Here is a 57671-nt window from a genome sequence, read left to right on the forward strand (position 1 = left end):
GTTTTGTTTTGTCCGCAGGAAAGTACCCTGGTGTCTGCATCGGGCTGCATTGTTCATGAAGTTTCGGTAGAACGGGCGCTAAAGTAACCACGCCGTTTTGGTATGGTGCAGCTCGTTTTTTTAACGGACTGACTTCGACCGCTAATCGGCACCTCCTCTACAGTCAAAGAGCTGCTGCAGAAATGCCTAAACCAATACCAATCAAGGACCACGAAAAAGAGACGCGCCTGGTCAATAAAAGACTGATGGCCTGCGCCTTGTTCGTCGTTGCTATCACCTGCGCGCTGGTGGTACGGCTGTATGTTCTGCAAGTGGTTGAGTACGACTACCATTCGACGATCTCCGAAAACAACCGTGTACACGTATTGCCGATCGCCCCTACCCGCGGGCTGATCTACGACCGCAACGGCGTGCTTCTGGCGGGCAACCGGCCCAGTTTCAACTTGACCATCACCCGCGAACGGGCCTCCGATGTCAAAGAAGAGCTGGATGAGGTGGTCAACCTCCTGCACCTGCCGGCTGAAGACCGCACACTGTTCGACAAGGCAATGAAGCAGGCTCGACACCCCTTCGTGCCCGTCACCTTGTTCTACGAACTCAGCGAAGAACAGATCGCGCTGTTGGCAGTCAACGAGTTCCGTTTGCCAGGGATCGACGTAGAGCCACAATTCGTTCGCCACTACCCGATGGGCGCACACTTCGCACACTCGATCGGCTACGTCGGTCGCATCAACGAGAAAGAGTCCAAAGCCCTGGATACGGCGGAATACCGTGGCACCCAATCCATCGGCAAGACCGGCATCGAGAAATTCTACGAGCCCGAGTTGCACGGTCATGTGGGTTATGAAGAAGTCGAAACCAATGCTCAGGGCCGCGTGCTGCGAGTGCTCAAACACACCGATCCGATCCCCGGCAAAAACATCGTACTGAGCCTCGACGTCAAACTTCAGGAAGCTGCCGAGGAGGCGTTGGGCGATCGCCGTGGCTCGGTGGTCGCTCTCGACCCATCGACCGGCGAAGTGCTGGCCATGGTAAGCAAGCCCAGTTTTGACCCGAATTTGTTTGTGACCGGCATCAGCGTCAAGGAATACGCGGCGCTACACGATTCCATCGACCGGCCGCTGTTCAATCGTGTGCTGCGTGGGCTCTACGCGCCGGGCTCGACCATCAAGCCGGAAGTGGCTATTGCCGGCCTCGACGCCGGGGTGGTCACTGCGCAGACCCGCGTCTTCGATCCGGGTTATTACCAGCTACCGGATTTCGATCATAAATACCGTAACTGGAACCACAGCGGCGATGGCTGGGTGGACATGGACGCGGCGATCATGCGCTCCAACGATACTTACTTCTACGATCTGGCCCACAAGCTGGGTATCGATCGCCTGCATGACTACATGGCCATGTTCGGTCTCGGCGAGAAAGTCTCGCTGGACATGTTCGAAGAGTCTGCCGGTTTGATGCCATCGCAAGCCTGGAAGCGTGCCACGCGCCGTCAGGCATGGTTCCCGGGTGAAACCGTGATCCTTGGCATCGGCCAGGGTTACATGCAGGTCACGCCGCTGCAGCTGGCCCAGGCGACTGCACTGATCGCCAACAAAGGTGTCTGGAACCGGCCGCACCTGGCCAAGACCGTGGACGGTGTTGCACCAGTGGATGAGCATCCAATGCCAAACATCCTATTGAAAGACCCGCGTGACTGGGAGCAGGTCAACCACGGCATGCAGATGGTAATGCACGACGCTCGCGGGATTGCCCGAGCGGCAGCGGCGGGGGCTCAATACCGCATCGCCGGCAAGAGTGGTACGGCGCAAGTGGTGGCGATCAAGCAAGGCGAGCGCTACAACCGGGCGAAAACCCTGGAGCGTAACCGTGACAACGCCTTGTTCGTTGGTTTTGCCCCGGCGGAACATCCGAAGATTGTCATTTCGGTCATGATCGAGAACGGCGAGGCTGGTGGTCGCGTCGCCGGTCCCGTGGTGCGACAGATCATGGACGCCTGGTTGCTCGATCAGGACGGCCACCTGAAGCCGCAATACGCCGTGCCGGGCAAAGCTCCAGGCGACCCTCACGTCTAACGATCAAAGCTTCACAGCACAGGCTCACGAATACTGAGCATGTGCTGGAAGCTCTCCAGAAACACGGTTTCGGCCTGACTCATCTTCTGCTCACGATTCCACAACAGCTGGATATCGAAATCCACCACCCCATCTTCCGGCGGCAAACGCCAGAGCAAACCTTGCTCGACATCCCTTCCTACCAAGTGCGTCGGCAAGCAACCAATGCCGAACCCTGAACAGATCAAACGATAAATTTCTTCGAAACTCGTTGATGATGCAACGATCTTGCCAGTGAATCCTTGTTGATCCCGAAACAGTGTCAACGGCGAAAGATTGCCCCCAAGTTGGTCACTGGTGAAGCTGACAAAGTTCTCCGCCGCAAGCTCTTCCAGGGTCAGATTCTCTTGCCCGAACAGTCGATGGCGCTGCCCACAAAAGTACGCATAAGTTTCTCGAAACAGTACTCGCTGCTCCAGTCGCGGCTGCGGTAAACGGCACAGGCCGACGCCAACGGTCGCCGTCTTTTGCAGCAGTGAACTGATGATGTTCGAGCTGCCCATCACTTCGACTTCAAATTCGATTTTCGGATGGGTTTCGTGGAAATCGGCGAGGAACTCGTCGTAATGTCGTGCTTGCACGCCGCTGACGGTAAGGATGCGAATCTTGCCGACCACGTCGTCGTTACGACTCTCCACCACCGTGCCCAGTCGTGAAATATCGCCGTAAATATCCGCCGCAATGCGCAGGACTTCCTCCCCGGTTTCCGTCAGATCAAACCGCCGCCCGCTACGGGCAATCAACACACATTCCAATTGTTCTTCCAGCCGTTTCAGTGCCTGGCTGACGGCTGACTGCGTGATGTGCAATCGCGCAGCGGCCCGGCTCATGCTGCCTTCCTGGCCGATCACCAAATAGGTGCGTAACAGGTTCCAGTCGAGGCGATCATTCAGAAAGCGGCGACCAACCCAAGGGTTAGAAATGGAGGGCATAAAAATTCCATGTAGTAGCAAAGCTAATAGTAAAGATAAGAAATTGAAAATTGACTAATCCTGGCACGGAAGCGATAAAGCTAACAAGCGCCACAGAGTGCAACCCGTAAACAGCCTTCAATACCTGCCCAAAACTATAAATACACAGGGTCCTTGCATGCACACTACCTCTCAACCGCGTCGAGCGGCGGCGGCAGCCTTCATTGGCACGACCATCGAGTTCTACGACTTCTACATCTATGCCACGGCGGCAGCGCTGGTGCTCGGGCAAGTGTTCTTTCCCAGCCACGACCCGGTGATGAGCACCCTGGCAGCGTTCGGCAGTTTCGCCGTCGGCTTCATCGCTCGCCCAATGGCCGGCATGGTGTTCGGTCATTTGGGTGATCGTCTCGGTCGCAAGAAAATGCTGCTGGTGACCATGGCGCTGATGGGGCTTGCTACCACCGGCATCGGAATGTTGCCGAGCTACGCTAGCGCCGGTATCTGGGCGCCGATCGGTCTGATTGTGCTGCGTTTGATCCAGGGCATTTCAGTCGGTGGCGAGTGGGGCGGGGCGGTGTTGATGGCCAGCGAGCACGCACCGGCCAAGCGCAAGACGTTCTATGCATCGTTCGCGCAACTCGGCAGCCCGGCCGGTTTGCTGCTGGCGTTGATCGCCTTTCGCCTGGTGACATCCCTTGAGCCGGAGGACTTCCTCGCCTGGGGCTGGCGTCTGCCGTTTCTCGCCAGCGGTGTGCTGATGATGGTCGGCCTGATGATCCGCTCCGGGGTGCATGAGTCGCCGGAATTCGCCAAGGCGAAGGACAACAACGAGACCGCCAAATACCCGGTGAAGGATGTGATTCGAACCTGCTGGCGGCAGATCCTGTTCGCAGCCGCCGCGGTGACCATCGGTTCGGCCGGGTTCTTCTTCACCAACACGTTCATGATCACTTACGTCACCCAGTATCAGGGCATCCCGCGCTCGACGATTCTCGATTGCCTGTTCCTGGTGACCGTCATTCAGCTGCTCTCGCAACCGCTTTCCGCGCTGCTCGCCGAGCGCATTGGCGAAGGCCGCTTCCTCAAACTCGTCGCGCTGCTGTGCATGGTCACGCCGTACCCGATGTTCCTGTTGGTGGGCACGCAAAACATTGTGCTGATGACCGTCGGCATCGCTCTGGCGGTAGTGATCCTCTCGGCGCTGTACGCGGTGATCGCCGGTTACATGACCCAGGCGTTCCCGGTGCACCTGCGCTACTCGGGCATTTCTATCGCATACCAGTTGAGTTGCGCGCTCGCCGGCGGCACCACGCCGCTGATCGGCACGCTGCTGGCGAGCAAGTTTTCCGGACAATGGTTGCCGTTGGCGGTGTTCTTCACCTTGCTCTCGGCCCTGTCCTTGATCGGTGTTTGCGGCCTGGCACGCCTGCGCGCCAACCCGGTCGCCACCCACGCTGCTAAAGAGGTGTATTCGTGAGAAAACCTGAACACATCGGCCCGGTTGAATGGCAAGCCCGTTGCGAACTGGCTGCGCTGTATCGACTGGTCGCGCACTTTCGCATGACCGACTTGATCGACACTCATATCACCCTGCGGATTCCAGGGCCTGAGCATCATTTTCTGATCAACCGCTACGGGGTGATTTTCGACCGCATGCGCGCTTCGGATCTGGTGCGCATCGATCAGGACGGGAGAGTGGTCGATCCGGCCTACGAAGGTCATCGGGTCAACGCCGCAGGTTTCGTCATTCACTCGGCAATCCACATGGCCCGCCCGGATCTCAACTGCGTGATCCATACCCACACCGCCGCCGGCATGGCAGTCGCCGCGCAGAAGCAAGGACTGCTGCCGATCAGTCAGCACGCGCTGAAGTTCTACGGCAAATTGGCGTATCACACTTATGAAGGCATCGCCCTGTCGCTGGATGAGCGCGAGCGTTTGATTGCCGATCTGGGGCCGCATCGGGCGATGATCCTGCGCAATCATGGCTTGTTGGTCGGCGGCTCCGGCGTGGCCCAGGCGTTCCAGGAAATTCACTTCCTGGAGCGTGCCTGTCAGGCGCAGGTTCAGGCACTGTCCGGTGGTTCGGCGCTGCATTACCCGTCCCCGGAAGTGTGCGCACATACCGCCGAACAGTTTGACCGTGATGAACAGGACAACATCATCGACCTGGCCTGGGAGGCCGCCCTGACCCTGATCGAATCCCAGCGCGAGTCCTATTTGTCATGAGTCCTGTCATCAACACCGTGGTTTTGCTGTCCCGTGACACCCTGCTGCTCAAGCAATTGCAGGCTGCGTTTGCCCGCAGTGCACCGCAACTCACCACGGTGTTGGCCGATGATCCACAAGCCGCCAACGCGCAGATTGCCGCGTGCTGGTTTCCCTTGCCGGGCAGCCTCGGCGCATTGCCGAACCTGCAAGTCATTCACTCGGTGGCCGCCGGTATCGATCACTTGGATCACGACCCGTCGTGTCCGGACTTGCCGGTGTGCCGAGTGGTCGATCCCGGTCACCGCCAAGGCATGACCGAGTACGTGCGCTGGGCGGTGATTCACTATCACCGCGGCTTCGATCAGGTGCTGGAGCAACAACGGGAACAGCGCTGGGAGCGGCCGCTGCAACGGGCGGCGAGGCAGTTCAAGGTTGGGGTGATGGGGCTTGGATCGTTGGGCAGCGCGATTGCCCAGGACCTGGCCGCCGCCGGTTACGACGTTCGTGGCTGGGCGCGCCGCAGTAAGGATTTGCCGGGCGTACAGACGTCCGCCGGTGCGGAACAACTGAACCCGTTTCTCGATGGATTGGAGTTGCTGATCAACTTGTTGCCGCTGACCAGCGAAACCCGCGGCATCCTCGGCAATGCAACGTTCGAGCGGCTCGCCAATGGCGCCGCGCTGGTCAATTGTGGTCGGGGCGGGCATCTGAATATCGACGACCTCGAACACGCGCTGGCCCGAGGAAAACTGCGCGGCGCTTTGCTGGATGTTTTCGAACAAGAACCGCTGCCGGTCGATCACCGTCTCTGGACAATGCCCGGCGTCACCATTACCCCGCATATGGCGTCCGCGGCTTCCCACGACTGTATCGCCGAACAGGTAGCAGAGAACTTTCGCCGTTTAAATACCGGAGAACCGTTATTGAATTGTGCAGACCGAACACTCGGTTATTAATTAGAAAGCGCCTTGCAAATTCGCCCATTTAGTTGGCGCTATATAACAACAATCCCTCACCCTGAACGTTTTACTGCCAGTTAAAACAATTAAATACGAGTTCTCGATGAACTCCTGGAGACAGTAATGAGCGATCTATCGTCTGTAGAAAAGTCCGGCGCACCTCCGGAAGTTGCAATTAGCATGAAGAAAGTTTCCGTGGCCAGTGTGATTGGCACCACCGTGGAATGGTACGACCTGTTTGTGTTCGCCACGGCTTCGGCGCTGGTGTTCAACAAAGTGTTCTTTCCGGATTTCGATCCGCTGATTGGTACATTACTGGCGTTCGGTACGTTTGCTTCGGCCTACCTGGCGCGGATTGTCGGCGCGGCCCTGTTCGGGCATTTCGGTGACCGCTTGGGACGCAAGTCGATGTTGTTGGTTTCGCTGTTGACCATGGGGGCCGCTACATTCGCCATCGGGTTACTACCCAACTACGCGGCCATTGGTATCTGGGCACCGATCCTGTTGTTGCTGCTGAGGGTGATTCAAGGCCTGGCGTTGGGTGGCGAGTGGGGCGGTGCGGTGCTGATGGCGGTGGAACATGCACCTGCCAATAAACGCGGTTTGTACGGCTCGTGGGTACAGATCGGCGTCCCGGCCGGGACCATGATTGCCAACCTGGCCTTCCTCGTGATTGCCGCGTGGCTGTCCCCTGAAGACCTGTTGGCCTGGGGCTGGCGTATCCCGTTCCTGGCCAGCGTGCTGCTGATCGCCGTGGGCTTGTACATCCGCTTGAACATCTCTGAAACCCCGGCCTTCAACAAGGTCAAGGAAGCCGAAGTCCAGGTGAAAATGCCGCTGGCGGAAGTCTTCCGCAAGTACTGGAAACAAGTGGTGCTGGGCGGGATCGCCACCATGTCGACCGGGGCCTCGTTCAACATCATCGTTGCCTTCGGCTTGACGTACGGCACGCAGAATCTGGGTTTCAGCCGCAGTGTGATGCTCGGCGTGGTGTTGCTGTCCTGCGCCTGGTGCATCGTCATGTTGCCAGTGTTCGGCGCACTGTCGGATCGCTACGGACGCAAGCCGATCATCGTTGCCGGCATCGTCGCCGAAGCGTTGGTCGCGTTCCCGATGTTCTGGTTGATGGACACCAAAGAGCTGTCGTTGGTGATCTTCGGTTACCTGCTGTTGATGACTGCCTTCGCGGCCAACTACGGGCCGATCGCGACCTTCCTCGCCGAATTGTTCGGCACGCGAGTGCGCTATTCCGGGTTGTCGATCAGCTACATGTTGTCCGGCCTGCTCGGCAGCGCCGCCACGCCCATCGTCACCACCGCATTGCTGGCAGCGACCGGCAAAGGCTCTTCGGTGGCCTGGTACATGATCGGCGCGGCGTTGATTTCGTTGGTGGCGCTGTTGCTGCTGACCGAGACTTTCAAGCGAGACATCAGCGAAATTCCGACGGCAGTTCCGGCCGCCGATCCAGCCCTCGGCAAACCAATCAAATCGGCCGCCGCCTGATTAATGGAGCTCAACAGCATGCGCAGAATTCAATCGGCCCCGGGCTTCATCGGCCCGGTCGGCCCTTACTCCCAAGCGGTGGTCAGCGGCCACCTGGTGTTCACCGCCGGGCAGATTCCGGCCCAGAGCGGGCTCGATGACCAACCTGCTGATTTCACCGAACAAGTGCGGCAAACCTTGCGCAACTTGGAGGCGATCCTGATTGAAGCCGGGTCTGACTTCAGCCACGTGATCAAGATCAACGCGTACCTCACCGATCCCGCGCAACTGGAGCCGTTCAACGCGGTGTATCGCGAGTTCCTGGGTCATGCGCCGCCGGCACGCACCACGGTCTGTGTAGCGCTGTGGGGCGTGTCGCTGGAAATCGATTGTGTCGCCGAGTTGATTGCCAAGGAGGCGCGACATGGATGAATCGCAGCTGATCGAGCAGCTCAAAGCGGTGAGCTTTCCGACCCTCGGGCATTTTCTCGAGGAGGGCTTTGCCGATTCGCAACTGCGAGCCATGGTGCCCAATGTGAGACTCGTCGGCCGTGCGCTGACCCTGAAACTGGTGGGTGCGGATGCCATCGCGGTCAACCAGGCCCTGGCGCTCATCCAGCCAGGCGATGTGCTGGTGATCGACACCGATGGCGACTGGCAGCATGCCCCAGTCGGCGCGGTCACCCGTTGCGCCGCGAGTTGCGCCGGTGCGGTGGGCATCGTGGTGGACGGCGCGGTGACCGACTTGCTGGAACTGCGTGAAGCCGGGTTACCCGTCTTCGCTCGCGGCACCAGCCTGCTGACCACCAAGCTGCATGGCCGCGGCGACAGCCAGATCAATCAGCCAATCCACTGTGCCGGCGTCACGGTGCATCCGGGGGATCTGGTACTTGCGGACGACAACGGCGTGCTGTTTCTCGATCCGGCCACCGCGCAAAACGTCATCGAACGCGCGCTGGCTTCTGATCGCGCCGAGCCGCGCTTGTTGGAGCGGCTGCGCGCCGGTGAACCGGTGTCGCAGGTTTTGAGCGTTTAGGCCGTCAGGCGCTTGTTCAATATTTTCCAGGAGTAAAGCATGTTGAAAATTAATGGTGAACGCCTGTGGGCGAGCTTGATGGCCATGGCCGAAATCGGTGCGACGGCTCGTGGCGGCAGCTGCCGTCTGGCGCTTAGCGATGAAGACAAGGCGGGCCGCGAACTGTTTGCTCAATGGTGCCGCGAAGCCGGCATGACCCTAAGCGTGGATGCCATCGGCAACCTGTTCGCCCGTCGCGCCGGCACTGAGCCGGGCGCCGCACCGGTGATGATGGGCAGCCACCTCGACACTCAACCCGAAGGCGGGCGGTTCGACGGCGTCTACGGTGTGCTCGCCGGTCTGGAAGTGGTGCGTTGCCTCAACGACCTCGGCATCCAGACCCGCAAGCCGCTGGAAGTGGCGGTGTGGACCAACGAAGAAGGCGCGCGCTTCACCCCGGCGATGTTCGGCTCGGCGGTGTTCACCGGCATCATGGAGTTGGACACGGCACTGGCGGTACGTGATGTGGATGGCATCAGCGTCGCCGAAGCGCTGCAACGCACCGGTTATGCCGGCGAGCGCCCGTTGGGCGGCGCGGTGGATGCTTACTTTGAAGCGCACATCGAACAGGGGCCGATCCTTGAGGATAACGCCAAGAGCATCGGCGTGGTCAGCGGCGGCCAAGCGATTCGCTGGCTCGACGTGCGGGTCGAAGGCATGGCTGCCCATGCCGGTACTACGCCGATGCCGTTGCGCAAGGACGCCCTGTATGGCGTGGCGCGGATGATCCAGGCAATCGAAGGCCTGGCCAGCGATTTTGCCCCCGAAGGCCTGACGACCGTCGGCGAGTTGAGTATCAACAAGTCATCGCGCAACACCATTCCAGGCCTGGTGAATTTCACCGTCGACCTGCGTCATCACCGCGATGAAGCCATCGATGCGATGGAGCAGCAGGTTCGTGCGCGGCTCCAGGCAATTGCCGATGAACGCGGCCTGAATCTCACGATCACCCCGCACTGGATCAGCCCGGCCACCCCATTCGACGCCGATTGCGTGGCAGCGGTGCAACAAGCGGTGGATGCACTGGGCTACGCTCAGCAATCGATTGTCAGCGGTGCCGGGCATGATGCGATTCACCTGGCGCGGTTCTGTCCGACGGCCATGGTGTTCATCCCTTGCGTTGGCGGATTGAGCCACAACGAGGCCGAAGACGTGTTGCCCGAAGACGTGCGTCAGGGCACTGATGTGTTGCTCAACGCGGTGCTGTCCCGCGCCGGAAAAGCCGAATAAACGCAATCTCTGTAGGAGCGAGGCTTGCCCGCGAAGGCGTCAGCCCATTCAACATCAACGTTGACTGACACACCGCCTTCGCGGGCAAGCCTCGCTCCTACAGGAGGACGCACTCGGTTTCAGGATCTACGTTAACTGACAGGTATTAACCCCATGCGCAGTTTTTTTCATCCCGAACAATTGCTCCACCATCCACGCAGCTACTACTCCCGCGGGCAGATGCGCACGCCGCAGGAAGTGCCCGAGCGCGCTCAACGGCTGGTGCAGGCGTCGAAGGCGCTGGGCTTCACGGTTGAGCAACCGGCCGATGCCGGACTCAATTCACTGCTGGCGGTCCACGGTGCGCCGTACCTCACGTTCTTGCAGGAAGCTCATCAACGCTGGAAGGAAATCCCCGAGGATTGGGGCGATGAGGTGATGTCGAACATCTTCGTCCGCGAGCCCAATGCCTTGCGTGGAATTCTTGCCCAAGCCGCGTGTTATCTGGCGGACGGCAGTTGCCCGGTGGGTGAGCAAACCTGGCGCTCGGCCTATTGGTCGGCGCAAAGCGCGATTGCCGGTGCCCAGGCGTTGCTCGATGGCGAGCCGGCTGCGTATGCCTTGTGCCGTCCACCCGGTCACCATGCCCGGGCCGAAGCGGCCGGTGGTTTCTGCTATGTGAACAACGCAGCGGTGGCGGCCCAGGTGTTGCGTACAGGGTTTGAGCGAGTTGCGGTGCTCGACACCGATATGCACCACGGTCAGGGGATTCAGGAGATTTTCTACGAGCGCGCTGACGTCCTGTACGTCTCGGTGCATGGCGATCCGACCAACTTCTATCCGGGGGTTGCCGGGTTCAGCGATGAACGCGGCGTCGGGGTGGGGGAGGGGTTCAACCTCAACTTGCCGATGGCCCATGGCGCCAGTGAGGCGGACTTTCTGAGGCAGCTGGAAGTGGCCTTGGCGGCGGTGAAGGAGTTCGGCACGCAGGTGCTGGTGCTGTCCTTGGGGTTCGATATTTTCGAGCTGGACCCGCAGAGCAAAGTGGCGGTGACGCGGGAAGGCTTTGCGCGGCTGGGCGAGCGGATTCGCAGCCTTGGGTTGCCGTGTCTGATTGTGCAGGAGGGCGGGTATCATCTGGAGAGCCTTGAGGATAATGCCCGGGCGTTTTTTGTTGGGCCGCAGGTGTGGCAGCTCTGAGTTTGCAGTTGTCTGGGAGATTGCTTTCGCGGGCAAGCCTCGCTCCTACGGGGGACTGTGTTGAATCCAATTCCGCGGTTCAACACAAACCCCGTAGGAGCGAGGCTTGCTCGCGAAGAACGATAACGCGGTGCAACGGATGAACCCCAAGTGCTGTAAGGCACTTGCCATCGCCCCTGACGTTAACGTAAAGATTGCGACAGGGCGCTGAACTTGAAAAAGCGCAGGGCGGACCGATCCGGAGCGCTTGATGACGCTAATAAAAACAACCTCCCCCAAGCTGCACCGCGAAGCTCGATTGGCCGAAGCGGCGCGCGGCACCAACGCGCTGGGTACCGTACTGGTGGAAGCCCGGCCGACGATGATCGATTGTGGTGAACATTACCTCGACCGCCTGTCATCGCCCGCGCGCTGCACATGGGGGGAGTGATGCAAGGGGAAGGGCGGGAGCCTGGGTTTTGTCGCAAATCTCGACAGCTGATGAGACGACGAACAACCTGTTACGGTCTTGAGACGCCTGCTATTGAGGATTAGAATTTTTGGGCTAAAGGGTGAATGACGGAGCATTTGCCCCGGCCACACATCTGGCGTGAGGGAGGTAACGATGTTCCTTTCAACCCTGGAAATTCAAAACATCATTGAACACAGTTTTCTGCCCGCCGTGTGCACTTGCAGCATGGAGGCGGACCAGTCCCTGACGATTCGGGTCTGCGATTGCATGACCGGCAAAGTGGATCTGGTGGCCACTCATGTTCCGGTATGGACACTGGACAGCCCCCACGCGATTGCATCGCTGGTGGCTGATATGCGGCAAGAAATCGAGGTTCACAAAGGCATTCACCCTCCGTTTTACCGCTGAACCTGCGTCACGCCGCACCACGTTGGCGGTGCGGCGTGTATCCCGAAGTCAAGAAGCAGGACCCGGCCACCGCCGAGTACCTCTATGGGCTGTTCAGCATCGACCTGAAAACCGGCAAGACCGAAACCACCGACTTCGGCCCGCTGACGGAAATCTACTTCAGCGGCATGCGCTCACCCAAGGATCCGAACCTGATGTTCGGCGTGCTCAATCGCTTGGCCAAGTAGGACATCAAGCAGAAGAAAATGCTTCAGGCGGCGACGCTCGATCACTCTTACTACTGCATTTCCTTCAACAAGGATGGCAGCAAGATTTACCTGGCCGGGACGTTCAATGATGTGGCGATCTTCGATGCCGATAGCCTGAAGCAGATCGGCAGCATCAAGCCTCAGGCACCGGACAACTCAAATCCCCTTCCTGGCACTTCAAGTAAGTCTTGAATGCCTCGACCCGCGCCTTGGTCAGTTCCGTGGTGCAGTTGCTGTAGATCAGCGGATACACGCTGCCACCCGCCACCCCGGACGCCGAGAACTTGCACTCGGCATCGCGAAACGCAATCCATGAGCGCTGCGCCCCGATCAACAGTTTTTTCGCGTCGGGGTCGTCCTTCAGCCGTGTGGTGATCTGCTGATAAAGCGCATTCAGCTCCTTGTCGGCCGCCTTGTTCTGTTGCGCCGCGCATTGATTCATCGTCGATTGGTCAGTGGCATTGTCGCAGTCGATGGCATGCGCAAGGGGGGTGAACAGCAGCGGCGTCAACGCAAGGAGAAAACGTGGGGGCATGGTGGGCTCGCAGTGGTGATGGAAAGTTGGGGTGCAGTGTAGCGAAGATGGAAGTTTCAGCTTGTACCGAGGGCGCCCGAAGCCGCGAGCAATTGGTCTGCACAGGCCTGGATGTCATCGCGCATGTGCAACTTCGCCAGCCACCCCTCAGGGATGGCCTGCACACCGTAGTGAGCTCCGGCCAACTGACCGACGATGGCGGCAGTGGTATCGGCGTCATCGCCCAGGTTCGCGGCTTCGAGGATGGCGGCTTCAAAACTGTCAGTGTGGTGAAAGCACCACAAGGCCGCTTCCAGTGATGCAACGCAGTAACCGCTACCGCGAATATCGTCTTTGGATTTTCCGAGGTAATCGCCTCGAGCGATACTCGCGACCTTCGGCTCCTCGAAGGTCGTCTCTGGCAGGCTCTGCAAACCCTGCTTGGGCGCGCCTTGCAATGCCTTGCGGATCAGATCGGCAAGCAACTGACAGCATTCAAGTGCCTCCGGCGCCGCATGGGTAGTGCGCGAGCTGTCTGCGGAAAACCTCCTGATCCGATCGGGGTCGGGAAAGTAATACAACACTATTGGCGCTAACCGCATCAGTGAACCGTTACCGGCCGTGTAGGGATCGGTGGATCCCGCGAATGGCTGACCGGTTTCCTGATAACGAGCCAGCGCTTCACGGACGGTCATACCAATGTCGAAGCATTCGCCGGTCGAACTCAGGTAACCCCATTGCCACCAGTTGAGGTAACGGCCCATTTGATCGGCTGCATCAAAACCATTTTTGTTCAGCAGGCTTTCTGCCAGGCAAAGTGCCATGGAAGTGTCATCGGTCCATTGCCCTGGCTTCAGATTGAACGGGCCGCCCCCAACCATATCGGTCAGAGGGATAAACGAGCCGCGCGGCTGGAATTCGGCATGGGTGCCAACGGCATCCCCACAAGCAAGCCCCAGCAGGGTTGCGCGATAACGTTCCGTGAGTGAAGGCTGCATGAATCTTCCTTGTAAGGGTTCCACGTCGTTGCAAACGTTAGCAGTTTCAGCCCGCTGACTCCCCCTTCCAACCAGAACTTATGGCCAAAAATGAGGCCGAATATTTCAGGCAAGGTCGATTGCGGCGCCTGTTTGATACAACTTTTAGGTTGGTCTTATGGTCTTTACGGGCCTACTGTTCAATACAGGAGGTGACTTATGAACCCAGCATCAGATCGCATCGAAAGGAAAATCCTGCTCAAGGTGCCGCGCTCGCAGGTCTGGCGCGTGCTGGCCAATGCCGAAGCCTTTGGGCAATGGTTCGGCGTGGCGCTCGAAGGTAAGCGCTTTGTCGCCGGCGAGTGGACCCAGGGGCAGATTACTTATCCTGGTTATGAGCACTTGTTGTGGAATGTACTGGTGGAGCGGGTCGAGCCGGAGCGGGTGTTTTCGTTTCGCTGGCACCCGTATGCAGTCGAACCCGATACCGATTACTCCCAAGAGCCCACCACGCTGGTTAAGTTCGAACTCCAGGATATGGACGAAGGTACGTTGTTGACGGTCGTCGAGTCTGGTTTCGATCACATCCCTCAGTCGCGCAGGCTCAAGGCGTTCCGCATGGATAGCCGGGGTTGGGATGAGCAGATGAGCAATATCGAAAAATTTCTGGTAGACACCAAGGACCACGAGCGTCAGGGCGGCTGATGGCTGCAGGCCACGAAAATCGTGGCTTCAGGGCATGATGGCTGATACGTCTAAGGGTTCTCGGAGGGGCGGCTATAGCGAATGTCTTACACGCGGTAGTAGCTATGTCGTCTATTGCGGATTGGATCCGAAGGGTAATCTAGCTCCATCAACTGAAGTACAGGAAGTGCTCCAGGGTCACGGATGATCGACCATAGCAAGGATTGCTGCCGACAGGGAGTCGATATGGTCTTGGGAAAACCCTTTTTTTTTCGTCTGCATGAAACTGGTTCCTGTAGCAGCTGCCGAAGGCTGCGTTCGGCTGCGAAGCAGTCGTAGACCCTACAAGCATGCTGAAATTGAAAGACCGCAGCGTCTGATTTGCGACTGCTGCTGCCGAACGCAGCCTTCGGCAGCTGCTACAAAGGCAGGCTTTCGGGGGCAGAGTGGTCAATGGCTTACACGTAGCCGGTGGTATGTCTTCTTTTGATGCTTCGCCGATGCGTTTAATCTGGATCCATCAACTGAGACACAGGAAGTGCTCAGGATTAAGGATGATCGACCATAAGCAAGGATTGCTGCCGACAGGGAGTCGATATGGTCTTGGGAAAACCCGCTTCGGCGGGTTTTTTTTCGTCTGCAGAAAACTGGTTCCTGTAGCAGCTGCCGAAGGCTGCGTTCGGCTGCGAAGCAGTCGTAGACCCTACAAGCATGGTGAGACTGAAAGACCGCAGCGTCTGATTTGCGACTGCTGCGCAGCCGAACGCAGCCTTCGGCAGCTGTTACAGGGGTAGGTTTTCAGGCGTTGGGTGGTCAATGGCTTACATGCTTCCCCGGCCTCATTCTGTTTGCCACAAAACCGCTAGATCGCCTGGGCGCGCAACCGGGCGATGTCCTTGCTCGGCGAGGCGCCAAACAGACGGCTGTATTCACGGCTGAATTGCGAAGGGCTTTCGTAACCCATCTTGTAGCCGATTGACGAAATATCGCTGTTCTCCGACAACAGCAGCCGTCGGGCTTCCTGCAAGCGCAATTGCTTCTGGTATTGCAACGGGCTCATGGCCGTTACCGATTTGAAGCGGTGATGCAGCGCCGAGGTGCTGAGATTGATCATCTGCGCCAGGTTTTCGATGCTCAAGGGCTCGGCGTAATGGTTGTTCAGCCATTCGATGGCGCGGCTGATGCGGTGGGTCTGGGTGTCGGGAATGGCGATTTCATGCAAGCGCTGGCCCTGCTCGCCGCGCAACAACCGATAGAAAATTTCCTGTTGTGCCAGCGGCGCCAGGGTGGCGATGTCGTCCGGGGTTTCCAGCAACCTCAACAGCCGCAACACGGCATCAAGCAAGGGCGCGTCGATCCGATCCAGAAACAGCCCGCGCCCAGTGTTCCTCACCCCGGGCACTCCGATGGGGCTGACATCGGCGATCAAACGGCAGATTTGCGCCGGGTCGATGTCCAGGCGGATGCACAGATAAGGCCGATCCGGGCTGGCCTCGATCACTTTGCCGGCCAGGGGCAGGGTGACCGACACCACCAGGTAATTGAGCGGGTCGTAAACATAGCTTTCAGCAGCCAGGCGTACTTCCTTGCGTCCTTCGACAATCACGCAAAGTCCCGGTTTGTGCACCGTGTGCAGGTCTTCGGTGGGGTGGTCGCTGCGGATCAGGTGCAAGTCCTTGATCGGCGTGGCGTGAACGCCGTATTCCGTGGCAAAGCGTTTAATCAGGCTCACCAGTTCGGCGCGCCTGATATCGACGTCGTCCTGGGGCAGGGCATTCGCGGAAGTTGAAGCCGTCATGCTGAACAGTCTCCCTGGCCGATGGTTGAGTCGGGGCTAGTAAAACCGATTGTGCGCGTGTCGGCCAGCGTCGGTTTTACGCCTACAGGATCGTGCAAGAACCCAGGAGAAATCGGCTAACGAAACCTATCGAAGCGTCCCTAATCTGGACCTGTCGCAACGTCCCCATCCGGGATGTTCCAGTCTCCAGATCAAGGAAAAACTCATGTCCAACATTCAAGGCAAAGTGGTTGTCATTACCGGCGCCAGCAGCGGAATCGGCGAAGCCAGTGCACGTCTTCTGGCCAGTCAGGGCGCCCACGTGGTGCTCGGTGCCAGGCGCGTCGATCGCCTGGAAACACTGGTCGCAGAACTCCATGCGGCTGGCCAGAGCGCAGTGTTCAGGGCGGTGGACGTCACCCGTCGCGATGACGTGCAGGCCTTCATCGATTTCGCCGTCGAACGCTTTGGCCGGGTCGATGTGATCGTCAACAATGCCGGGGTCATGCCCCTGTCGAAACTCGAGGCGCTGAAGGTCGAGGAGTGGGACCGGATGATCGACGTCAACATCCGTGGTGTCCTTCACGGCATCGCTGCCGGGTTGCCATTGATGCAGCGTCAGCGCTGCGGCCAGTTCATCAACATTGCCTCCATCGGTGCCTACACCGTCAGCCCGACCGCCGCCGTGTATTGCGCCACCAAATTCGCCGTGCGGGCAATTTCCGAAGGCTTGCGTCAGGAAGTCGGGGGCGATGTGCGGGTCACGGTGATTTCCCCTGGCGTGACCGAATCCGAACTGGCCGAGAGCATTTCCGATGCCGGCGGCCGCGCCGAAATGCGCGAATTCCGCAAGATTGCCATTCCTGCCGAGGCTATCGCCCGGGCCATTGCCTACGCCATCGATCAGCCGGCCGATGTGGATGTCAGCGAATTGATCGTGCGGCCGACGGCCAGTCCGTTCTGAACGGTCACCTATTGAAGTCGGGAGAACTGAAATGACCAAACCATCAGGCAATCAAGACCAATACGTCGGCTTGTGGGTCACCGCTGACGGCGTGATCCGCCACCAGCTGCTATCCAGCGGGCGCTACGACGAAGCGCGCGGCCATCGGGAAAGCGCCTATCTGGGCCGCTATTGGCTGGAGGGCGACCACATCGAATATGTCGACGACACCGGTTTCACGGCTGACGGCGACTTTCGCGACGGGGTGCTCTATCACGCCGGGATGGTGCTGTACCGCCGGCCGGAGTGACGCGTCATCGATGTTATCGAGCAAGTCATGCACTGAAACAGAGGAACCTACTCATGAAAAACGCTCCTAAAACCTGGTTTATCACCGGCGCCTCGAAGGGCCTCGGCCTGGCCCTCGCGCAACACGTGTTGGCCTTGGGTGATCGCGTCGCCGCCACTACCCGTAACCTCGGCGAACTGCAGGCCGCCAGCGAGCGCTTTGTGCCGCTGCAAGTCGACTTGATGAATGAATCCAGCGTGGCCACCGCTATCGCACGCACCGTTGAGGTCTTCGGCAGTCTTGATGTGATCGTCAACTGCGCCGGATACGGTCAGCAGGGCACCTTCGAGGCACTGTCGAACAGCGAACTGCGGCGCAATTTCGATGTGAATCTGTTTGCGCCGCTCAATGTCTTGCGTCACGCCTTGCCGCAGTTGCGGGCGCAGCGCAGCGGGCACGTGATCAATATCTCGTCGATCGTCGGCTTCGATGGCGGTTATGCCGGTTGGGGCAGTTACGTGGCGAGCAAGTTCGCCCTCGGTGGCGTGACCGAAGCGTTGGCGGCGGAGGTTCAGGAGTTGGGAATCAAGGCCACGGTGGTTTATCCGGGACCGGTGCGTACGGGGTTCCTGTCCAGCGCTTCGCTGGCCGTTGCCGAGCGCAGGATCGATGATTACACCGCCGCGCAAGCGTCACTGGACCTGCACCAGAACACCCTTGACGGTCAGCAGGCTGGCGACCCGGACAAGATTGCCTTGGCAATCATCCAGGCGGCGAATGTCAGTGAGCCGCCGCTGCACTTGTTCATGGGGCAGATTGCGGTTGACCTGGCGCAACAGAAAATCGCACGGGTGCAGCACGATTTGAACCAGTGGAAAGCCTCATCACTGGCAACGGATTTTCCGGCCTGAGTGACTGGCTGCGGGGCGATAGCGCCCGCAGCCGTTTCTTTCACTGGTGGTCGAGTTTCGACGCTGCACGTTCGGTGATTTCCGAGCGCAGTTTCAACGACGCGGCAGCGCGTTTGCGGGCTTCATTCAGCACGCTGACCGGCGCTGTCTCAGGGCTCCCCGAAGCAAACGGTGGCGCCGGCGCGTATTCCAGCTGCAACTGCACCAGTTGCGCCGTGTCCTTATCGAACAATTCAGCCGCCAGGGTCAGGGCAAAATCGATCCCCGCGGTGATCCCGCCACCGGTCAGCAGATTGCCGTCGCGCACCACCCGATCGTTCACCGCAATCGCTCCCAAAACCCCAAGCAATTCGTGATACGCCCAGTGCGTGGTAGCGCGCTTGCCCTTGAGCAACCCCGCCGCGCCAAGCACCAGCGCGCCGGTACACACCGAGGTGACATACCGCGCATTGGCGGCCTGGGCCTTGATGAAGGCCAGGGTTTCGTCATCCTCCATCAACGGCCCGACGCCGCCGCCGCCAGGAATGCAGATCACATCCAGTGGCGGGCAATCGTCGAAGGTGGTGGTCGGTTTCAACACCAGCCCGGTACTCGCGGTGACTGGCATCAGGTCCTTCCAGATCAGGTGCACCTTCACGTCCGGCAGCGAGGCCAGCACATCATAAGGGCCGGTCAGGTCCAGTTGTTGAACCTGTGGAAACAACAGAAAACCGATCTGCAACGTCATGGCGTTTTTTCTCCTGGTTGGGGTGGACGGCTTCACTGTAGGCTCGTAGGATCTGGCGCATACGCCAATAACCCCACGAATTACGCCAAATATGCCGAGCAACCCGAAAACCATTCATGTGCTGGCCTTTGCCAACGTGCAAGTGCTCGACGTCACCGGGCCGTTGCAGGTGTTTGCCTCGGCCAACGACATTGCTCGCCAGCAAGGTTTGCCGCCGCCCTATGCGCCGTCGGTGATTGCCAGCGGTGGCGGGGCGGTGATGTCGTCGGCGGGGTTGGCGCTGTTGGCAGAGCCGCTGGCGAAACAGGGCAGCGACACGTTGATCATTGCCGGTGGCTGGGGCGTTTACGCGGCGGCGAAAGACGAGTCACTGGTGGCCTGGGTGCGTGAGCACGCGACAGGGTGTCGGCGGGTGGCGTCGGTGTGTACCGGGGCGTTTTTGCTGGCGGCCAGCGGGTGGCTCGATGGCAGGCGGGTGGTCACGCACTGGACCCGTTGCGAGCAATTGGCGCAGCAGCATCCCAAACTACAGGTCGAACCCAACCCGATCTTCATCAACGACGGCCCGGTCTGGACCTCGGCCGGGGTCACCGCGGGCATTGACCTCGCCTTGGCGATGGTCGAGGAAGATCTCGGCCGAACCATGGCCCTGGATGTCGCTCGGCAATTGGTGGTGTTTCTCAAGCGTCCGGGGGGCCAGTCGCAGTTCAGCGTGACCCTGTCCCTGCAAAAGGAAGGCAACCGCTTCGACGACCTTCATGCCTGGATCAGCGAAAATCTCACCAAAGACCTCGGCATCCCGACCTTGGCCTTGCAGGCCGGCATGAGCGAGCGCAGCTTCGTCCGTCACTACCGCGCCGACACCGGCCAGACCCCGGCGCGGGCCATCGAGCTGATTCGGGTCGAGACCGCGCGCCGACTGCTCAGCGACACCGGTGTGCCGATCAAACGGGTCGCGGTGCAATGCGGGTTTGGCAGCGAAGAAACTTTGCGCCGCAGTTTTCTGCGAGCCATGGGCGTGACGCCGCAAGCCTACCGCGAGCGGTTTTCCGTCAGCCCTCCAGCAGATCCAGTATTGCCTTGAGGGTCGCTTCGGGCGCTTCTTCGGCAATGTTATGCCCGACGCCCGCCAGCACTCGGCGTTGGTAAGGGCCGGTGAAACGCTCGGCGTCTTCATCGATGTCAGAGGCGGGGCCCACGCCATCATCGGCGCCGCACAGGGAAATTGTCGGCACGCTGATTACCGGTTGTTGGGTCAGCGCTTCTTCCATCCACTCCAGTGCCGGATCGCCGGGCGCATACATGAAGCGGTGCCGATACGAGTGAATCACCACCTCGACGAAATCCGGATTATCGAAGGCTGGCGCGCTCAAGGGATAACGTGCGGCATTGTTGGCCCAGGTCGGCGACCACAATGTCCAGAGCAGTTCGCACAGTGCCCGGCGGTTTTGGGTCAAGCCTTCAACACCGCGCGGGGTGTGGAAGTAGTACTGATACCAAAGGCGATGCTCGGTCTGCGGGTCCAGAGGTTGGGTGGAGTTGGGGATGTTCTGAAGGTTGTAACCATCTCCGGTCACCAGACAGCGCACTCGCTCCGGCCACAGCGCTGCGACAATGCACGCTGCCCGACCGCCCCAGTCGTAACCGCACAGGGCAGCTTGTTTGATGGCGAGAGCGTCCATCAGGTCCAGCAGATCCTGGGCAAGGGCGGCTTGCTGGCCGGAGCGCAGGGTGTCGGGGCTGTTGAACCGGGTCGGGCCGTAGCCGCGCAGGTACGGGACGATAACGCGGTAGCCCTTCGCGGCGAGGGCCGGGGCGATCTCGTCGTAGGCGCGGGGGGAGTAGGGGAAGCCGTGGAGCAGGATGACCGGGTCGCCGGTGGTGGGGCCGTGTTCTTCGTAGGCGACGGTCAAGCTGTGGGTTTTGGCAAATTGAATCAGCACGTCATTGTTCATTCGACATTCCAGAGTGGCTGTTTTGAGAGGGCTGATTCAATTCGACCTGAGTCCTTCTCCTCAGACTTCCACGTCCGCGACCTGATTAAAGTACTTCGATCGATCCGGCGTAAACGTCACGGCCATTCTGGTCCTGGAACAGGTCAACGCCCGTTCTGTGCTCAGATCAATGTCCAGATCTTCTCCGCGCAATCCCTGCCATTGGGCGAGGTATTTGAGGGATCCGTATTTTTCGAGTTTTTTCAGGCTGCGGCTGACGCCACCTTTCCAGCCCAGCACCGGGAGTTCGCCGGTGAGGCATTGTCGGGCGAGGTCGGGGAAGCGGGCGGCGCGTTGGCGGCCGATTTCCCAGCATTTGATCAGGCCTTTGTCGTGGCCCTCCCACAGTTCATCCCGGTTCAAGCCTGATCGGAGTGGGGTGTCGATGCTGCGATGGATACGCTGGGTCATTCTGGTTCCTTGAATTCGGGTTTTGTTGGACAGCTCCGCTGTGCCCGTTGAGCGTGGATGTTAGGGAGGGATGTAGGCGCTGGCAACAAGGTATTTCCGGATGTAGGAATGCGTTACCGCGTGTTGATTGGGCTGGTTTTGTTTAGCGATTGTAGGTTCGGCCTACCGGGTTCTGTGGCGAGGGGGCTTGCCCCCGTTCGGCTGCGCAGCGGCCGTGAAGCCAGCAAATGCGGTGCTTCTGGAGGAATGGGGTTGTGCATTCAAGGGGCCGCTGCGCGTCCCAACGGGGGCAAGCCCCCTCGCCACAGGAGGTCAGCAGTGTCAGATGGAGCGTGTTTAACTTCATCGCGGGTAAGCCACTGTCCTACAAAAAACGCTGTAAAAGGGGATATTTCCGACGAGTTTTGGCGGTTGTAGGTTAGGAAAGGGAGCCGATAGGCTTTCCGGGTCGCTGCCAATTCAGCGACCGGGTTTGGTCACCCGTGCAATGTCAGGCGTGCAAGCGCCAACGTGAGCATGTCGGCGCTTTTTCTTGTGCTTGTCGGTATGCTTCGCGGTGGGCTGTGCGCGGGGCACTTTCGAGTGCGCCGGGTGCCTGACTTCCCGGTTGACCAACCTGCGTACCGCCCTCCACCCATCGTTTGGTCACGACGGCGGTGAGCTTCATGAATGTCAGGAGTTACACCATGATAAAAGACAGTCCCAATCCCCCAGAAACCGACAACGTTTCCCCCTACGAATCCCTCGATTCCTAAAAGCTCCACGACGCCGCTGAACGCGCGCTCGACCACTACCTCAAACCCACCCCGAAAAAAGCCGAAAACCGCAAGCCAAGCAAGATGTTCATGGTTGCGCCGGATATGGACAACGAAAGCCTGCTCGCTCATGTCTGCGAATCACTGGCCTCAGCCAGCGTCATGACCAGCGACATTGCCGCGTCGACGTGCCAAAACCCGCGCCACACAGCTGATCCCCTGTGGGAGCGGTGTACATCTGTAGTAGCGAAGCAGGCGACTCGGTCTCAAGGCTGCCAGAAGTTTTTCTCCCCGCTCAACTTCCGATCCAGGAAACTCGCCGCGCTGATCAGCGCCAGGTGTGTCAGCGCTTGTGGTGTGTTGCCCAAGTGCCGGGCATGGCTGTCGAACTCTTCGGCATACAGCCCCAGCGGGTTGGCATACTTCAGCAATTGTTCGAACTCCAGGTGTGCCTTCTCCACTTGGCCGGCTCGGGCCAGGCATTCGACGTACCAGAACGAGCACGCGGCGAAGGCGCCTTCGGTGCCGGGCAGGCCGTCGATCTGGCTGTCGTCATTGCGGTAGCGGTAGACCATGCCTGCGCGCACCAGGGTTTTCTCGATGGCTTCAAGGGTCGCGATCCAGCGCGGATCCTTTGCGCTGACGAAGCGCACCAGCGGCATCAGCAGCATCGAGCCATCGAGGCCGGTGCCGCCGATGTGCTGGACGAAATGCCCGCGTTCTTCATTCCAGAAGTTGCTCCAGATGTCGGTGTAGATCGCTTGACGGGTCTGGTCCCAGCGGGCGAACGGGGCGGGCAGCGAGCGTTTGGAGGCCAGGCGGATGGCCCGGTCCACGGCCACCCAGCACATCAAGCGCGAGTGCAGGAAATGATAATGCTCGCCGCGCATTTCCCAGATGCCAACGTCTTTTTGCTGCCAGGTTTCGCAGACCTGATCGACCACTTCTACAGTGTGTTTCCAGCCATCATGGGAAATCGCTTCACCGTGCTTGTTGACCAGATACACCGCGTCCATCAGCTCGCCGAAGATGTCGAGCTGGATTTGATCGTAGGCCTGATTACCGATGCGTACCGGCGTCGCGCCGCCATGACCGGCCAAGTGTGGAAGTTCAACTTCCGGCAGTTCCTGACGGCCGTCGATGGCGTAGAGGATATTGAGTTTCATGGTCTTGCCGTGACAATCCCTGACCCGACCGCGCAACCATCGCGTGTAGGCGTTGGCTTCCTCGACGAAGCCCAGGCGCATGAAGGCATAGACGGTGAACGAGGCGTCGCGGATCCAGGTGTAGCGGTAGTCCCAGTTGCGTTCGCCACCGGGCGTTTCCGGCAGACCGAACGTCGCGGCGGCGAGGATGGCGCCGTGTTTGCGTGAGGTCAGCAGCTTCAGGGCCAGGGCCGAGCGATTGACCATTTCCCGCCAGCGACCGCGATAATTGGATTGGCCGATCCAGTCGCGCCAGAACTTCAGGGTGCGCTCCAGGCACAATGCGGCGGCGCCTTCCGTGAAGCGTGCATCGTCAACGCCGCCGAGCAGGAACTCGGCGCCCTGGCCCTGTTCGAGGGGGAACTCGGCAATCGCAGCATTGCCCTCGACGCGCAGAGGCTGATCCGAACACAGTTGCAGGGCCGGCTGACCGGAGGCCTCGAAATACACACTCTGACCGCGTGCCCGGGCCTTGGTGTGAGCCCGGGCATAGTCATGACGCACGGCACAATGCATGCGGATGGTCGCTTGTCCGCTGACCACCCGCACCCGGCGCATCAACATCGGCCAATCATCTTCGCTGTCGCCGATGGGCAGCAGGTCGGTGACTTCAACCACCGCGTGATCGCTCATCCAGCGGGTTTGCAGGACGTTGGTGTCGGGCAGGTAAATCTGCTCGCGGCGAGCGTCGGGCAGGTCCGGGGCCAGTTGAAAGATGCCGGCCTCGGGGCTGTCCAGCAGCGCGCAGAAAATCGACGGACTGTCGAATTCCGGCCAGCAGAAAAAGTCCACGCTGCCCTTGTCGTTGACCAGCGCCGCGCTGCGCATGTCGCCAATGATGCCGTGGGCGTCGATGGCGCTTTGTCGTTCGGAATGATCAGCCATTACCGCGGAGCTCCGGGAACCGAGGGCCTAACCAGCTGACCGATGCGATCGGGCAGGAGTTCACTGGTGAGTGAGTTTTCTGGCGTCGATCATTTCAAAGAGCTGGAATTTTGCAGTTCGTCGGACGCGATCGAAGGAGCAGGCTTCAACAGTTTCAGCAGTCTTGATCGGACAAAAGGGCCCGACCGCTCGGACAGCGCCTGATTCCGTGCGGTAAAGCACCAACTCCTTGCCCATGAACGGCAGCGTTTTCACTGCTTTGGGTTTGAGGTCACTGACGAAGCACAGTGCGAACCAGCCGTTGGGATATGACGTTGATGGAGTTGTCTTTTCATAAGGAAGGTTTGACATTGTCATAATGTGATCCTGCTATGGCTGAATGGGCTGGTGCAGGGTCGGGATCGAGAACAATGAGTCGTGAGCGGGTCCAGTCCCAACCATGACCCTGGCTGTCCACGTACCGGTCGTTTTCCAGCAGCCAGCGCAGATTGCCTGCGCAGATCCGACCCAGGCCATCCAGGTACATGCCGATACGATCGGCATCCGGACGATTGGCGTAGCGGCGACGCAGCACTTTGCAGAGTCCGACGCGGGTGCGGTCAGCCTTGCGGATGCGTTGACACAGGATGTCAGCAGCTTCCTGCGGGCTGTGGCCATGCGCAATGCGCAGGCTTTCCATCGCATTGAGGGTCACGCCGATGGCGTGCTCCTTGCGGTGAGAAAGGATGTCGTTGACCAGACCGACGTGTTCGTTGGTGACCCGGATGGCCAACTGCAGTTCGCGGTCTTGCGCCAGTAGCTCGGTCAGATCGAGGCCGTACAGAAACTCGGCCACAGGAAAAGAGGGCAAGAGGCCTGTGTTCCAGTGGCGCAACTCGAGGAATTCGTCGAATGGCAGCACCTTGCCGGTGGCGACCAGCCTGGCTTCTTCCTCCACGCTTTCGAACCAGGCCTGCCACGCTTGGCAATAGCGGCGATACACCGGTGCGGGCATGTACTGCCGCAGTTTGCCAAAGATGTCCTGTGCGGCAGGGGCGAAAGGATGCCCTTCCAGCAACGCGACTTCACCGTCATGGAACATCGCATGCCGGCCCAGAGGCATATCGTCGATGGCCAGGATCAGGCTTGTCACGCATGAGGTATGGACGAGGCGATCGGCCGGTCCAATAGGGAATATCAGACTGTCCCACATGGGAAGATGAAGCCGCAGAAAGCGCAACCGCGCGGCCTCGTCGGTGAACGGAAGGAACTCGCGGACCCAGGCGGCATTGAGTTCGTCGATGATGGGATAGTCCGGGTGCATTCTCGGGAGCACGCTGCAGTGCATGTCCTGGATGTAGAAGCTCACCTCGGACGCGAGGGACTGTGCAGAATGGTTCATGGCTCACTCCTTTCCCTGGCGCCTGCGCGCGATGAAACTGTATGAAGACGCCTTGTTCTTTCGCAAAGCGTCCGAAAAGTTGATTGCGATATCTCGCAGCTCGGAGAAATTGGGATTACGGCTGTCGGGGTAGTGCTCATCAAGGTTGCCTTTGACGAGCGCATACCAACGAAGCACATCCTCGTTGGAGGGGGTGACGCGACTGTCGATAACTTCAAAGTCGTTGTCCTCCAGAGCTTTGCGCAGGCTATCTGGCGTCTTGCGATGGCCCGAGGCGGCGCGATCCACCTTGTCGGGTATGAACGACTGATAGGTCGCCAATTCCACGTTGTAGAGACTCTCCGAAATGATCACCGTGCCGTTGGTGCGCATGCGCTGCGCCAGCGACTGCATGGTTTTCTGCAGCACCTGCGGTGTGAAGTGGAAGAGACTGCCTCGGAAAATGGCGAGGTCGTAGGGCAGCTTCGGGTCAGGCAGAGCGCCAATGTCCTTGGCATTGCAAAGGTACAGCCGAATCCGGTCAGTCAAGCCCTTGCGGGTGATCACCTGGCTGGCGTACTCCAACTGAGGGCGGCTGACGTTGACACCGTCAATGCGCTCGCAGTCTGGGTAGCGATTGGCCAGGAAGCTCAGCACAGGCCCCCAGCCGCACCCGATGTCGATGGCCCTTCGGATGGATTGCGAAGAGACGTCTGCACCAGCCTGTTCGGCCAGCTCGAACTGGTACTCCATGTGCCGCCGCCCGGACGCGTCGAGCGGAAGACTGCTCGGGGCCATCTTCTCGTCGAACACGCCGTACTGATACCAGAACTCGTTGCCGATCACCTTCCGCCATTCTTCTGGAGGATCGGCGTAGACGCTTTCGATCTTGCTCTGATAGTGGTCGGCAGTGGTGCTGCGGATGACGTCGATAGCGATCGTACTCTTGTGTACTTTCATAGCGGGCTCTCCTGGAAGAATGGTGAATGCATGAATTCGGTCGATGCGATCGGGGGGATGGAATCTCCTTGCATGTTGGTGGACTGCGTCGGATAGAACCGGGTCGCCCACCGACGAAAAGTTGCGATCCCTTTGTCGCCCGTCATCAGTCGCGGGTGATCGAGGTAGGTGCGTGCGTTCCAGATTGGGTTGTCAGCCTGGGTGAAGGTCACCAGCCAACGTTTCGCGAGGGGAGCCAGCACGGCATATGCCACTTTCCTGATCGGTATGGGCCAGCGTTCGAAGAGCTCAAGCTCCATCATGTCGATCCAGCTCATGCTCCACTTCATCGGCGCGGTCGGGGTGGAATACAGCATCGTGGTGAGGCGAAAACCGATCCGAGTCATCTCACTGACGGCTTGCACATGACCCAGGCCAATCTGCCGCATGCGCATGCGCATCGGCTGCCCCTTCCAACTGGCGGTGAGGGTGGTTTCGAACCAGTAATCCCCCGCCTCATGGGTCATTGCGGGTTCCGTGAGGCCATGCAACCAGCCGAAATGGACCAAGTCGACGCTGTTTTCCCCGGTATCCTGGCAGTAGCCGTTCAGGTCCTGGCTGGTGTGCTGGGGAGGGGCCGCGAACGCGCTCAAGTCCCAACTCGGCACTTCCCAGCTTGGAGGTCGGTTCTGGTGGTCGGCCCACACCAGAACCGCGCCATTGATTTCTCTCATATGGCGCGTAGTGAGCCACGCATTGGGAGGCTTCGCGCCATCCCCGCTGTGTAGGCAACTGCCATCCAGACCGAAGGCCAGGCCATGGAACGGACAAACCAGCTCTTCGCCCTGTACCTTGCCCCGTCCGAGATGAGCCCCCATGTGGGGACAATAGGGATCGATGGCACTGGCACGGCCTGAGGTTGTGCGGTACAGCACCAACTCTTGCCCCATGAATGGAACGGTGAGTACCGTGCCTCGTTTGAGATCGCGGCTGAAGCAGGCGCGGAACCAGCCGTCGGGATAAGGCAATGGGACGCGCGTGTCCCCAGTGGCGCTACGCTTGTTCGACGTGGAGGTGTCAATCAGATGGGCGCTGGCAGGGCCGATGACCTCGGGCCGCGAGGACTCGTGGAAGAGGTCCTCCCTTTCCATTTTCGTGACGTCGGACAGCTCTTGTACTGGGATATCAGACATTTGAACTCCTGTAATGAATGTCTCGTGATTTACGCGGCGAGCTCCTGCAACGCGGAGCATTCGCTATTTGGCACGGCGGGCGATGACGCTGTAGGTCGAGAACTGGTCCTTGATCAGCGCCACCGAGACGTTCACTGCCATCACGCGCAGTTCTTCCAGCGGCGGCGGTATCGTTTGCGCCGTGAAATTCGCTTCGATGTTCTTCTTGACGTCCATGAACCAGCGCGCGACGTCAATGTTCTCGGGCAGGACTCGCATGTCCTCCACGCTGAGGCCGCTCTGTTCGATGACCTGGCGGAAATATCCCGGTGTCTTGCGATGCTTGCAGGCGAGGCGATCGACGTCGTCGGTGGTGTCCGATTGATAGTGGTCGAGCGGCAGGTTGTAGAGATTGTCGGAGATGATCACGGTTGCGCCTGGCCTGAGCCGGGAAACGAGTTTCGCCATCGAGCGTTCGTAGAGATCATTCGGGAAGTGCGATATGACACCCCGGATCGTGACCAGATCGTAGGGTTCGTCGGCGTCGGGCAAAAGATCGACGTCCTGAGCATTGCAGAGATAGAGATTGATCCGTTTGCTCAGCCCATGCTCAGCATGATATTTGGCGCAGTGCTTCAGTTGCCTGGGGCTGATGTTGATACCGTCCAGCCTTGGGCAGGCGGGAAAGCGCTCGGCCAGATACTTGAGACCGAAGCCCCAGCCGCAGCCGACATCGAGGATCCGCTTGACCGATCTAAAGTCGCCGCGATCGTACCCCGCCAGCTTCATCTGCCGGTCGAAATAGCGCAGTCCCGACTCGTCGGGAGAGATTGGCGGCCGTGAGCGCGGGTCGTCGTAGACGCCAAACTGAAACATCAGGCGATCGCCGATGGCCTTGCGCCAGTCTTCGGGGCTGTCACGATAGGTGTACACAACCTTTTCCTGGTAGCTGTCGACGCTGGCCCCTTGAATGACCTGATAGGGCCGGTGAATTTTATGGGCGATAGCAGGCTGTTTCGCTTGCGTGCTCATTAGTCTCTCCTTGTGAATATTCACTTCATGCTCGTGCCCGCAACGAAACGTCGATCGTTGCGCCGCGGTTGTTGGAAAACCCTATGTCATGCGTGCTTAAAAACGCCTCTATCGAGCGGGTGATTCCGGGCGCATCGAGCCCGCACCTACTCAGCAATCTCTCGGGGGCTCCGTGCTCGATGAAGTGATCGCTGAAGCCCAATTGCAGCACCGGCGGCGAGTGACCGATTGTCGCCAACTGTTCGAGACACGCCGAGCCGGCGCCCCCCATCACGCACCCTTCCTCGATGGTCACCAACAGGTCATGGTCCCGGGCCAATTGCTCAACGAGGGCGCCATCGAGGGGTTTGATGAAGCGCATGTTGGCGACGGTGGCGTCGAACGCTTCGGCGGCTTCAAGGGCCGGCAGCAGCATCGAACCGAACGCCAGGAGGGCAATGCGGATACCGGCGTGTTGTGTCGAGGTTCGGCGGATTTCACCTTTGCCCACCGGCAGGGCATGCAGCTCCTGCGACGCAACAATGCCGTTACCCGATCCGCGTGGGTAACGCACGGCACTCGGACCTTTTTGGAGGAGGGCGGTGTGCAACATCTGTCGGCATTCGTTTTCATCCGCCGGAGCCATGACGGTCAGGTTCGGTATGCAGCGTAGATAGGCGATGTCGAAGGCACCCATGTGAGTGGCGCCGTCGGCGCCGACGATACCGGCCCGGTCGATGGCGAATACCACGGGCAGATTCTGGATCGCGATATCGTGAATCAGCTGGTCGTAAGCCCGTTGCAGGAAGGTCGAGTAGATCGCCACCACCGGTTTCAAACCGTCGGCCGCCAGGCCCGCCGCGAAGGTCAGTGCGTGTTGTTCGGCAATTCCGACATCGAAATAACGCTCAGGGAAGCGTCGTTCGAACTCCACCAAACCTGAACCTTCGCGCATCGCCGGGGTGATGGTCACGACCCTTGGGTCAATGTCGGCTTCATCGCATAACCAGTCGCCGAATACCTGGGTGTACGTGGGCTTGCCGGCCCCCGCTGGATCGATACCGTGTGCCGGGTCGAATTTTCCTGGCCCGTGATACAGCACAGGATTCGCCGCCGCCGGTGTATAGCCATGACCTTTTTCCGTGACAATGTGCAGCAGTTGCGGGCCGCGCAGTTTTTTCAGGGCGTGCAGGGCAGGGAGCAATTCGTCGAGGTTATGACCGTCGATGGGGCCGGTGTAGTTGAAGCCCAAGGCTTTAAAAAAAGTCGCATCGGTTCCTGACCCTTTCATCTGCTTCAGTTTCCCGAAGTACTCGCGCAAGGCACCGACCGGCGGCGAGATCGACATGTCGTTGTCGTTGAGGATCACCAACAACGGCAAGTCCTTGTGCAAACCGGCGTTGTTCATCGCCTCGTACGCCATGCCGCCGGTTATCGCGCCGTCGCCGATCACCGCAATGCAATGGCGAGGTTGTGCCTGATTGCGCGCAGCCAGCGCCATGCCCAACGTCGCCGAGATGGAGGTGCTGGAATGCGCCGTGCCGAAGGTGTCGAACGGCGATTCGCAACGCCTTGGGAACCCGGAGATTCCACCGAGTTGACGAATGCTCGCCATCGCTTCACGTCGGCCGGTGAGGATTTTGTGGGCGTAGGCCTGGTGGCCGACATCCCACACGACTCTGTCGTTGGGAGTATCGAACATGTAATGCAACGCGATACTCAATTCCACGGTGCCGAGGTTGGCCGCGAGGTGCCCGCCGGTTTTCGCCACGCTATGCAGAATGAACGCTCGTAGTTCGTCCGCGAGAGGGCGCAGTGCCGCAACATGCAGTGCTCGCAAATCAATGGGGCTGTCGATGGTCTTGAGTAATTCGAACATGCTCGATTCCTTTCCTTGAACGTTGTTCCGGTGCGCTCGCTGAAGAGGCATTCAGTGCAAGCGCTTGATGACCAGATCGACTTCATGCAGGCGCGCCGGGGTTTCATCACGGGCCGGCAACGTATGCTCCAACGTCAGCGCTGTGCTGTGCAGCACCTCCTGTTTCCAGGCTTCGAACGTCTGGGGCGCAGGTGTCTGGTCAATGTTCGGCAATAGCATTGCCGAAGCCATCCGGCGGCTGTTGCTCATGGCGTGTCTCTTGTGATCAGGAGTAGGGAACGGCCTGACGGCTGATTTCTGCGAGCTCTTTCCAGGCACTTATCCCGGCAGGTCCGGTGGTCTGGAGTATTCGACGGAACCAGAAGGTGAAGCTCTCGGGGCCAGCGGTAATGCGCTCGCAGATTTGCGAAAGCTTCAGCCATTGCCAGGCATGGGCTTCCTCGGGGTTGGCGACGGGATCACCATCGCTGATACCGACGAATACGTGGTCGAACTCGTACTCGATAAGCTGGTTTGAAACCTGTTCGCGGTAGAGCAGGGTGGAGACTTTGCGCAGCGAGCAGGTCATGCCCATTTCTTCCTGCAAACGGCGTTTTGCCGCCGCCAGCGTCCGTTCGCCAGGCCTGGGATGGCCGCAACAGGTATTGGTCCACAGACCTTGAGAATGGTATTTGCCGAAGGCGCGTTGCTGCAGCAAGAGACGACCGGCCTGATCGAAAATGAAGATCGAAAACGCGCGGTGCAGAAGGCCTTGTTGGTGGGCCTGTAGTTTGGGCGCAAAGCCCTTTTTGCGATCGTGCTGGTCGACCAGAATCAGTAATTCTTCCATAGCAAGACTCCACTATTGTGTCTTCGCTACTGGGCGTTACGGCTGACCAGACTATCTAGAGAAATTCAGACGGTGTTCATGTTGAGTTCGAATCTAGTTGGCGGTTTTGTGTGCGGCAAGTTTTTTTAAGAAAACCTAACAGAAATATCAGGGTGAATCGGAAGTGTTACAGCGCCTATGTGTTCTCGGTTCTACCGGGTCTATTGGTGACGGTCCCTTAGATGTAGTCGCACGTAATTCGGACGCCTTTGTTGTGTATGCATCAAGTGCGCACCGCAATATGAGAAAGTTGTTCCAGCAATGCTCAAAGCCGGATCTTGCCGGTGTCGGCACTGGTCGGTTCTGGGTGGCGATTGCCGCCGGCGCCGTGGTGTTGGGTTCGGCGGTGCAGAGTTATCGCCATTTGAAATAGCCCGGTGCAATGCAATTCAAAATGTGTGTGCGGGCTTGCTCGCGAAGGCGGTCTGGCAGATGACATTGATGTTGAAGGTGATGGCCTCTTCGCGAGCAAGCCCGCTCCCACAGGGGTAATGTGTCGGGCACAAGTAACCGGGGCAATGCAGGGCTGGCTCCCATTACCAGCCTCGTCCCGAATTCACCCAGAAATTCACCGACAACGAAGTCGACACCGATTCCACCTGATGGAACCAGCCTTCGGGTAGAAACAGCAGGTCGCCGGCCTCCAGGGTCACCCGTAGAAACGTGACGTCTTGCGCGCCGGGGAAGCGCTGGTAATCCGGCGCATCCGGGTTGAAATCACAACCATCGAGCCCACCCTGGGGGGCCGTCGACCAAGTGCCGAGGGCTTCGCGGTGATGAGGCGCGGCGAGGGTGAAGGTTTTCTGGCCCCAGACTTGTGCGAACAGGTTGTCGGTGTCATCGCGATGCAGCGGTGTCAGCGTGCCTTTGGGGCCGATCCAGATGCGTGGCGGGATGAACAACGCTTGATCGAAATAGGGTGGGTACTTGATCTGCTCCATCAATTGCGCAGGCAGGATATTGTTGCCCATGTACGCCGGTGGTTCGCCATCGGCGCTTTTGACCGCCGGGCTGTCCAGCGAGGCGATGAACGCGGCCATGGAGGTGGAGCGGAAATCCCGTTCCGTGGAGAAGGTTTTCTTCACGTAATCGCCGTGTCGGGTGATGCCTTGCAGTTCGGCGAAGTGCACCAGCGATTCTTCACGGCTGAGCTTGAACAGGGGCCAGTCTTGCAAGGCATCGCTGATCACCAGAGGAATGCCGTGAGGCAAATAGCGAGTCTCGAATTCCAATACCGACAGCTCGCTGCGTGGCCGGCGCTCCACCGAAATATTGAGTCGGCAGGCTCGCGGAGATCTTTTCACTGAAACGCGGTGGGGTCGGGTAGCGTTTGTTCATGTCGACCTTTTCCACCACACCGCCCCCATGGCGCGCGTGATCGATGATCTGCGGCAGCATCGTCGCCAGGCCCATGTTGCCGCCGATTTTCAAGCGGCCGCTGGCGAACAGCTCCTCGACGTTGGCCATACCGCCCATGATCCCGAGAAAGTCCTTTTCCGCGACTTCGATGGTCACGTCGGGGCTGGCATGTCGACCGGCTTCGGTGCGGCTGCTGGCCTTGACCTCGGACCAGTACGCCTGATGCGGGCCGAACACGAATTGAAAAACCCCTTCGATGCCGACGGCACCGGCATTGGCGAACAGTTTGCCCAGGATGGTCTGCAGGTCCACGGCGATGCCCCTTGTTGGTTTTGGTCTGAGCTGGTTTTATCTGAACAAGGGACGATAACCTGCAGCGGAAATTTAACCGGCGCTGACTAATTTGCGCCGCGTCTGGACCGTCCTTCCTTACAGATGACTTTTTGAGGTGAACGTGGTGACCAAGCTGACCTTGCTGTGCCTGCCGTACTCTGGCGCCAGTGCCATGGTCTACAGCCGCTGGCGGCGCAAGTTGCCGGAGTGGCTGCAGTTGCAGCCGGTAGAACTGCCGGGGCGTGGTGCACGGTTCGGCGAACCGCTGCACACCGACATGCGCGCGCTGGCGATGCAATTGGCCAGGGAGCTGCGTTCGACGCTCAAGGCGCCCTACGCCTTGTTTGGTCATAGCCTGGGCGCCTTGCTGGCATGCGAGATGGCCCACGCCTTTCGTGCGCTGGGCTGCCCGGAACCGGTGGCCCTGTTTGCCTCGGGAACGGCGGCACCCACGATGCGCGCTGACTACGACCGCGGCTTTGCCGAGCCGAAAACCGATGCGCAGTTGATCGAGCAGCTACGAACGCTCAATGGCACCAGCGAAGAGGTGCTGGCCAATGAAGAACTGATGAGCCTGACACTGCCGATTCTGCGCGCGGACTTTCTGCTGTGCGGACGTTTTCAGCCGGTGCAGCGGCCATTGCTCAAGTGCCCGGTGCACGTGCTGGGTGGCAAGGCCGACAAGGCCACCACCGAGCAGTTGATCGGCTGGAGCAAGGAAACCCATGGCAGCTTTTCGGTGGACATGCTGGCCGGCGGGCACTTCTTCATTCATGAGCACGAAGCCAAGGTGCTACGGGTGATCAAGGATCAGTTGGAGGTTCATCATCGGCGGGGTGCCATGGTTGCCATGGCCTGAGTATCCACCCGGTTTCACCCTGTGGGAGCGAGCCTGCTCGCGATAGCGGTCTGACATTCAACCAATGCCGCCTGTCATGGCCCCATCGCGAGCAGGCTCGCTCCCACATTGATTTGCGACCTCCTTGTTTTCCCCGCGTTACCTCCTTTCTGATACTTGTTCTCAAACGCTAATTTTTCCGGTCTGCATTCGTTTTATAGGGACGACGTGCCTTTGTGCTTCCTGCCTACTGATCCGGATGCTAAGAAATGAATGCTGAAGACTCCTTGAAACTTGCTCGCCGGTTTATCGGGTTGCCCCTGGAAAAGCGCCAGATGTTCCTTGCGGCCTTGCACAAGGAGGGCGTGGACTTTGCCCGTTTTCCGATTCCGCAAGGGGTCGAGGCCGAGGATCGGCAGGCGCTGTCTTACGCTCAGCAGCGCATGTGGTTTCTCTGGCAACTGGACCCGCACAGTGGCGCCTATAACTTGCCGGGCGCGGTGCGCCTGACCGGGCGGTTGAACCTGCCGGCCCTGGAGCAGGCGTTCGCCAGCCTGGTGGCGCGTCATGAAACCTTGCGCACGGTGTTCCAGCGCCAGGCGGACGAGACTCTGCTACAAGTGCCGGCCAGTGCGCCGCTGGTGATCGAACAGGTCGATTTCAGCGCATTGCCGGCCCTTGAGCGCGAGCAGGCTGTGGCCGAGGCTGCCCAGCAGCAATCGCTGCTGCCGTTCGACCTTGCCGTCGGGCCGCTGCTGCGGGTCAAGCTGCTCAAGCTCGCCGAGCGGGAGCACGTGCTGCTGCTGACCCTGCACCACATCGTTTCCGATGGCTGGTCGATGAACGTGTTGATCGACGAGTTCATCCGCTGCTACGACGCCCATGATGCAGGCGCGCAACTGCAGCTCGCGCCGCTGCCGATTCAGTACAGCGACTATGCCTTGTGGCAACGCCGCTGGCTGGAAGCCGGCGAGCAGGCGCGGCAACTGGAATACTGGCAAGCCCAATTGGGCTGTGATCATCCGGTGCTGGAACTGCCCACCGATCACCCGCGCCCGGCGATGCCCAGCTATCGTGGCACGCGTTATGAGTTCGGGGTCGATGGCCAACTGGCCGAGCAACTGCGAGCCACCGCGCAGAAACACAACATCACCTTATTCATGCTGTTGCTCGGCGCGTTCAACGCGTTGCTGCATCGTTACACCGGGCAGACCGACATCCGCGTCGGCGTGCCGATCGCCAACCGCAATCGCGGTGAAATCGAAGGCCTGATCGGTTTCTTCGTCAACACCCAAGTGCTGCGCACCCGGCTCGACGGCCAGACTCGCGTGGCCGATTTGCTCAGTGACATCAAGGAAACCGCCCTCGGCGCCCAGGCCCATCAAGATTTGCCATTCGAGCGGCTGGTGGAAGCGTTGAAGCTGGAACGCAGCCTCAGCCACACGCCGCTGTTCCAGGTGATGTACAACCATCAGCCGCAGGTGGCGGACATTTCCACGGTGACTACCGCGTCGGGCCTGGAACTGGGCGTGATCGAATGGGAAGGGCGCACCACCCAGTTCGACCTGACCCTGGATACCTATGAAAAGGCCGGCACACTGCACGCCGCGCTGACCTACGCCAACGACCTGTTCGACGCTACGACCATCACCCGCATGGCACGGCACTGGACCCACCTGTTGCGCGGCATGGTCAACGACAGCCAGCAGCGCATCAGCGATTTGCCGTTGCTTGAAGCCGCGGAGTATCAGCGCATCGTTCACGACTGGAACCGCGCTGACCAAGGGTTCGCCGATGATCTGTGCATCCATGAGCTGATCGCCAGGCAAGTCGCGGCCATGCCGGACGCGCTGGCGGTGACCTTCGCGGCAAAACAACTGACCTACGCCGAACTCGACGCTCAGGCCAACCGTCTGGCGCATAAGCTGATCGAGTCGGGCGTGGGCCCGGAAGTGCGGGTCGGCGTGGCGATGCAGCGTACTGACAGTCTGCTGGTGGCGTTGCTGGCGGTGCTCAAGGCCGGTGGCGCCTATGTGCCGCTGGACCCGGATTACCCGGCCGAACGCGTGGCCTACATGCTCGAAGACAGTCGCGCCCTGGTACTGCTGACCGAGCAGGCTGTTGCGGCAACATTGAACGTGGCGGCGGGCACTCAAGTGCTGCTGATGGACGCCGCCGAGCCGTGGCTGGCCGCTTACCCGAGCAGCGCGCCGGTGACTCGCGTCGCGCCGGATAATCTGGCTTACGTGATCTACACCTCCGGTTCCACCGGCAAACCCAAAGGCGTGGCCATCGCCCATCGCAACGTGCTGGCGCTGATCGACTGGTCGCAGTCGGTCTATAGCCGCGACGATATTCAGGGGGTACTGGCCTCGACGTCGGTGTGTTTCGACCTGTCGGTGTGGGAGCTGTTTGTCACCTTGGCCAATGGCGGCTCAGTGATCATCGCACGCAACGCCCTGGAGTTGCCGCAATTGCTGGCTCGTGATCAGGTGCGCCTGATCAACACCGTGCCATCGGCGATCAATGCCTTGCAGCGCGACGGACAGATTCCGCCGAGTGTGCGCATCATCAACCTCGCCGGTGAGCCGCTGAAGCAGAGCCTGGTGGATGCGTTGTATCAGCAGCCGACCCTCGAGCACGTCTACGACCTCTACGGTCCATCGGAAGACACCACCTATTCCACCTGGACTCGGCGCGAAGCCGGCGGCACCGCCAACATTGGCCGGCCACTCAAACACACCGCCAGTTATTTGCTGGACGCCGATCTGCAACCGGTGCCCCAAGGTGTATCGGCCGAGCTGTACCTGGCCGGCGCCGGCATCACCCGAGGTTACCTGGCGCGGCCGGGCATGACCGCCGAGAAGTACGTGCCGAACCCGTTCGCCAGCAACGGCGAGCGCCTGTATCGCACGGGCGATTTGACCCGTTATCAGGTCGACGGTGCATTGCAATACGTCGGTCGCATCGACCACCAGGTCAAGGTTCGGGGATTTCGTATCGAACTCGGTGAAATCGAAGCGCGGCTGTTGCAGCAGGACGCGGTGCGCGAACTGGCAGTGCTGGCTCAGGACGGCGCCAGCGGTCAGCAATTGGTCGCCTACATCGTGCCGACCGATGCAGGCGTGTTGACGGGCAATGCCGATGCTCAAGCGAGCCTGCGTGAAACCCTGAAAGCCGCCCTGCGCCAACATTTGCCGGATTACATGGTGCCGGCTTATCTGCTGTTTCTCGAGCAACTGCCGTTGACGCCCAACGGCAAACTCGACCGTAAAGCCTTGCCTGCGGTCGACGGCACTCAGCAGCAACGCGAACACGTGGCGCCACGCTCGGCGCTGGAAAAGTCCCTGGCAGCGATCTGGCAGGACGTTCTGGCCATCGACAACGTCGGTCTGGAAGACAACTTCTTCGAACTGGGCGGCGATTCCATTGTGTCGATGCAGGTGGTCAGCCGCGCGCGTCAGGCGGGCATCGTGTTGAGTCCCAAGGACCTGTTCCAGCACCAGACCATTCGCAGCCTGGCGCAAGTGGCCCGCTGCGGTGAACAGAACCTGATCGATCAAGGTCCGGCCGTTGGCGCGGTGGCCCTGACGCCGGTGCAGCACTGGTTCTTCGAGCAAGCCATTGCGCAGCGTCACCACTGGAACCAGTCGCTGTTGCTGGTCCCACGCGAAACGCTGGAGGCCGGGACGCTGGATCAAGCGTTGGCGCAGTTGCTCAAGCATCACGACGGTTTGCGTCTGCGATATGAAATGACTGATACCGGTTGGCAGCAAGCCTATGGCGCGGTGTCCAGCGAGTCGGTGTTGTGGCAACGCTCGGCGCAATCGACCGAAGAACTGAATGCCTTGTGCGACGAAGCCCAGCGCAGTCTTGATCTGAGTCACGGCCCATTGCTGCGAGCGCTGTTGGTGGACATGGCCGACGGCACGCAACGGCTGCTGTTGGCTATTCATCACCTGGTGGTGGACGGGGTTTCGTGGCGGGTGTTGCTGGAGGATCTTCAGCAGTTCTACAGTCAGGTGCGCGACGGCTCGACGCTGATCGCTGCGGCGAAAACCAGTTCCTATCAACGCTGGGTCGCGCGTCTGCAAAGCCACCTGCCAACGTTGCGCAACAGTGCCGATTATTGGCAGACCCAACTGCGCGATGCAGCGCAAAACGACTTACCGTGCGACCGCCCTGACGGTGCACTGCAAAACCGTTTCGAGCAGAAAGTCGAATTCACCTTCGACGCCGAGCGAACCCGCAAACTGCTGCAACAGGCACCGGCGGCGTATCGCACCCAAGTCAATGATCTGCTGCTGACCGCGCTGGCGCGGGCCGTGTGCCGCTGGACCGGGCAGGGCAGCACGCTGATCCAGCTCGAGGGGCATGGCCGCGAAGACCTGTTCGACGACATCGATTTGACCCGCACCGTCGGCTGGTTCACCAGCCTGTTTCCGGTCAACCTGACCCCGGCCGGCGATCTCGGCGCATCGATCAAAACGGTCAAGGAGCAACTGCGCGCGGTACCGGACAAAGGTCTGGGCTACGGTGTGCTGCGCTACCTGGCCGATCCGCAAATTGGCGCCGCACTGGCAGCCCTGCCGCAGCCGCGCATCACCTTCAACTACCTGGGGCAGTTCGACCGCCAGTTCGACGAGGCGGCGCTGTTTGTGCCGTCCAGCGAAGGCAGTGGAGCGGCCCAGGATCCGTCGGCGCCGTTGGCCAACTGGCTAACGGTCGAAGGTCAGGTGTACGGCGGTGAGCTGTCGATGAGCTGGGGCTTCAGCCGTGAGATGTTCGACACCGCGACCATCCAGCAGCTGGTTGATCAATACGCTGTCGAACTCAATGCGTTGATCGAACATTGCTGCACCCTCGAAACCCCACAGGCTACGCCGTCGGATTTCCCGCTGGCGCGCATCACCCAGGCACAACTCGATGCACTGCCGGTAGCCGCCGGGCAACTCGACGACCTCTACCCGTTGTCGCCGATGCAGCAGGGGCTGTTGTTCCACACCCTTTACGAGCAGGCGGCGGGCGAGTACATCAATCAGTTGCGGGTGGACGTGCAGGGCATCGACCCCGAGCGTTTCTGCGCGGCCTGGCAGGCCACTGTCGATGCACAGGACATCCTGCGCACAGGTTTTGTCTGGCAGGGTGAACTGGAACAACCGGTTCAGATCGTCCACAAACAGGTTCAGTTGCCGTTTACCGTGCTGGACTGGCGTGAGCGTGGCGATCAGGTTCAGGCCTTGCGTGAACGGGCCGATGCCGAACGCCAACAAGGGTTCGACCTGAGCCTGGCACCGTTGCTGCGACTGGTACTGGTGCAAACCGCCGCCGATAGTTGGCACCTGATTTACACCCATCACCACATCCTGATGGACGGCTGGAGCAATTCGCAGTTGCTCGGCGAAGTCTTGCAGCGTTACAGCGGTCGCGCGCCGATAGCCACCGGCGGGCGCTATCGCGATTACATCGGTTGGTTGCAACGTCAGGACGCGCAATCGAGCCAGGATTTCTGGAGCGAGCCGCTGGCCTCCTTGCAAGAGCCGACCCGGCTGGCCCTGGTGGTGTCCGGCAATGAAACCCTGAGCGGGCACGGCGATCACTTCCAGACCCTGGAAGTCAGTCGCACCCAAAGCCTTGAAGCCTTTGCCCGGCAACAGAAGGTCACCCTCAACACCTTGGTGCAAGCCGCGTGGCTGCTGTTGCTGCAACGCTACACCGGTCACGAAAGCGTGGCCTTCGGTGCCACGGTGGCTGGGCGTCCGGCAGACTTGCCCGGCATCGAGCAACAGGTCGGGCTGTTTATCAACACCTTGCCGGTGATCGGCGCGCCGCGTCCGGATCAGAGCGTTGGCCACTGGTTGCAAACCGTACAGGCGCAAAACCTCAACTTGCGCGAGTTTGAACACACACCGCTGGCGGACATCCAACGCTGGGCCGGGCAGGGTGGCGAAGCGTTGTTCGACAATATTCTGGTGTTCGAGAACTACCCGATTGCGCAGGCGCTGCAACAGGGCGCGGAGCAAGGTGTGGTGTTCGGAGAAGTCGCCAACCTTGAACAAACCCATTATCCGTTGAGCGTCGCCGTGACGCTGGGCCAGACCCTGGCGCTGCATTACAGCTTCGACCGGGCGCATTTCTCCATGCCGGTGATCGAGCGCATCAGTGCGCACCTGCTGCAACTGCTGGAGCAGTTCGCCGAGTCGGCCGAACGCAACCTCGGCGAAATCGCCCTGGCCAGCGCCGCCGAACTCGCGCAGCAACAGGCCAGTAACCAGCCGCAACCGTACCCGGTGAATGTCGCTGTTCACCAACGCATCGCCGAGCTCGCCGCCCAGCGCCCGGAGCGCACGGCGGTGATCTTCGCCGGTCAGCGTTTCAGTTATGGCGATATCGACCGACGCGCCAATCAGTTGGCCCACGCCCTGATCGCGCTGGGTGTCGGCCCGGAAAGCCGGGTCGGCGTGGCCTTGCCGCGCAGCGAAGGGGTGATCGTCGCGTTGCTGGCGGTGCTCAAGGCCGGCGGTGCCTACGTGCCGCTGGACACCAGCTATCCCCGTGAACGCCTGGCCTATCTGATTGAGGATTCGGGGCTGGCATTGTTGCTGACCGACTCTGCTGTTTCTGCGCAGTTGCCGGTGGATGATTCGGTCCCGGTGCTGGAGCTCGACCGCCTCGATCTGCGCAGCCAATCCCTCAATGCGCCTAAGGTGCAGCTCGATCCGCAGAACCTCGCTTACGTCATCTACACCTCCGGTTCCACCGGTAATCCCAAAGGCGTGAGCGTTGCCCATGGCCCGCTGGCGATGCACTGCCAGGCCATCGGCGAGCGCTATGAAATGCGTGACAGCGACTGCGAATTCCACTTCATGTCCTTCGCGTTCGACGGCGCCCACGAGCGTTGGCTGACCAGCCTGACCCACGGCGCCTCGCTGCTGATTCGCGACGACAGCCTCTGGACCCCGGAGCAGACTTACAACGCCATGCGCGAACACGGCGTGACGGTGGTGGCGTTCCCGCCGGTCTACCTGCAACAACTGGCCGAGCATGCCGAACGTGAAGGCAACCCGCCGAAGGTGCGGATCTACTGCTTCGGCGGCGATGCCGTGCCCAACGCCAGTTTCGAGCGGGTCAAGCGCGCGCTCGATCCGGACTACATCATCAACGGCTACGGCCCGACCGAAACCGTGGTCACGCCGTTGATCTGGAAGGCTGGGCGCGAGGTGCCGTGCGGTGCGGCCTATGCGCCGATCGGCAGCCGTATTGGTGATCGCAGCGCTTACGTGCTGGACGCCGACCTGAACCTGCTGCCTCAAGGTATGGCCGGTGAATTGTACTTGGGCGGCACGGGCCTGGCCCGGGGTTACCTGAACCGTCCGGGGCTGACGGCGGAACGCTTTGTCGCCGATCCGTTCAGCGCTGTCGGTGGCCTGCTGTACCGCACCGGTGACCTGGTGCGTCAGCGTGCCGATGGCACGTTCGATTACCTGGATCGCATCGACAATCAGGTGAAAATTCGCGGTTTCCGCATCGAGCTGGGAGAAATCGAAGCGCGCCTGCAAACCCTCGAAGGTGTACGCGACGCCGTGGTGGTTGCCCAGGAAGGCACCGCCGGCAGCGGCAAGCGCCTCGTGGCTTATGTGGTGGCCGACGCGCTCAATGCCGATCGCAGCGATTTTGCCGAAAGCCTGCGCGAACAACTTAAAGCCGCGTTGCCGGCGCACATGGTCCCGGCCTATTTGCTGCTGCTTGAGCGCCTGCCGCTGACCCCCAACGGCAAACTCGACCGCAAGAACCTGCCCAAACCGGACGTCAGTCAATTGCAGCAAGCCTACGTGGCGCCGCAAAGCGCACTGGAGCAGCAACTGGCGTCGATCTGGCAGGACGTGCTGAAACTCGATCAGGTCGGTTTGAGCGACAACTTCTTCGAACTGGGCGGCGATTCGATCATCTCGATTCAAGTGGTCAGCCGCGCCCGTCAGGCCGGTATCCGCTTCACCCCCAAAGACTTGTTCCAGCACCAGACCATTCAAGCACTGGCCACGGTGGCGCGGCTTGGCGAACAGGCCCAGGTCATCGACCAAGGGCCGGTGACGGGCGAACTGGCGTTGTTGCCGGTGCAACAGGTGTTCTTCACGCAGGCCATCCCCGAGCGCCAGCACTGGAACCAGGCGGTGATGCTCAAGCCGACGCAAACCTTGAATGCCAACGTGCTGGAGCTGGCTTTGGGTGCACTGGTTGCGCACCACGATGGTTTGCGCTTGAGCTTCGTCGAACAGGCTGAGGGTTGGCAGGCGCAGTACCGCCCGCTGGACAGCCAGACCGATGCGATGGTCTGGGTGGTCGATGTCCCCGACGCCACGGCACTGGAAGCGGTGGCCAACGAAGCGCAACGCAGCCTGAACCTGCAAGACGGGCCACTGATGCGTGCGGTGCTGGCGAACCTCGATGACGGCAGTCAGCGACTGTTGCTGGCGATCCACCATTTGGTGGTGGACGGCGTGTCGTGGCGGATTCTGTTCGACGATCTGCAAACCGCCTACCGTCAACTGTTGACCGGCGAAACCCTGCAATTGCCAGCCAAAACCAGCGCCGCCAAGGTCTGGGCCGAGCATCTGCAAACCTACGCCCGCAGTGCTGAACTGCGCAGCGAACTGGCCTGGTGGCAACAGCAATTGCAGGGCGCCGACGTGGCGTTGCCGGCGGATAATCCCCAGGGCGGGCAACAGAACCGGCACGCATTGACGGTGCGCACGCAACTGAACAAGGAACTGACCCGGCAATTGCTGCAAGACGCCCCGGCGGCCTATCGCACCCAGGTCAACGATTTACTGCTGACCGCACTGGCCCGCGTCATGGTGCGCTGGACCGGCGCCGACAGCACATTGATCCAGCTCGAAGGTCATGGCCGTGAAGAGCTGTTCGATGGAGTTGACCTGACCCGCACGGTCGGCTGGTTCACCAGCTTGTACCCGGCGAAACTGACGCCGGTCGCTGACCTTGGCGGCTCGCTGAAACAGATCAAGGAACAGCTGCGGGCGATCCCGAACAGGGGCATCGGTTTTGGTGCGCTGGCCCATCTGGGTGACGAGGCTGCACGTAAAACTCTCAGCCAATTGCCGGTACCGTGCCTGACCTTCAACTACCTGGGCCAGTTTGACGGCAGCTTCGCCGAAGCTGACGGCGCGTTGTTCGTGCCGTCCAGCGAAGCGGCTGGCGATGAGCTGGATGCCAACGCACCATTGGCTAACCAACTGGCCCTCAACGGTCAGGTGTATGGCGGCGAACTGAACCTGGGCTGGACCTTCAGCCGTGAAATGTTCAATGAGGCGACCATCCAGGGTTTGGCCGATGATTACGCACTGGAGCTGCAAGCACTGATCGCCCATTGCTGCCAGACCGGAAATCACGGCGTCACCCCGTCGGACTTCCCGCTGGCGCGCTTGAGCCAGGCACAACTGGACGGCTTGCCGCTGGCGGCGCAGTCGATCGAAGACCTGTACCCGCTGTCGCCGATGCAGCAGGGCATGTTGTTCCATGCCGTGTACGAAGAAACCACCGGCGATTACATCAACCAGATACGCCTGGACGTTGAAGGGCTCGACCCCGAGCGTTTCCATCAGGCCTGGCAAGCGGCGGTGGATGCCCACGACATTCTGCGTACACGATTTGTCTGGCAGGGCGAACTGGAAAGCCCGGTGCAGGTGGTCAGCAAACACACGCAGATGCCTTACAGCCTGCATGATTTGCGCATCCATCCGCAGCGCGATCAGGCCTTGCGGACGCTCGCCGACACTGAGCGCCAAAACCTGAACCTGAGCGCGTCGACCTTGTTGCGGCTGGTGATTGCACGCATCGACGACAACCGTCATCACCTGATCTACACCAACCATCACATCCTGATGGATGGCTGGAGCAACTCGCAGTTGCTTGGCGAAGTGCTGCAGCGTTACAGCGGTCAATTCAATGCCGCTCACAGTGGGCGTTATCGCGATTACATCGCCTGGCTGCAATGCCAGGACACGGCGGCCAGTGAAGCGTTCTGGACCCCGGCGCTGCACGCACTCGATGAGCCGACGCGCCTGGCCCAGACCGTCGCGAAACCATCGGCGGCTGATAACGTCCAGGGTTATGGCGATCATTTACAGGTGCTGGATGCCGATCAAACCCTGCGTCTGGGTGAATTTGCCCGGGCTTCGAAAGTCACCGTCAACACCCTGGTGCAGGCGGCCTGGTTGCTGCTGTTGCAACGCTACACCGGTAAAAATACCGTGGCCTTCGGCGCGACGGTTGCCGGTCGTCCGGCCGACTTGCCGGGTGTCGAGCAACAGATCGGTTTGTTCATCAACACCTTGCCGGTGATCGCAAGCCCACGGGCCGAGCAATCGCTCAATAGTTGGCTGCAAGCGGTGCAAGCGCAAAACCTGGCTTTGCGCGAGTTCGAACACACTGCGCTGTTCGATATTCAGCGCTGGGCCGGGCAGGGCGGTGAAGCGCTGTTCGACAACATTCTGGTGTTCGAAAACTACCCGATTTCCCAGGCGCTGGAGCAGGGCGCGCCGCAAGGGCTGCGCTTTGGTCCGGTGGCAAGTCTGGAGCAGACCAACTATCCGTTGACCCTGCTGGTGAGCCTCGACACTCAATTGTCAGTGCACATGAGCTATCAGCGCGCCAGTTTTGCATCGGCGACTGTGGCGCAATTGGCGGCTCATCTGCAGCACCTGTTGAGCCAAATGATCGACGCCGGTGAACGCTGCCTCGGCGAGCTGGTGCTGCTGGATGAAACCGAGCAGCAGCAAGTCTTGCTGGACTGGAACCGTGCTGACGAAGGTTTCGCCCAGGACCTGTGCATTCACCAGTTGATCGACCGCCAAGTCGCCGCTCAACCGGATGCGCTGGCGGTGACCTTCGCCAGCCAACAGCTGACTTACGCCGAACTCGACAGCCGCGCCAACCAACTCGCCCACAAGCTGATCGAATTGGGCGTGGGCCCGGAAGTGCGGGTCGGCGTGGCGATGCAGCGTTCCGACAGCCTGTTGGTAGCGCTGCTCGCGGTGCTCAAGGCCGGCGGTGCCTACGTGCCATTGGACCCGGATTACCCGGTCGACCGCGTGGCCTACATGCTCGAAGACAGTCGCGCCCTGGTGCTGCTGACCGAGCAGGTTGTTGCGGCAACATTGAACGTGGCGGCGCAAACCCAAGTGCTGCTGATGGACCGGATCGAGCCGCAACTGGCGGATTATCCGCGCAGTGCCCCGATCACCCGTGTCACCCCGGATAACCTGGCTTATGTGATCTACACCTCCGGTTCCACCGGCAAACCCAAAGGCGTGGCCATCGCCCATCGCAATGTGCTGGCGCTGATTGACTGGTCGCAATCGGTGTACAGCCGCGACGACATTCAGGGGGTGCTGGCCTCGACCTCGGTGTGCTTCGATCTGTCGGTGTGGGAGTTGTTTGTCACCCTGGCCAACGGCGGTTCGCTGATCATCGCCCGCAATGCCATGGAGTTGCCGCAATTGCCGGCCCGGGATCAGGTGCGCCTGATCAACAGCGTGCCGTCGGCGATCAATGCCTTGCAGAGCGCCGGGCAGATTCCGCCGGGCGTGCGCATCATCAACCTGGCTGGTGAGCCGTTGAAGCAGTCGCTGGTCGATGCGCTTTATGGGCAACCGACCGTTGCGCATGTCTACGATCTCTACGGCCCGTCGGAAGACACCACCTATTCCACCTGGACCCGTCGCGAGGCCGGTGGCATGGCGAACATTGGCCGGCCGCTCAAGCACACCGCCAGTTACTTGCTGGATACGGACCTGCAACCGGTGCCTTTGGGCGTGTCCGCCGAGCTGTACCTGGCCGGTGCCGGCATCACCCGTGGTTACCTGGGCCGGCCGGGCATGACCGCCGAGAAGTACGTGCCGAACCCGTTCGCCAGCAATGGCGAGCGCCTGTACCGCACCGGCGATTTGACCCGTTATCAGGCCGATGGCGTGCTCGAGTACCGAGGGCGGATCGACCATCAAGTGAAGATCCGCGGTTTCCGCATCGAACTGGGTGAAATCGAAGCGCGCCTGCTGGAGCAACCAGCGGTCCGCGAAGTGACGGTGTTGGCGCAGGAAGCCTTGGGCAGTCAGCAACTGGTGGCTTACGTGGTCGCGCCGCAACTGGACCTCACTGCCGCCGACGATCAGCAGTCTCTGCGCGATGAACTCAAGGCGCGACTCAGGGAATCCCTGCCGGAATTCATGGTCCCAGCGCACCTGTTGTTCCTCGCCAGCCTGCCGCTGACCCCCAACGGCAAACTCGACCGCAAGGCGTTGCCGACGGTGGAGACCAACCAGTTGCAGGTGCGTTATGTCGCCCCGCAGAGCAAGCGCGAGCAGCAGGTCGCAGCGATCTGGCAGCACGTACTGCAAATCGAGCGGGTCGGTTTGCTGGATAACTTTTTCGAACTGGGCGGCCACTCGTTGCTGGCCGTCAATGTGGTTTCACGCCTGCAACTGGAACTGGGCCTGAAACTGACCCCACAACTGATTTTTCAACACCCCGTACTCACGGATTTCGTCAGCAGTCTGGCAACCGCAGGTGAGCAGGTCGATACGTTGAAACTGAGCAAGCTGGACGCCCTGCTTGACGAAATGGAGGAAGCTTGATGGATACCAATGTCGCTTTGAAGATCGCCCGGCGCTTCATTACTTTGCCGCTCGACAAGCGCAGGGTCTATCTGCAGAAGATGCTTGAGGAGGGTGTTTCGCCGGCGAACCTGCCGATTCCCCAAACACAGTCACAGTTCGATCCGGTGCCGCTGTCCTTTGCGCAGGAGCGCCAGTGGTTTCTCTGGCAGATGGACCCCGACAGCGCCGCCTACAACATCCCCAGTGCCATGCAGTTGCAGGGCGAGCTTGACGTGTCGGCGCTCGAGCGCGGTTTCAATACCCTGATTGCCCGTCATCAAAGCCTGCGCACCACATTCCAGCAGCAGGATGAGCGGGCGGTGCAGGTGATTCATCCACAGATGAGCCTGACCGTCGCCGTGCACGAACTGGATGAAAGTCCCGATGCCCTGTCGCCAGAGGCGCAGATTCAGGCGTTCGTGGCTGAACAGGCCGGGCAGCCTTTCGATCTGGTCAACGGGCCGTTGTTGCGCGTCAGCCTGTTGCGCCTTGGCGCGCAGGAGCACGTGCTGACCCTGACCCAACACCACATCGCCTCGGATGGCGCATCGATGCGGGTCATGGTCGATGAGCTGCTGCAATTGTATGGCGCCTACCGCCAGGGCCACGAACTCGCTTTGCCGGAGTTGTCGATCCAGTATGCCGACTATGGCATCTGGCAACGGCACTGGATGGAAGCCGGGGAGCGCGAGCGGCAACTGGACTACTGGCAGGCGCACTTGGGCAGCGAGCATCCGGTGCTGGAATTGCCCACCGATTACCCGCGTCCGGCGATCCAGAGCCTGCGGGGCGCCCGTCATGAACTGGCGTTGCCGCCGGCACTGGGCGAGCGTTTGCGGGCCTTGGCCAAAAGCGAAAACGTCACGCTGTTCATGCTGTTGCTGGCGTCCTTCCAGACCTTGTTGCATCGCTACAGTGGCCAGGCCGACATTCGCGTCGGCGTGCCGACCGCTAACCGCAACCGGGTCGAGACCGAGCGGCTGATCGGCTTTTTCGTCAATACCCAGGTGCTCAAGACCGAGTTCGACGCACAGGCCACATTCAGCACGCTGCTGGCCCAGGTCAAACAGACCGCGATGGCCGCCCAGGCGCATCAGGACCTGCCTTTCGAACAACTGGTCGAGGCCTTGCAGCCGGAACGCAGCCTGAGTTACAGCCCGCTGTTCCAGGTCATGTATAACCACCAGAGCACTGGCGCCAGCCAAAGCCGGCAGGGCGCGGGCGAGTCAGCGTTGACGATCCGCCACTTGCATCAGCCATCGCGCACCGCGCAATTCGACTTGACCCTGGAAACGTTCGACGGCCCTGAGGGCCTCGGTGCACAGCTGACCTACGCCACCGACCTGTTTGACGGCGCGACCATCGAACGTCTGGCACGGCATTGGCAAAACCTGCTGGGCAGCCTCGTTGCCGATCCGCAGCAGCGGGTGGGCGAACTGGCCCTGCTCGACGAAGCCGAACGACAGCAGGTGCTGGTGGACTGGAACCGCAGCGCCGCCGAATACCCGACCGACCGTTGCATCCATCAATTGATCGAAGCCCAGGCCCTGCGCACGCCGCAGGCCACGGCGCTGGTGTTCGAAGGGCAATCCCTGAGTTATGCGCAACTCAATCGCCAGGCCAACCAGTTGGCGCATCGGCTGATCGAACTGGGCGTCGGCCCGGATCAATTGGTCGGTATCGCCATCGACCGCAGCCTGGAAATGCTGATCGGTCTGTTGGCGATCCTCAAGGCGGGCGGTGCCTATGTGCCGCTGGACCCGCAATACCCTGAAGACCGTCTTGCACACATGATCGGAGACAGCGGTCTGCAACTGCTGCTGACCCAGGCACATTTGATCGGGCAGTTGCCGATTCCGGCTGGCGTGCAGACCCTGTTGCTCGACCCGCAAGGCGAGCACGCTCGCGGTTACAGCGAAGCCGACCCGCAGGTGTCGATCAGCGGTGAACACCTGGCGTATGCGATTTACACCTCCGGTTCCACCGGCAAGCCCAAAGGGGTGATGGTGCGCCATCAGGCGCTGGTGAACTTTGTGGTGAGCATGGTCAAGGAGCCGGGCATCGATGCCCAGGATCGCATGCTGTCACTGACCACGTTCTCGTTCGATATTTTCGGCCTGGAAATCTACGGCCCACTGCTCAGCGGTGCCCGTGTGGTGCTGGTGGACAAGCAGACCGCCCAGGACCCGCAAGCGCTGCTGGAAATGATCCGGCAACAGGAGGTCACGGTGGTGCAAGCCACGCCGTCGACCTGGCGCATGTTGCTCGACCACGAACAGGCTCCCATCCTCCAGGGCTGTAAATTCCTCTGCGGCGGCGAAGCGCTGGCCGATGACCTGGCCCAGCGCATGCTTGGCCTGGCAGGGCAGGTCTGGAACCTTTATGGCCCGACCGAAACCACCATCTGGTCGGCGGCCTGGCAGCTGACCCGCGAGCAGCGCCAGCCGTACCTCGGCAAACCGATTGCCAACACCACGCTGTACATTTTGGGCGACGATCTGGCGCCGAACCCAGCGGGTTCCATTGGCGAGCTGCTGATCGGTGGCGACGGCCTGGCCCGTGGGTATCACGACCGTGCGGCGATGACCGCCGAACGCTTCCTGCCCGACCCGTTCGGCAACGGTGCGCGGCTGTACCGCACAGGCGACCTGGCGCGGCATCGTCACGACGGCGTGCTCGAATACATGGGGCGCATCGACCATCAAGTGAAGATCCGCGGTTTCCGCATTGAACTGGGTGAAATCGAAGCGCGTTTGCTGGAGCAACCAGCGGTTCGCGAAGTCGCGGTGCTGGCGCAGGAAGCCCTGGGCAGCCAACAACTGGTGGCCTATGTGGTCGCGCCGCAACTGGACCTCGATGCCATCGACGATCAGCAGTCTCTGCGCGATGAACTCAAGGCGCGGCTCAAGGAATGCCTGCCGGAATTCATGGTCCCGGCGCATGTGCTGTTCCTCGCCAGCCTGCCGTTGACGCCCAATGGCAAGCTCAATCGCAAGGCGTTGCCGGCGGTGGATGCCAGCCAGTTGCAGGCGCGTTACGTCGCCCCGCAGAGCGAACGGCAACAGCAAGTCGCCGCCATCTGGCAGGACGTGCTGAAGCTGGACCGCGTGGGCCTGACCGACAACTTCTTCGAGCTGGGCGGGCACTCCCTGCTGGTGACCCAAGTGGTGTCGCGGGTACGTCGGGTGTTGGACATCCAGGTACCGTTGCGCAGCCTGTTCGAGCACAGCACCTTGGAGGATTTCGTCCAGGCACTGGGCGCCAAATCAGACGAACAGTCACCGGCGATGACCCGGGTCGATCGTGACCAACCGCTGGCGTTGTCCTTTGCCCAGGAGCGCCAATGGTTCCTGTGGAAAATGGACCCCGACAGCGCTGCCTACAACATTCCGACCGCACTGCGGATGCGCGGCGAGCTGGACAAAAACGCACTGCAACAAAGCTTCCAGGCGCTGGTGGAGCGCCACGAAAGCTTGCGCACGGTGTTCGTCGAGGAAGATGGCCGCACCTGGCAGGTGATCCGCCCGCAAGGTCGCGTGAGCTTTGTCGAGCAACGTCTGGCTGTCAGCGATGAAGCGAGCATCAAGGCCTTTGTCGAACAGGAGACGCAACGTCCGTTCGATGTGCTCGACGGTTCATTGGTGCGTTTCGTCCTGCTGCAGGTGGGCGAGCAGGATCACGTGTTGGTGCTGACCCTGCACCATATCGTCTCCGACGCCTGGTCGTTGCAGGTCATGATCGATGACTTGATGGGCCTGTATTCGGCGATCAGCCAGGGCCGGCCGGCCGAGCTGCTGGCGCTTGCGGTGCAATACGCCGACTACGCGGTCTGGCAGCGTCAATGGATGGCCGCCGGTGAACGGGATCGGCAATTGGCGTACTGGACCGAAAAGCTGGGCAGCGAACAGCCGCTGCTGGAGCTGCCACTGGATCATCCGCGTCCGGCGCAGCAAAGTTTTCGCGGGGCGCGTCTGCCGATCACCCTCGACGAATCCCTGAGCAACGCATTGAAGGCATTGGCCCGGCGCGAAAACGTCACGCTGTTCATGCTGTTGCTTGGCTCGTTCCAGACCTTGCTGCATCGCTACAGTGGCCAGGCCGACATCCGCGTCGGGGTGCCCATTGCCAACCGCAACCGCCTGGAAACCGAGCGTCTGATCGGCTTCTTCGTCAACACTCAGGTGCTGCGCGCCGAGTTCGACGGCCATCTGACGGGCGCTCAACTGTTGCAACAGGTGAAGCAGACGGCCATGGCGGCGCAGATGCATCAGGACTTGCCGTTCGAGCAACTGGTCGATGCCTTGCAACCGCAACGTAACCTGAGCCACAGCCCTCTGTTCCAGGCGATGTTCAACCACCGCAGTGAAGCGGCGTCAACGCTGGCCGAATCCTTGCCGGGCATTGAGCTTGCAAATCTCAGTTGGGAGCACCGCACCGCGCAGTTCGACCTGACCCTGGACACCAGTGATAACCCACAAGGTCTGCACGCCTCGCTGACCTACGCCACCGATCTGTTCGAGCCATCGACCATCGAGCGCATGGGCCGGCACTGGCTGAACCTGTTGCAGGGCCTGGTCGCGGACATCAACCGGCCGGTCGGGCAATTGGCATTGCTCGATGACCAGGAGCGCCAGCTGACGGTCGTCGACTGGAACGCCACCGCTGTCGACTACCCGTTGAACCGCAGCGTGCATGACCTGATCGAAGAACAGGTCGGTAAAACCCCGAATGCGTGTGCACTGGTATTTGCCGAACAACGTTTGAGCTACGCCGAGCTCAATGGCCGAGCCAACCAACTGGCTCACGCGCTGATCGAGCAGGGCGTCGGCCCGGATGTGCTGGTGGGCATCGCGGTCGAGCGGTCCGTGGAAATGGTCGTGGGCCTGTTGGCGATTCTCAAGGCCGGCGGTGCCTATCTGCCGCTGGACCCGGAATACCCGCAGGAACGCCTGGCCTATATGTTTGAAGACAGCGGCATTCAGCTGCTGCTGACCCAGAGCCACTTGCTTGAGCAATTGCCGATCCCGGCAGGCATTCGCAGCCTGGTGCTGGATCAGGACGGCGACTGGCTGGAAGGCCGCAGCGACGCCAACCCGGGCATCGACCTGGATAGGGAAAACCTTGCCTATGTAATCTACACCTCGGGCTCCACCGGCAAGCCGAAAGGCGCGGGTAACCGTCATTCGGCGCTGGTCAATCGCCTGTGCTGGATGCAACAGGCCTATCGACTCGACGCCACGGACAGTGTGCTGCAAAAGACCCCGTTCAGCTTCGATGTGTCTGTCTGGGAGTTCTTCTGGCCGCTGTTGACCGGTTCGACCCTGGTGGTGGCCGCGCCGGGTATTCATCGTGATCCGGCGCAGTTGATCGAACTGATCGCCGCACAACGCATCACCACGCTGCACTTCGTGCCGTCGATGTTGCAGGCGTTCCTGCAAGACCCTTTGGTGGGCGAGTGCATCAGCCTGACCCGGATCGTGTGCAGTGGCGAAGCCCTGCAAGTGGATGCGCAGCAGCAAGTGTTTGCCAAGTTGCCCAATGCCGGTCTGTACAACCTCTACGGCCCGACCGAAGCGGCCATCGACGTCACGCACTGGACGTGCATCGAGGAAGGTCGCGACAGCGTGCCGATCGGCCAGCCGATCGCCAACCTGGGCACTTACATTCTCGATCACGAGTTGTCGCCGGTGCCGGTGGGTGTGATCGGCGAGCTTTACTTGGGCGGCGAAGGCCTGGCCCGGGGTTATCACCGCCGTGCAGCACTGACTGCCGAGCGATTTGTCACCAGTGCCTTCGGTGACGGCCAGCGTCTGTACCGCACCGGCGACCTGGCGCGTTATCGCGCCGACGGGGTGATCGAATACGCCGGGCGCATGGACCATCAGGTGAAAATCCGTGGCCTGCGCATCGAATTGGGCGAGATCGAAGCGCGCCTGGCCGAACACGACGAAGTCCGTGAAACGGTGGTCATCGCCCAGGACGGCACGCTGTTGGTGGCGTATGTGGTGCCGGCCCGCGACGCACTGCTGCACGCCGACGATGACGTTCGCAACGCCGTGCAGCGCAGCCTCAAGGAACATTTGAGCCAGACATTGCCGGACTACATGGTCCCGCAGCATTGGCTGTGGCTGGAAAAAATGCCGGTCAGCCCCAACGGCAAACTGGAACGCAAGGCGTTGCCAAAGGCTGACACGACGGCCAGCAGCAAGGCGTACACCGCCCCGACCACTGCCATTGAAAAGGCGTTGGTGGACATCTGGCAAAGCGTGCTGGGTCGGCCGCAGGTGGGTATCAGCGACAACTTCTTCGAGCTGGGCGGTGATTCGATCATCTCGATTCAGGTGGTCAGCCGTGCGCGTCAGGCGGGGATTCATTTCAGCCCCAAAGACCTGTTCCTGCATCAGAACGTGCAAAGTCTCGCGGCGGTGGCGACCCTCGGCGACAGCGGCTTGAGCATCGATCAGGGCCCGGTCACCGGTGACACACCATTGCTGCCATTCCAGCAGTTGTTCTTTGAACGCGAGATGGCCGAGCCGCACCACTGGAACCAGTCGGTGCTGCTCAAATCCGCCAAACCGTTGCATGCCCAACACCTGGAGCGGGCGTTGCAGGCACTGGTCAGCCATCACGATGCGTTGCGCCTGGCCTTCATCCGTCAGGGCAACCGCTGGACCGCGCAGCATCGTTCCCTGGCTGAGCAACAGGCGCTCTGGCAACAGTCGCCGTTGCTGTGGACCGCCGAGGTCGCCGATGCGCTAGCGCTTGAGCAGTTGGGCGAGCAGGCCCAGCGCAGCCTCGAACTGGCGAGCGGCAATCTGCTGCGCGCGGTGCTGGCGAACATGGCCGATGGCAGTCAGCGTCTGTTGCTGGTGATCCATCACCTGGTGGTCGACGGCGTGTCCTGGCGCATTCTGTTCGAAGACCTGCAACAGGCCTACGAGCAGTTGCAGGCCGGCGAGGCGCTCAAATTGCAGGCCAAGACCAGCGCCACCCAGGCCTGGGCGCGACGCTTGCAACAACATGCCGACAGCGCGGTGATGCAGGCTCAGCTGACATTCTGGCAAGGGCAATTGCAGGGTTCGCGCAATGACTTGCCCTGCGAGCGACCGCAGGGTGAGTTGCACAATCGCCATGCCTTGCATGTGCAAACCCGTCTGGACAAAGAGCAGACCCGCCAGCTGTTGCAAGAGGCGCCGGCGGCCTATCGCACACAGGTCAACGACCTGCTGCTGACGGCGTTGGCGCGGGTGATCGCGGACTGGACGGGCGACGCATCGACCCTGATCCAGCTCGAGGGCCATGGCCGCGAGGCGTTGTTCGACGAACTTGACCTGAGCCGCAGCGTAGGCTGGTTCACCAGTCTGTTCCCGGTCAGGCTGACACCGGCGGCGACTGCGCAGGACTCGATCAAGACGATCAAAGAGCAACTGCGGGCGATCCCCGATAAGGGCCTGGGCTTCGGCGCGCTGCGCTATCTGGGCAATGACAGCACCCGCCAGGCGCTGCAAGCCTTGCCCGTGCCACGCATTACCTTCAACTACCTGGGCCAGTTCGATGCCGGGTTCGGCGACGAGGCGGGCGCACTGTTCACCCCGGCCAGCGAATCGGCGGGCGCGCAGCAAAGTCCGCTGGCGCCTCTGGACAATTGGCTGACCCTCAATGGTCGGGTGTATGGCGGCGAATTGAGTATCGGCTGGACGTTCAGCGGGCAGATGTTCGATCAATCGACCATCGCGCGGTTGGCGGATGCATATGCGCGGGAACTGGGGATCTTGATCGAGCACTGCTGTCAGGCTCGGCATCAGGGGCTGACACCGTCGGACTTCCCGCTGGCCGGGTTGACGCAAATCCAGCTCGATTCGTTGCCCGTGGCGCCACGTCAGGTCGAAGATATTTACCCGTTGTCACCGATGCAGCAAGGCATGTTGTTCCACACCCTTTACGAGCAGCAGGCCGGCGATTACATCAATCAGCTGTGCGTGGACGTCGAAGGTTTGCAGGTCGAGCGTTTCCGCGACGCTTGGCAAGCGGCACTGGATGCGCACGATGTGCTGCGCAGCAGTTTTGTCTGGGACGGCGAATTGCAGCGGCCACAGCAAGTGATCCACAAGCGCTTGCCAGTACCGTTCACCTTCCATGACTGGCGTGGGCAGAACGACCTGCCCCTGGCGCTCGAGGCACTGGCTCATGCACAACGGCAACAGGGCTTCGACCTGCATGAGGCGCCTCTGCTGCGTCTGGTGGTGGTACAAGTCGCCGCCGAACGCTTTCAGCTGATTTACACCAGCCACCACATTCTGATGGATGGCTGGAGCAACTCGCAGCTGCTGGGCGAAGTGCTGCAACGCTACAGCGGCCAGGCACCGGTGATCGCGGCGGGTCGTTATCGGGATTACATCCAGTGGTTGGGGCAACAGGACGCGCAGGTCGCCGAGCACTTCTGGAAGGGCCAACTGGCGAACTTCGAAGCGCCGACCCGTCTGGCCGACGCGCTCGTTTACCGTGGCAACCAGGCTGGCATCGATACGCAGGGCGAGCATGTCCTGACCCTGGACACCGCTGTCACCGATCACCTCAACACCTTTGCCCGGGGACAGAAAGTCACCGTCAACACCTTGGTTCAGGCCGCCTGGTTACTGTTGTTGCAGCGCTACACCGGGCAGGACACCGTCAGTTTCGGCGCCACGGTTTCTGGTCGTCCGGCGCAACTGAGTGGGGTCGAACAGCAGATCGGGTTGTTCATCAACACCTTGCCGGTCATCGCCAGCCCCCGTGCCGAACAACCGTTGGCGCAGTGGTTACAGCAGGTGCAGGCACAGAATCTGTTGCTGCGTGAGCAGGAACATACGCCGCTGTTCGACATTCAGCGCTGGGCCGGGCAGGGCGGTGAAGCCCTGTTCGACAACATTCTGGTGTTCGAGAACTACCCGATTTCCCAGGCGCTGGAGAAAGGCGCGCCGCAAGACCTGCGCTTCGGCGAGGTGGCCAGGCATGAGCAAACCAACTACCCGTTGACGCTGGCGGTGAGCCTGGACAGCCGATTGACGGTGCATTTCAGCTATCAGCACAGCCGTTTTGCCGCGACCAGCGTGGCGACACTGGCGGCGCAGTTGCAGCACCTGTTGATCCAGATGAGCGCCAGCGCCGAGCGTTGTCTCGGCGAGTTGGAGTTGCTGGACCAAGCCCAACAGCAATTGGTACTGCGCGACTGGAACCGCAGTGAAGGCAGTGGCGTCGAGGATCTGTGCATTCACCAGATGATCGAGCGTCAGGTCTTTGTGCAGCCGCAAGCGTTGGCCGTGACCTTCGGCAACCGGCAGCTGACGTATGCCCACATCGATGCGCGGGCCAATCGTCTGGCGCACAAGCTGATCGAATGCGGTGTCGGCCCGGAAGTCCGTGTTGGCGTGGCGATGCAGCGTTCCGACAACTTGCTGGTGGCGCTGCTGGCGGTGCTCAAGGCCGGTGGCGCCTATGTGCCGCTGGACCCGGATTATCCGGCCGATCGTGTGGCCTACATGCTGGAGGACAGCCGTGCCCTGGTGCTGCTGACCGAACAGGCGGTGGCGACGACGCTGGCCACAGGCGCCGACACCCGGGTGCTGCTGCTCGATCAGCTCGAAGCGCCACTGGCGGCTTATCCGCACCACGCGCCGATGACCGCGGTGACGCCGGACAACCTGGCCTACGTGATCTACACCTCCGGTTCCACCGGCAAGCCCAAAGGCGTGGCGATTACCCATCGCAATGTGCTGGCGCTGATGGACTGGTCGCGGTCGGTGTACAGCCGCGACGACATTCAAGGGGTATTGGCCTCGACGTCGGTGTGCTTTGACCTGTCGGTGTGGGAGCTGTTTGTCACCCTGGCCAACGGCGGTTCGCTGATCATCGCTCGCAATGCTCTGGAACTGCCGCACTTGCCGGCGCGGGAGCAGGTGCGCCTGATCAACACCGTACCGTCGGCCATTGCCGCATTGCAGGATGCCGGGCACATACCGTCAGGCGTGCGCATCATCAACCTGGCCGGTGAGCCACTGAAGCAGAGTCTGGTGGAGACGTTGTACCAACAGGCGAGCATCGAACATGTCTACGACCTGTATGGCCCGTCGGAAGACACCACCTATTCCACCTGGAGTCGCCGCGAAGCCGGCGGCACGGCGAACGTCGGTCGGCCGCTCAACGGCACCGCCAGCTATTTGCTCGGTGCTGATCTGCAACCGGCGCCGCTGGGCGCATCGGCCGAGTTGTACCTGGCCGGAGCCGGCATTACCCGCGGTTACCTGGGGCGCCCGGCAATGACCGCCGAGAAGTTCGTGCCGAACCCGTTTGCCAGCAACGGCGAACGTTTGTACCGCACCGGTGACCTGACCCGTTATCAGGCCGACGGCACGTTGCAATACGTCGGGCGTATCGACCATCAAGTGAAAGTGCGTGGCTTCCGTATCGAACTGGGTGAAATTGAAGCCCGTCTGCTGCAGGCACCGAGCGTGCGACAGGCACTGGTCGTGGCGCATCCAGGCGCGTTGGGCCAGCAATTGATTGCCTACGTAGTGTTCGATGACCCGGCGCTGGTGCGTGGCGATGCCTCGACTCAGGCCGTACTGCGCGAAGAACTCAAGACACATCTTAAGCAAAACCTGCCGGATTACATGGTGCCGGCGCATGTGTTGTTCCTCGAAAGCCTGCCGCTGACGCCCAATGGCAAAATCGATCGCAAGGCGTTGCCGAGCATTGATGTCAGCGCATCGGCCCGGGACTTTGTCGCACCGGTCGGCGAGCTTGAAGAGCAGATTGCGACGGTCTGGCAGAATGTGCTGGAACTCGAGCGGGTTGGCCGCGAGGATCACTTCTTCGAGTTGGGCGGGCATTCCCTGCTGGCGACTCAGGCGGTGTCGCGC

Annotated in this window: 36 protein-coding genes and 3 pseudogenes (1 of these 39 running past the window's edge); 22 read left to right on the plus strand and 17 right to left on the minus strand. The window is 60.7% G+C overall.

From position 1 onward, the window contains the following. Positions 1-182: 182 nt before the first annotated feature. Positions 183-2075, plus strand: coding sequence for a penicillin-binding protein 2 (gene mrdA / locus PMI18_RS01030; protein WP_007907585.1), 1893 nt, complete (start codon positions 183-185; stop codon positions 2073-2075). Between the two features lie 11 nt (positions 2076-2086). On the opposite strand, the gene PMI18_RS01025 is transcribed toward mrdA, so the two are convergent. Beyond that, the gene (locus tag PMI18_RS01025) at positions 2087-3046 is read right to left on the minus strand and encodes a LysR family transcriptional regulator (RefSeq protein ID WP_007907587.1); all 960 of its coding nucleotides are present in this window, start codon (positions 3044-3046) and stop codon (positions 2087-2089) included. Positions 3047-3203: 157 nt separating this feature from the next. Here PMI18_RS01025 and PMI18_RS01020 point away from each other — a divergent pair, with 157 nt between their 5' ends. The 11 genes and pseudogenes from PMI18_RS01020 to PMI18_RS30840 form a co-directional block, all read left to right on the plus strand. Then, positions 3204-4505 (plus strand): MFS transporter, encoded by a 1302-nt coding sequence (locus PMI18_RS01020; protein WP_007907589.1) that lies wholly within the window; start codon positions 3204-3206, stop codon positions 4503-4505. Continuing rightward, positions 4502-5257 carry a class II aldolase/adducin family protein gene (locus PMI18_RS01015; RefSeq protein ID WP_007907590.1) on the plus strand — a complete coding sequence of 252 codons (756 nt, stop codon included), beginning with the start codon at positions 4502-4504 and terminating at the stop codon, positions 5255-5257. Before PMI18_RS01020 ends, PMI18_RS01015 begins: the two co-directional genes overlap by 4 nt. Continuing rightward, positions 5254-6195, plus strand: coding sequence for a 2-hydroxyacid dehydrogenase (locus PMI18_RS01010; protein ID WP_007907591.1), 942 nt, complete (start codon positions 5254-5256; stop codon positions 6193-6195). The genes PMI18_RS01015 and PMI18_RS01010 overlap by 4 nt, the downstream gene beginning before the upstream one ends. A 126-nt stretch (positions 6196-6321) precedes the next feature. Further along, entirely contained in the window at positions 6322-7701 is a 1380-nt protein-coding gene (locus tag PMI18_RS01005) for an MFS transporter (protein ID WP_007907592.1), read from the plus strand. Positions 7702-7719: 18 nt separating this feature from the next. Next, on the plus strand, positions 7720-8112 hold the full coding sequence (locus PMI18_RS01000) for a RidA family protein (protein ID WP_007907593.1): 393 nt from the start codon (positions 7720-7722) through the stop codon (positions 8110-8112). Further along, positions 8105-8716, plus strand: a complete 612-nt coding sequence (locus PMI18_RS00995; RefSeq protein WP_007907595.1) for an RraA family protein — start codon at positions 8105-8107, stop codon at positions 8714-8716. The genes PMI18_RS01000 and PMI18_RS00995 overlap by 8 nt, the downstream gene beginning before the upstream one ends. A 39-nt stretch (positions 8717-8755) precedes the next feature. Then, the gene (locus PMI18_RS00990; protein ID WP_007907597.1) at positions 8756-9985 is read left to right on the plus strand and encodes a Zn-dependent hydrolase; all 1230 of its coding nucleotides are present in this window, start codon (positions 8756-8758) and stop codon (positions 9983-9985) included. A 153-nt stretch (positions 9986-10138) separates the two neighbouring features. Then, entirely contained in the window at positions 10139-11164 is a 1026-nt protein-coding gene (locus PMI18_RS00985) for a histone deacetylase family protein (RefSeq protein WP_007907600.1), read from the plus strand. A 250-nt stretch (positions 11165-11414) separates the two neighbouring features. Next, on the plus strand, positions 11415-11594 hold the full coding sequence (locus PMI18_RS00980) for a hypothetical protein (protein WP_007907602.1): 180 nt from the start codon (positions 11415-11417) through the stop codon (positions 11592-11594). 174 nt (positions 11595-11768) lie between these two features. Continuing rightward, positions 11769-12023 carry a DUF1652 domain-containing protein gene (locus PMI18_RS00975; RefSeq protein ID WP_007907604.1) on the plus strand — a complete coding sequence of 85 codons (255 nt, stop codon included), beginning with the start codon at positions 11769-11771 and terminating at the stop codon, positions 12021-12023. 50 nt (positions 12024-12073) lie between these two features. After that, positions 12074-12463 (plus strand): annotated as a pseudogene (locus tag PMI18_RS30840) (quinohemoprotein amine dehydrogenase subunit beta); the annotation flags it as partial. Here the strand turns inward: PMI18_RS30840 and PMI18_RS00965 are convergent. Both PMI18_RS00965 and PMI18_RS00960 read right to left on the minus strand, forming a co-directional pair. After that, positions 12405-12806, minus strand: a complete 402-nt coding sequence (locus PMI18_RS00965) for a lysozyme inhibitor LprI family protein (RefSeq protein WP_007907611.1) — start codon at positions 12804-12806, stop codon at positions 12405-12407. The pseudogene PMI18_RS30840 and the gene PMI18_RS00965 overlap by 59 nt on opposite strands. 56 nt (positions 12807-12862) lie before the next feature. After that, complete coding sequence (locus PMI18_RS00960) at positions 12863-13783, minus strand: ADP-ribosylglycohydrolase family protein (RefSeq protein ID WP_007907613.1); 921 nt, start codon at positions 13781-13783, stop codon at positions 12863-12865. Positions 13784-13981: 198 nt separating this feature from the next. Between PMI18_RS00960 and PMI18_RS00955 the strand changes: the two genes are divergently transcribed. Then, on the plus strand, positions 13982-14467 hold the full coding sequence (locus tag PMI18_RS00955; RefSeq protein WP_007907615.1) for an SRPBCC family protein: 486 nt from the start codon (positions 13982-13984) through the stop codon (positions 14465-14467). An 841-nt stretch (positions 14468-15308) separates the two neighbouring features. On the opposite strand, the gene PMI18_RS00950 is transcribed toward PMI18_RS00955, so the two are convergent. Next, complete coding sequence (locus PMI18_RS00950; RefSeq protein WP_007907617.1) at positions 15309-16244, minus strand: AraC family transcriptional regulator; 936 nt, start codon at positions 16242-16244, stop codon at positions 15309-15311. Positions 16245-16449: 205 nt separating this feature from the next. On the opposite strand from PMI18_RS00950, the gene PMI18_RS00945 reads away from it, so the two are divergent. The 3 genes from PMI18_RS00945 to PMI18_RS00940 are packed head-to-tail and all read left to right on the plus strand — an operon-like array spanning position 16450 to position 18366. Beyond that, entirely contained in the window at positions 16450-17187 is a 738-nt protein-coding gene (locus tag PMI18_RS00945) for an SDR family oxidoreductase (protein WP_007907619.1), read from the plus strand. Positions 17188-17218: 31 nt separating this feature from the next. Beyond that, positions 17219-17476 (plus strand): Atu4866 domain-containing protein, encoded by a 258-nt coding sequence (locus tag PMI18_RS0129875; protein WP_033036910.1) that lies wholly within the window; start codon positions 17219-17221, stop codon positions 17474-17476. Between the two features lie 53 nt (positions 17477-17529). Beyond that, positions 17530-18366: an SDR family oxidoreductase gene (locus PMI18_RS00940; RefSeq protein WP_007907621.1), complete on the plus strand. Its 837-nt coding sequence runs from the start codon at positions 17530-17532 to the stop codon at positions 18364-18366. Positions 18367-18406: 40 nt separating this feature from the next. Here PMI18_RS00940 and inhA read toward each other — a convergent pair whose 3' ends face one another. After that, on the minus strand, positions 18407-19093 hold the full coding sequence (gene inhA / locus PMI18_RS00935) for an isonitrile hydratase (RefSeq protein WP_007907623.1): 687 nt from the start codon (positions 19091-19093) through the stop codon (positions 18407-18409). Between the two features lie 91 nt (positions 19094-19184). On the opposite strand from inhA, the gene PMI18_RS00930 reads away from it, so the two are divergent. Then, a complete protein-coding gene (locus PMI18_RS00930; RefSeq protein WP_007907625.1) occupies positions 19185-20177 on the plus strand; it encodes a GlxA family transcriptional regulator in 993 nt (330 codons plus the stop codon). Here PMI18_RS00930 and PMI18_RS00925 read toward each other — a convergent pair. Together PMI18_RS00925 and PMI18_RS00920 are read right to left on the minus strand one after the other, a co-directional pair. Next, complete coding sequence (locus tag PMI18_RS00925) at positions 20146-21048, minus strand: alpha/beta fold hydrolase (protein ID WP_007907627.1); 903 nt, start codon at positions 21046-21048, stop codon at positions 20146-20148. The two genes, PMI18_RS00930 and PMI18_RS00925, sit on opposite strands and share 32 nt — an antisense overlap. Before the next feature lie 60 nt (positions 21049-21108). Beyond that, entirely contained in the window at positions 21109-21498 is a 390-nt protein-coding gene (locus PMI18_RS00920; RefSeq protein WP_007907629.1) for a hypothetical protein, read from the minus strand. Between the two features lie 686 nt (positions 21499-22184). Here PMI18_RS00920 and PMI18_RS31670 point away from each other — a divergent pair. Beyond that, positions 22185-22463, plus strand: a pseudogene (locus tag PMI18_RS31670) (DUF6124 family protein); the annotation flags it as partial. 56 nt (positions 22464-22519) lie between these two features. Here the strand turns inward: PMI18_RS31670 and PMI18_RS00915 are convergent. From PMI18_RS00915 to idi, 9 genes are all read right to left on the minus strand, one after another. Next, positions 22520-24343 (minus strand): glycoside hydrolase family 15 protein, encoded by a 1824-nt coding sequence (locus PMI18_RS00915; protein ID WP_007907631.1) that lies wholly within the window; start codon positions 24341-24343, stop codon positions 22520-22522. A gap of 60 nt (positions 24344-24403) precedes the next feature. Then, positions 24404-24700 (minus strand): Rieske 2Fe-2S domain-containing protein, encoded by a 297-nt coding sequence (locus tag PMI18_RS31675; protein WP_007907632.1) that lies wholly within the window; start codon positions 24698-24700, stop codon positions 24404-24406. After that, positions 24675-25724, minus strand: a complete 1050-nt coding sequence (locus tag PMI18_RS00910) for a terpene synthase family protein (RefSeq protein ID WP_007907633.1) — start codon at positions 25722-25724, stop codon at positions 24675-24677. Before PMI18_RS00910 ends, PMI18_RS31675 begins: the two co-directional genes overlap by 26 nt. Before the next feature lie 3 nt (positions 25725-25727). Then, entirely contained in the window at positions 25728-26663 is a 936-nt protein-coding gene (locus PMI18_RS00905; protein ID WP_007907635.1) for an SAM-dependent methyltransferase, read from the minus strand. Then, entirely contained in the window at positions 26660-27835 is a 1176-nt protein-coding gene (locus tag PMI18_RS00900; RefSeq protein ID WP_007907636.1) for a Rieske 2Fe-2S domain-containing protein, read from the minus strand. The genes PMI18_RS00905 and PMI18_RS00900 overlap by 4 nt, the downstream gene beginning before the upstream one ends. Before the next feature lie 63 nt (positions 27836-27898). Beyond that, on the minus strand, positions 27899-28846 hold the full coding sequence (locus PMI18_RS00895) for an SAM-dependent methyltransferase (protein ID WP_007907637.1): 948 nt from the start codon (positions 28844-28846) through the stop codon (positions 27899-27901). Positions 28847-28871: 25 nt separating this feature from the next. Next, positions 28872-30704 (minus strand): 1-deoxy-D-xylulose-5-phosphate synthase, encoded by a 1833-nt coding sequence (gene dxs / locus PMI18_RS00890; RefSeq protein WP_007907638.1) that lies wholly within the window; start codon positions 30702-30704, stop codon positions 28872-28874. 51 nt (positions 30705-30755) lie between these two features. Beyond that, a complete protein-coding gene (locus tag PMI18_RS00885; protein ID WP_007907639.1) occupies positions 30756-30953 on the minus strand; it encodes a hypothetical protein in 198 nt (65 codons plus the stop codon). A gap of 16 nt (positions 30954-30969) precedes the next feature. Continuing rightward, positions 30970-31533 (minus strand): isopentenyl-diphosphate Delta-isomerase, encoded by a 564-nt coding sequence (gene idi, locus PMI18_RS00880; protein ID WP_007907640.1) that lies wholly within the window; start codon positions 31531-31533, stop codon positions 30970-30972. A 163-nt stretch (positions 31534-31696) separates the two neighbouring features. Here idi and PMI18_RS31775 point away from each other — a divergent pair, with 163 nt between their 5' ends. Further along, complete coding sequence (locus PMI18_RS31775) at positions 31697-31945, plus strand: hypothetical protein (protein WP_081499904.1); 249 nt, start codon at positions 31697-31699, stop codon at positions 31943-31945. A 163-nt stretch (positions 31946-32108) separates the two neighbouring features. On the opposite strand, the pseudogene PMI18_RS0129880 reads toward PMI18_RS31775, so the two are convergent. Then, positions 32109-33243, minus strand: a pseudogene (locus PMI18_RS0129880) (cupin-like domain-containing protein). Between the two features lie 142 nt (positions 33244-33385). Here PMI18_RS0129880 and PMI18_RS00875 point away from each other — a divergent pair. The 3 genes from PMI18_RS00875 to PMI18_RS00865 form a co-directional block, all read left to right on the plus strand. Next, on the plus strand, positions 33386-34123 hold the full coding sequence (locus tag PMI18_RS00875) for a thioesterase II family protein (RefSeq protein WP_007907650.1): 738 nt from the start codon (positions 33386-33388) through the stop codon (positions 34121-34123). A gap of 248 nt (positions 34124-34371) precedes the next feature. Further along, positions 34372-46752 (plus strand): non-ribosomal peptide synthetase, encoded by a 12381-nt coding sequence (locus tag PMI18_RS00870; RefSeq protein ID WP_007907651.1) that lies wholly within the window; start codon positions 34372-34374, stop codon positions 46750-46752. Further along, positions 46752-57671 carry the 5' portion of a non-ribosomal peptide synthase/polyketide synthase gene (locus tag PMI18_RS00865; RefSeq protein ID WP_007907652.1) on the plus strand. 2607 nt of this gene lie beyond the right edge of the window, so the window shows 10920 of its 13527 coding nt (coding positions 1-10920); its start codon is at positions 46752-46754; its stop codon lies beyond the right edge, outside the window. The genes PMI18_RS00870 and PMI18_RS00865 overlap by 1 nt, the downstream gene beginning before the upstream one ends.

It is taken from the genome of Pseudomonas sp. GM102 (genome assembly GCF_000282555.1).
In the GTDB taxonomy this organism is placed as follows: domain Bacteria; phylum Pseudomonadota; class Gammaproteobacteria; order Pseudomonadales; family Pseudomonadaceae; genus Aquipseudomonas.

What these genes read in the sequence shown, in the direction of transcription:
- PMI18_RS00940 (WP_007907621.1), top strand. Translation starts at nt 17,530, where the DNA reads ATGAAAAACGCTCCTAAAACCTGGTTTATCACCGGCGCCTCGAAGGGC.
- PMI18_RS00965 (WP_007907611.1), bottom strand. Translation starts at nt 12,806, where the DNA reads ATGCCCCCACGTTTTCTCCTTGCGTTGACGCCGCTGCTGTTCACCCCC.
- PMI18_RS00905 (WP_007907635.1), bottom strand. Translation starts at nt 26,663, where the DNA reads ATGAAAGTACACAAGAGTACGATCGCTATCGACGTCATCCGCAGCACC.
- PMI18_RS00990 (WP_007907597.1), top strand. Translation starts at nt 8,756, where the DNA reads ATGTTGAAAATTAATGGTGAACGCCTGTGGGCGAGCTTGATGGCCATG.
- dxs (WP_007907638.1), bottom strand. Translation starts at nt 30,704, where the DNA reads ATGTTCGAATTACTCAAGACCATCGACAGCCCCATTGATTTGCGAGCA.
- PMI18_RS00910 (WP_007907633.1), bottom strand. Translation starts at nt 25,724, where the DNA reads ATGAACCATTCTGCACAGTCCCTCGCGTCCGAGGTGAGCTTCTACATC.
- PMI18_RS00870 (WP_007907651.1), top strand. Translation starts at nt 34,372, where the DNA reads ATGAATGCTGAAGACTCCTTGAAACTTGCTCGCCGGTTTATCGGGTTG.
- PMI18_RS00900 (WP_007907636.1), bottom strand. Translation starts at nt 27,835, where the DNA reads ATGTCTGATATCCCAGTACAAGAGCTGTCCGACGTCACGAAAATGGAA.
- PMI18_RS00955 (WP_007907615.1), top strand. Translation starts at nt 13,982, where the DNA reads ATGAACCCAGCATCAGATCGCATCGAAAGGAAAATCCTGCTCAAGGTG.
- PMI18_RS01000 (WP_007907593.1), top strand. Translation starts at nt 7,720, where the DNA reads ATGCGCAGAATTCAATCGGCCCCGGGCTTCATCGGCCCGGTCGGCCCT.
- PMI18_RS01020 (WP_007907589.1), top strand. Translation starts at nt 3,204, where the DNA reads ATGCACACTACCTCTCAACCGCGTCGAGCGGCGGCGGCAGCCTTCATT.
- mrdA (WP_007907585.1), top strand. Translation starts at nt 183, where the DNA reads ATGCCTAAACCAATACCAATCAAGGACCACGAAAAAGAGACGCGCCTG.
- PMI18_RS01025 (WP_007907587.1), bottom strand. Translation starts at nt 3,046, where the DNA reads ATGCCCTCCATTTCTAACCCTTGGGTTGGTCGCCGCTTTCTGAATGAT.
- PMI18_RS00985 (WP_007907600.1), top strand. Translation starts at nt 10,139, where the DNA reads ATGCGCAGTTTTTTTCATCCCGAACAATTGCTCCACCATCCACGCAGC.
- idi (WP_007907640.1), bottom strand. Translation starts at nt 31,533, where the DNA reads ATGGAAGAATTACTGATTCTGGTCGACCAGCACGATCGCAAAAAGGGC.
- PMI18_RS00895 (WP_007907637.1), bottom strand. Translation starts at nt 28,846, where the DNA reads ATGAGCACGCAAGCGAAACAGCCTGCTATCGCCCATAAAATTCACCGG.
- PMI18_RS00930 (WP_007907625.1), top strand. Translation starts at nt 19,185, where the DNA reads ATGCCGAGCAACCCGAAAACCATTCATGTGCTGGCCTTTGCCAACGTG.
- PMI18_RS00915 (WP_007907631.1), bottom strand. Translation starts at nt 24,343, where the DNA reads ATGGCTGATCATTCCGAACGACAAAGCGCCATCGACGCCCACGGCATC.
- PMI18_RS00960 (WP_007907613.1), bottom strand. Translation starts at nt 13,783, where the DNA reads ATGCAGCCTTCACTCACGGAACGTTATCGCGCAACCCTGCTGGGGCTT.
- PMI18_RS00975 (WP_007907604.1), top strand. Translation starts at nt 11,769, where the DNA reads ATGTTCCTTTCAACCCTGGAAATTCAAAACATCATTGAACACAGTTTT.
- PMI18_RS31675 (WP_007907632.1), bottom strand. Translation starts at nt 24,700, where the DNA reads ATGACAATGTCAAACCTTCCTTATGAAAAGACAACTCCATCAACGTCA.
- PMI18_RS00925 (WP_007907627.1), bottom strand. Translation starts at nt 21,048, where the DNA reads ATGAACAATGACGTGCTGATTCAATTTGCCAAAACCCACAGCTTGACC.
- PMI18_RS00980 (WP_007907602.1), top strand. Translation starts at nt 11,415, where the DNA reads ATGACGCTAATAAAAACAACCTCCCCCAAGCTGCACCGCGAAGCTCGA.
- PMI18_RS01010 (WP_007907591.1), top strand. Translation starts at nt 5,254, where the DNA reads ATGAGTCCTGTCATCAACACCGTGGTTTTGCTGTCCCGTGACACCCTG.
- PMI18_RS00945 (WP_007907619.1), top strand. Translation starts at nt 16,450, where the DNA reads ATGTCCAACATTCAAGGCAAAGTGGTTGTCATTACCGGCGCCAGCAGC.
- PMI18_RS00995 (WP_007907595.1), top strand. Translation starts at nt 8,105, where the DNA reads ATGGATGAATCGCAGCTGATCGAGCAGCTCAAAGCGGTGAGCTTTCCG.
- PMI18_RS00950 (WP_007907617.1), bottom strand. Translation starts at nt 16,244, where the DNA reads ATGACGGCTTCAACTTCCGCGAATGCCCTGCCCCAGGACGACGTCGAT.
- inhA (WP_007907623.1), bottom strand. Translation starts at nt 19,093, where the DNA reads ATGACGTTGCAGATCGGTTTTCTGTTGTTTCCACAGGTTCAACAACTG.
- PMI18_RS0129875 (WP_033036910.1), top strand. Translation starts at nt 17,219, where the DNA reads ATGACCAAACCATCAGGCAATCAAGACCAATACGTCGGCTTGTGGGTC.
- PMI18_RS00920 (WP_007907629.1), bottom strand. Translation starts at nt 21,498, where the DNA reads ATGACCCAGCGTATCCATCGCAGCATCGACACCCCACTCCGATCAGGC.
- PMI18_RS01005 (WP_007907592.1), top strand. Translation starts at nt 6,322, where the DNA reads ATGAGCGATCTATCGTCTGTAGAAAAGTCCGGCGCACCTCCGGAAGTT.
- PMI18_RS00885 (WP_007907639.1), bottom strand. Translation starts at nt 30,953, where the DNA reads ATGAGCAACAGCCGCCGGATGGCTTCGGCAATGCTATTGCCGAACATT.